General features: G+C 67.7%; 54 protein-coding genes and 1 tRNA gene (2 of these 55 only partly in view). 30 read left to right on the top strand and 25 right to left on the bottom strand.

Translation table 11 applies throughout. The features are described 5' to 3' along the window. The 14 genes from HZF05_RS08715 to HZF05_RS08780 form a co-directional block, all read right to left on the bottom strand. Positions 1–369, bottom strand: the 5' portion of a protein-coding gene (locus HZF05_RS08715) for a hypothetical protein (protein ID WP_160365694.1). The gene continues 468 nt to the left of window position 1, outside the view; 369 of the gene's 837 nt are visible here — the first part of the coding sequence; its start codon is at positions 367–369; the stop codon falls past the left edge of the window. 28 nt (positions 370–397) lie between these two features. After that, entirely contained in the window at positions 398–856 is a 459-nt protein-coding gene (locus HZF05_RS08720; RefSeq protein ID WP_160365695.1) for a hypothetical protein, read from the bottom strand. Further along, the gene (locus HZF05_RS08725; protein WP_160365696.1) at positions 856–1368 is read right to left on the bottom strand and encodes a hypothetical protein; all 513 of its coding nucleotides are present in this window, start codon (positions 1366–1368) and stop codon (positions 856–858) included. Before HZF05_RS08725 ends, HZF05_RS08720 begins: the two co-directional genes overlap by 1 nt. A 1-nt stretch (position 1369) precedes the next feature. Further along, positions 1370–2008, bottom strand: coding sequence for a GNAT family N-acetyltransferase (locus tag HZF05_RS08730; protein ID WP_160365697.1), 639 nt, complete (start codon positions 2006–2008; stop codon positions 1370–1372). After that, positions 2005–2808: a hypothetical protein gene (locus HZF05_RS08735; RefSeq protein ID WP_160365698.1), complete on the bottom strand. Its 804-nt coding sequence runs from the start codon at positions 2806–2808 to the stop codon at positions 2005–2007. The genes HZF05_RS08730 and HZF05_RS08735 overlap by 4 nt, the downstream gene beginning before the upstream one ends. Continuing rightward, positions 2805–3524 (bottom strand): DUF6683 family protein, encoded by a 720-nt coding sequence (locus HZF05_RS08740; RefSeq protein ID WP_343046877.1) that lies wholly within the window; start codon positions 3522–3524, stop codon positions 2805–2807. The genes HZF05_RS08735 and HZF05_RS08740 overlap by 4 nt, the downstream gene beginning before the upstream one ends. 85 nt (positions 3525–3609) lie before the next feature. Further along, a complete protein-coding gene (locus HZF05_RS08745; RefSeq protein WP_160365700.1) occupies positions 3610–4194 on the bottom strand; it encodes a hypothetical protein in 585 nt (194 codons plus the stop codon). A 144-nt stretch (positions 4195–4338) separates the two neighbouring features. Next, on the bottom strand, positions 4339–4704 hold the full coding sequence (locus HZF05_RS08750) for a helix-turn-helix domain-containing protein (protein WP_246331827.1): 366 nt from the start codon (positions 4702–4704) through the stop codon (positions 4339–4341). Continuing rightward, complete coding sequence (sctT, locus tag HZF05_RS08755; RefSeq protein WP_343046859.1) at positions 4701–5477, bottom strand: type III secretion system export apparatus subunit SctT; 777 nt, start codon at positions 5475–5477, stop codon at positions 4701–4703. The genes HZF05_RS08750 and sctT overlap by 4 nt, the downstream gene beginning before the upstream one ends. 127 nt (positions 5478–5604) lie before the next feature. Further along, on the bottom strand, positions 5605–5880 hold the full coding sequence (gene sctS, locus HZF05_RS08760) for a type III secretion system export apparatus subunit SctS (protein WP_110154437.1): 276 nt from the start codon (positions 5878–5880) through the stop codon (positions 5605–5607). Next, entirely contained in the window at positions 5877–6536 is a 660-nt protein-coding gene (gene sctR / locus HZF05_RS08765; RefSeq protein ID WP_160365702.1) for a type III secretion system export apparatus subunit SctR, read from the bottom strand. The genes sctS and sctR overlap by 4 nt, the downstream gene beginning before the upstream one ends. A gap of 4 nt (positions 6537–6540) precedes the next feature. Continuing rightward, the gene (locus tag HZF05_RS08770; RefSeq protein ID WP_160365703.1) at positions 6541–7569 is read right to left on the bottom strand and encodes a FliM/FliN family flagellar motor switch protein; all 1029 of its coding nucleotides are present in this window, start codon (positions 7567–7569) and stop codon (positions 6541–6543) included. Then, positions 7566–7883: a FliO/MopB family protein gene (locus tag HZF05_RS08775; protein ID WP_246331829.1), complete on the bottom strand. Its 318-nt coding sequence runs from the start codon at positions 7881–7883 to the stop codon at positions 7566–7568. The genes HZF05_RS08770 and HZF05_RS08775 overlap by 4 nt, the downstream gene beginning before the upstream one ends. Then, complete coding sequence (locus tag HZF05_RS08780; protein WP_246331831.1) at positions 7883–9055, bottom strand: EscU/YscU/HrcU family type III secretion system export apparatus switch protein; 1173 nt, start codon at positions 9053–9055, stop codon at positions 7883–7885. Before HZF05_RS08780 ends, HZF05_RS08775 begins: the two co-directional genes overlap by 1 nt. A gap of 480 nt (positions 9056–9535) precedes the next feature. Between HZF05_RS08780 and HZF05_RS08785 the strand changes: the two genes are divergently transcribed. The 17 genes from HZF05_RS08785 to HZF05_RS08865 all read left to right on the top strand — a co-directional run bounded on the left by HZF05_RS08785 (position 9536) and on the right by HZF05_RS08865 (position 27762). Beyond that, positions 9536–10234, top strand: a complete 699-nt coding sequence (locus HZF05_RS08785) for a lytic transglycosylase domain-containing protein (RefSeq protein ID WP_160365704.1) — start codon at positions 9536–9538, stop codon at positions 10232–10234. Then, positions 10234–12225, top strand: coding sequence for a flagellar biosynthesis protein FlhA (locus HZF05_RS08790; protein WP_160365705.1), 1992 nt, complete (start codon positions 10234–10236; stop codon positions 12223–12225). Before HZF05_RS08785 ends, HZF05_RS08790 begins: the two co-directional genes overlap by 1 nt. Before the next feature lie 10 nt (positions 12226–12235). After that, the gene (gene sctC / locus HZF05_RS08795) at positions 12236–14170 is read left to right on the top strand and encodes a type III secretion system outer membrane ring subunit SctC (RefSeq protein WP_160365706.1); all 1935 of its coding nucleotides are present in this window, start codon (positions 12236–12238) and stop codon (positions 14168–14170) included. Next, positions 14167–15294 carry a SctD/MshK family protein gene (locus HZF05_RS08800; RefSeq protein ID WP_160365707.1) on the top strand — a complete coding sequence of 376 codons (1128 nt, stop codon included), beginning with the start codon at positions 14167–14169 and terminating at the stop codon, positions 15292–15294. Before sctC ends, HZF05_RS08800 begins: the two co-directional genes overlap by 4 nt. A gap of 29 nt (positions 15295–15323) precedes the next feature. Continuing rightward, positions 15324–15644: a hypothetical protein gene (locus tag HZF05_RS08805; RefSeq protein ID WP_246331833.1), complete on the top strand. Its 321-nt coding sequence runs from the start codon at positions 15324–15326 to the stop codon at positions 15642–15644. Between the two features lie 2 nt (positions 15645–15646). Continuing rightward, positions 15647–16042, top strand: coding sequence for a hypothetical protein (locus HZF05_RS08810; protein WP_160365708.1), 396 nt, complete (start codon positions 15647–15649; stop codon positions 16040–16042). A 36-nt stretch (positions 16043–16078) separates the two neighbouring features. Next, entirely contained in the window at positions 16079–16831 is a 753-nt protein-coding gene (gene sctJ, locus HZF05_RS08815; RefSeq protein ID WP_160365709.1) for a type III secretion system inner membrane ring lipoprotein SctJ, read from the top strand. After that, on the top strand, positions 16828–17334 hold the full coding sequence (locus tag HZF05_RS08820) for a hypothetical protein (protein ID WP_160365710.1): 507 nt from the start codon (positions 16828–16830) through the stop codon (positions 17332–17334). Before sctJ ends, HZF05_RS08820 begins: the two co-directional genes overlap by 4 nt. Continuing rightward, entirely contained in the window at positions 17331–17942 is a 612-nt protein-coding gene (locus HZF05_RS08825) for a FliH/SctL family protein (RefSeq protein ID WP_160365711.1), read from the top strand. The genes HZF05_RS08820 and HZF05_RS08825 overlap by 4 nt, the downstream gene beginning before the upstream one ends. After that, positions 17932–19254 (top strand): FliI/YscN family ATPase, encoded by a 1323-nt coding sequence (locus tag HZF05_RS08830; protein WP_160365712.1) that lies wholly within the window; start codon positions 17932–17934, stop codon positions 19252–19254. Before HZF05_RS08825 ends, HZF05_RS08830 begins: the two co-directional genes overlap by 11 nt. After that, complete coding sequence (locus tag HZF05_RS08835; RefSeq protein ID WP_160365713.1) at positions 19251–19691, top strand: hypothetical protein; 441 nt, start codon at positions 19251–19253, stop codon at positions 19689–19691. The genes HZF05_RS08830 and HZF05_RS08835 overlap by 4 nt, the downstream gene beginning before the upstream one ends. After that, on the top strand, positions 19688–20308 hold the full coding sequence (locus tag HZF05_RS08840) for a hypothetical protein (protein WP_160365714.1): 621 nt from the start codon (positions 19688–19690) through the stop codon (positions 20306–20308). Before HZF05_RS08835 ends, HZF05_RS08840 begins: the two co-directional genes overlap by 4 nt. A 62-nt stretch (positions 20309–20370) precedes the next feature. Then, complete coding sequence (locus HZF05_RS08845) at positions 20371–21516, top strand: glycosyltransferase (RefSeq protein ID WP_160365715.1); 1146 nt, start codon at positions 20371–20373, stop codon at positions 21514–21516. A 62-nt stretch (positions 21517–21578) separates the two neighbouring features. Next, the gene (locus HZF05_RS08850) at positions 21579–22982 is read left to right on the top strand and encodes an NAD(P)H-dependent flavin oxidoreductase (RefSeq protein ID WP_160365716.1); all 1404 of its coding nucleotides are present in this window, start codon (positions 21579–21581) and stop codon (positions 22980–22982) included. Then, positions 22983–23678, top strand: coding sequence for a glutamine amidotransferase (locus HZF05_RS08855; protein ID WP_160365717.1), 696 nt, complete (start codon positions 22983–22985; stop codon positions 23676–23678). It begins immediately after the preceding gene. 83 nt (positions 23679–23761) lie between these two features. Beyond that, positions 23762–24241, top strand: a complete 480-nt coding sequence (locus HZF05_RS08860) for an SH3 domain-containing protein (protein WP_160365718.1) — start codon at positions 23762–23764, stop codon at positions 24239–24241. A gap of 182 nt (positions 24242–24423) precedes the next feature. After that, positions 24424–27762 (top strand): trifunctional glycoside hydrolase family 18/polysaccharide deacetylase/glycosyltransferase family 2 protein, encoded by a 3339-nt coding sequence (locus HZF05_RS08865; RefSeq protein WP_160365719.1) that lies wholly within the window; start codon positions 24424–24426, stop codon positions 27760–27762. 321 nt (positions 27763–28083) lie between these two features. Here HZF05_RS08865 and HZF05_RS08870 read toward each other — a convergent pair whose 3' ends face one another. The 4 genes from HZF05_RS08870 to HZF05_RS21845 all read right to left on the bottom strand — a co-directional run bounded on the left by HZF05_RS08870 (position 28084) and on the right by HZF05_RS21845 (position 31194). Then, the gene (locus HZF05_RS08870) at positions 28084–28479 is read right to left on the bottom strand and encodes a hypothetical protein (protein ID WP_220129776.1); all 396 of its coding nucleotides are present in this window, start codon (positions 28477–28479) and stop codon (positions 28084–28086) included. A gap of 191 nt (positions 28480–28670) precedes the next feature. Continuing rightward, the gene (locus HZF05_RS08875) at positions 28671–30038 is read right to left on the bottom strand and encodes a sensor histidine kinase (protein ID WP_160365721.1); all 1368 of its coding nucleotides are present in this window, start codon (positions 30036–30038) and stop codon (positions 28671–28673) included. A 9-nt stretch (positions 30039–30047) separates the two neighbouring features. Next, positions 30048–30734, bottom strand: a complete 687-nt coding sequence (locus HZF05_RS08880; RefSeq protein ID WP_160365722.1) for a winged helix-turn-helix domain-containing protein — start codon at positions 30732–30734, stop codon at positions 30048–30050. Beyond that, a complete protein-coding gene (locus tag HZF05_RS21845) occupies positions 30709–31194 on the bottom strand; it encodes a PDZ domain-containing protein (protein WP_160365723.1) in 486 nt (161 codons plus the stop codon). Before HZF05_RS21845 ends, HZF05_RS08880 begins: the two co-directional genes overlap by 26 nt. Positions 31195–31343: 149 nt before the next feature. Here HZF05_RS21845 and HZF05_RS08890 point away from each other — a divergent pair, with 149 nt between their 5' ends. The 7 genes from HZF05_RS08890 (at position 31344) to HZF05_RS08920 (ending at position 43708) form a co-directional block, all read left to right on the top strand. Beyond that, on the top strand, positions 31344–31931 hold the full coding sequence (locus HZF05_RS08890; RefSeq protein ID WP_160365724.1) for a TetR family transcriptional regulator C-terminal domain-containing protein: 588 nt from the start codon (positions 31344–31346) through the stop codon (positions 31929–31931). 167 nt (positions 31932–32098) lie between these two features. Further along, positions 32099–34060, top strand: coding sequence for a tetratricopeptide repeat-containing sulfotransferase family protein (locus HZF05_RS08895; protein WP_160366139.1), 1962 nt, complete (start codon positions 32099–32101; stop codon positions 34058–34060). Positions 34061–34168: 108 nt separating this feature from the next. Further along, a complete protein-coding gene (locus tag HZF05_RS08900; protein ID WP_160365725.1) occupies positions 34169–36778 on the top strand; it encodes a TonB-dependent receptor in 2610 nt (869 codons plus the stop codon). After that, a complete protein-coding gene (locus tag HZF05_RS08905) occupies positions 36697–38058 on the top strand; it encodes a Xaa-Pro dipeptidase (RefSeq protein ID WP_181638831.1) in 1362 nt (453 codons plus the stop codon). The genes HZF05_RS08900 and HZF05_RS08905 overlap by 82 nt, the downstream gene beginning before the upstream one ends. Positions 38059–38147: 89 nt before the next feature. Further along, on the top strand, positions 38148–40361 hold the full coding sequence (locus tag HZF05_RS08910) for an ATP-binding protein (RefSeq protein ID WP_160365726.1): 2214 nt from the start codon (positions 38148–38150) through the stop codon (positions 40359–40361). A 12-nt stretch (positions 40362–40373) separates the two neighbouring features. Next, positions 40374–40829, top strand: a complete 456-nt coding sequence (locus tag HZF05_RS08915; RefSeq protein WP_160365727.1) for a response regulator — start codon at positions 40374–40376, stop codon at positions 40827–40829. Further along, positions 40826–43708 carry a response regulator gene (locus HZF05_RS08920; protein ID WP_160365728.1) on the top strand — a complete coding sequence of 961 codons (2883 nt, stop codon included), beginning with the start codon at positions 40826–40828 and terminating at the stop codon, positions 43706–43708. The genes HZF05_RS08915 and HZF05_RS08920 overlap by 4 nt, the downstream gene beginning before the upstream one ends. On the opposite strand, the gene asd is transcribed toward HZF05_RS08920, so the two are convergent. Continuing rightward, positions 43705–44568 (bottom strand): archaetidylserine decarboxylase, encoded by an 864-nt coding sequence (gene asd, locus HZF05_RS08925; RefSeq protein ID WP_160365729.1) that lies wholly within the window; start codon positions 44566–44568, stop codon positions 43705–43707. The genes HZF05_RS08920 and asd overlap by 4 nt on opposite strands. A gap of 35 nt (positions 44569–44603) precedes the next feature. On the opposite strand from asd, the gene HZF05_RS08930 reads away from it, so the two are divergent. Continuing rightward, positions 44604–46286 (top strand): aminotransferase class III-fold pyridoxal phosphate-dependent enzyme, encoded by a 1683-nt coding sequence (locus tag HZF05_RS08930; protein WP_160365730.1) that lies wholly within the window; start codon positions 44604–44606, stop codon positions 46284–46286. 60 nt (positions 46287–46346) lie between these two features. On the opposite strand, the gene HZF05_RS08935 is transcribed toward HZF05_RS08930, so the two are convergent. Together HZF05_RS08935 and HZF05_RS08940 are read right to left on the bottom strand one after the other, a co-directional pair. Continuing rightward, positions 46347–46955 carry a hypothetical protein gene (locus HZF05_RS08935; protein ID WP_160365731.1) on the bottom strand — a complete coding sequence of 203 codons (609 nt, stop codon included), beginning with the start codon at positions 46953–46955 and terminating at the stop codon, positions 46347–46349. Next, a complete protein-coding gene (locus HZF05_RS08940) occupies positions 46952–47650 on the bottom strand; it encodes a class I SAM-dependent methyltransferase (protein ID WP_160365732.1) in 699 nt (232 codons plus the stop codon). Before HZF05_RS08940 ends, HZF05_RS08935 begins: the two co-directional genes overlap by 4 nt. A gap of 244 nt (positions 47651–47894) precedes the next feature. On the opposite strand from HZF05_RS08940, the gene HZF05_RS08945 reads away from it, so the two are divergent. From HZF05_RS08945 to HZF05_RS08955, 3 genes are all read left to right on the top strand, one after another. Next, positions 47895–48830: a UDP-2,3-diacylglucosamine diphosphatase gene (locus tag HZF05_RS08945; protein WP_160365733.1), complete on the top strand. Its 936-nt coding sequence runs from the start codon at positions 47895–47897 to the stop codon at positions 48828–48830. Then, a complete protein-coding gene (locus HZF05_RS08950) occupies positions 48827–49885 on the top strand; it encodes a glycosyltransferase family 4 protein (protein ID WP_160365734.1) in 1059 nt (352 codons plus the stop codon). Before HZF05_RS08945 ends, HZF05_RS08950 begins: the two co-directional genes overlap by 4 nt. Before the next feature lie 115 nt (positions 49886–50000). After that, positions 50001–50246: a hypothetical protein gene (locus HZF05_RS08955; RefSeq protein ID WP_160365735.1), complete on the top strand. Its 246-nt coding sequence runs from the start codon at positions 50001–50003 to the stop codon at positions 50244–50246. 303 nt (positions 50247–50549) lie between these two features. Here HZF05_RS08955 and HZF05_RS08960 read toward each other — a convergent pair whose 3' ends face one another. Further along, positions 50550–52865, bottom strand: a complete 2316-nt coding sequence (locus HZF05_RS08960) for an EAL domain-containing protein (RefSeq protein WP_160365736.1) — start codon at positions 52863–52865, stop codon at positions 50550–50552. A gap of 180 nt (positions 52866–53045) precedes the next feature. On the opposite strand from HZF05_RS08960, the gene HZF05_RS08965 reads away from it, so the two are divergent. Then, a tRNA-Gly gene (locus HZF05_RS08965) sits at positions 53046–53119 on the top strand. A gap of 235 nt (positions 53120–53354) precedes the next feature. After that, positions 53355–54314, top strand: a complete 960-nt coding sequence (locus HZF05_RS08970; RefSeq protein ID WP_160365737.1) for a phosphatase PAP2 family protein — start codon at positions 53355–53357, stop codon at positions 54312–54314. A gap of 1 nt (position 54315) precedes the next feature. Here HZF05_RS08970 and HZF05_RS08975 read toward each other — a convergent pair whose 3' ends face one another. From HZF05_RS08975 to HZF05_RS08985, 3 genes are all read right to left on the bottom strand, one after another. Next, entirely contained in the window at positions 54316–55086 is a 771-nt protein-coding gene (locus HZF05_RS08975; protein ID WP_160365738.1) for a PI-PLC domain-containing protein, read from the bottom strand. 125 nt (positions 55087–55211) lie between these two features. Continuing rightward, on the bottom strand, positions 55212–55634 hold the full coding sequence (locus tag HZF05_RS08980) for a hypothetical protein (protein WP_160365739.1): 423 nt from the start codon (positions 55632–55634) through the stop codon (positions 55212–55214). Between the two features lie 31 nt (positions 55635–55665). Continuing rightward, on the bottom strand, positions 55666–56512 hold the 3' portion of the coding sequence (locus HZF05_RS08985; RefSeq protein WP_160365740.1) for a lipopolysaccharide biosynthesis protein. The gene runs 473 nt beyond the window's last position; 847 of the gene's 1320 nt are visible here — the last part of the coding sequence; its start codon lies off the right edge, out of view; its stop codon occupies positions 55666–55668.

The raw sequence follows: 56512 nt of genomic DNA on the forward strand, positions 1-56512 counted from the left end.
GATCAGCTGGCCCCGGACGACCTTTGCATCGGCCAGCGCGCAGGTGCCGAAGGGCGCGGTGACCAGCGGTGTACCGCCGCGCGACGGCGCCACCACCACGTAGCGCGACGGGCAGCTCGCCCCGCCGCTGCCGCGCACGAGAAACAGGGTGTCGCGGCCGGTCTGGTAGCGGCCGATGATCGAGAGCGTGTCGACCAGCTCGCCGCCGAACGGGCGCGGCAGGATGGTCGGCCCGTATTGCAGCGCCGGCTCGTTGCCCTGCGGCACGACGGCGAGCGTCGGGCGGAGCGGCTGGCCTTCGCGCGGGGCGCGGGCCTGGGCCGTGGAAACGGCGGTGGCGGTGAGCAGGATCAGGTGACGGATACGCATCGTCTTCCCCCTCGGATGGCGGTTGCTATCACGCTTCGGAGGCGGAACGGTTCCCGCGCATGAAAGCAGCGGCGCGATTGTCCGTGTCGGTCCGCACGTCGGGCCTCGGCGTGACGCCGTGGGTACGGTCGTCGGCGGTGTGGAGGCCGAGATGAGTCACCTCCGAGGAGCGTGCCGCCGGGACGATCTCGCGCGGAGTCGAGGCCTGCGTCGCGCCCAGCACACGCTCGTTGGGCTGGCCCAGCCGCGTCTCGACATGCGCGATCGTCTGGGTGACCGGCACGGTGAAGCTGCCGGTGCCGGAGGGGAGCGCGTTGGGCTGGTCCTCGCGGAACTTGCCGAGCGCGCCGGCATCGGCGACGAGACGATCGAGCGCGGAGGGCTGGCGAGTCAGCATCTCCAGAGACGATCCGCCGCTGTTCTGCGCGAGCGGATCGAAGCCGGTGACGCTCCGCGCGACGCGCCGGCCGGTCGGCTCGATCGCCATCAGCCGCCGTTCTGGCCGACCAGCGTCGCGGTGGCCTGCTCGATGCGGGCGGTCACGCCGTCGATGCCGTCTTCGCCGTCGCCGCCGAGCGCGTTTTCCAGCGCGTCGCGCAGGCCTGCGGTCTGTTGCTCGGGCGACGCACCCGAAAGGCCGGCGGCCTGCACCATCGCGGCGCGGGCGAAGTCTCCCAGTGCGCGATGGAGCGCGCCTTCCTGCGCCGGCGTTCCGCCCATGCGCGATGCGATGGCGCTGCTCATGCCCTGCAGGTCGTAGATGTCGCCCCGCCCGGCGAGCTTGCCGGCGTCCGGCGCGAAGTCGCTGCCTGCGCCCGCGGCCGAGGCCCAGGCCGTGCTGCCGGAATCGCTCGTTCGCGCGCTGGCCGACGTCCAGGCCAGCACGCGATGGCCGATCTCGCCGATCGCGGTCCGCGCCTCCTGCTTTACCTGCTGGGTGCCGGGCGTGTTCTGCGCACCGGCCGGGGGAATCGAGGAAAGTCGCGAGACGCCAATCATGTCATTCGTCCGGTTGCTCGGCCGTCATGGCCATCATCGGCTTCGCATATCGCGCGTCCGGGCCGCCGCCGCCATCATCGGAACGACTATCCCGCCGCCGGGAACGGAGCGGCCGACACCCCTGCGCGATCCAGCCGTCGCGGGTCAGGCGCATGATGCGGACGGGCCGGCCGAACAGCGTGCCGTCGCGTTCCCAGGCGAATCCGAGGCGGGCGAGTGACGCCGGGGCGCTGCGGTGATCGGGATGGAACGCGCTGACCAGCCGCGCGCGATCGAGCGTGCCGAAGGCGTGATCGATCAGCGCGGCGGCCGCCTCGACCGCGAGGCCGCCGCGCCAGGCGCTCGGGAACAGCTTGCCGCCAAGTTCCAGCGCGTCCTCGTCGCCATCGAACGGGGTGAGCGAGAAAAGGCCGATCAGCTCGGCCGAATCGCGGCGATGCACCGCGAAGGTGCCGTGACCCCGCGCGGCCATCGGCGCGTTCCAGCGCAAGAACAGGTCGGCCTTGCCGGGCGTATCGGGGATGCCGTCGACCAATTGGGCGGCGACGCGCGGATCGGCATGAAGCGCGGCGATCGCCTCCCTGTGCTCCGCCGCGATCGGGCGGAGCAGCAGGCGCTTCGAGAGAAGGACCGTCGTCATCCCGCCCCGTGCAGGCCGCTCGCATCGAGCGTCGTGCGGCGCAGGTCAATGCCGTAGACCTGCTCGAACTGCCGCGCGATGCCGTCGGCATAGGGGCGGGCATTGCCTTCCTTCATCGAACTCAGCCAGCCGGCATGGGCGATGACGAACTGGAGCTTGAGCTCTTCGCCGAGCTCGGCCCACTTCTCGCGCGGGGCGGCGCCGTTCCGCGCGAGCATGTCCGCGATCTGCGCGCGCGCCGCGATGGCGGTCATGCGACCGCCCGGCACGTCCTGCACGCCGTTGGCGATCATCCAGCCGAGGATCAGATAGGCGGTCATCGCATTGCCGGCATCGTTGCCGCTGAGGCCATAGGGACCGGCGATGCCGTCATAGAGGCCGGCATAATCATATTTTGCGAAGGTCGACTGGATCACCTGCGCGGCCTGCGGGTCCTTCGCCCGCATCCGTCCGACGAGATCGGCGAGCACCTGCTGGTGGACGGCGGGGCTGGCGACATAGCGCAGCGGCACCTGCGGAGCGCCGGGCCGCGCCGGCCGTGCCGTGGCGGCGGCGATGAAACTCTGGGCGGAGGCAGGCCGGCGCGCCGGGGCACGGGCGTCCGGAGACGCATGACAGAGACCGGGCAGGTTCGAATTGCAGGGGTTGTAGACCATCGGCAGGGTCTGGCTGGCCACCACCGTTCCGATCGATCCGAAATCGACCGTCATGTCCGCCTGGGCCGTCGAGCCGAGCAGGAGCGCGGCGAGCATCCCGGCACCGAGCGTCATCGATGCCGCGCCGGTCCGACGCAGGCTCATTTGGGGGCGAAACCGTCGGGTGTGAGCTGCGTGGTGTTCAGGTCGACGCCTTCGCGCGCAAGGCTGGAGGCCACCGAGTGCCGGTATTGCGCGGCGGCGTCGGCGGGCCATTTGCCCGCGCCGATCGCGCGCCAGGTGGTGTTGACGAGCAAGAAATCGAGCTGCGCCTCGCCGCCGATCTGGCTGCGATAGGCTTCGGAGGCCATCTTCGGATCGTGCGCCAGCGCCTGGGCGATGGAATCGCGCACGTTGCGCACGCCTTGCGGCGAAGGCGGCTGCGCGCCGGTCACGACCATCGTGCGCATGATCAGGTGCGCGGCCATCGCGTCGGCGACGTCGTGATTGCCGAGGCCGAACGGCGCGACCAGCTGGCCGAAGATGGCGGGAACGTTCTTGCCGGCGAGCGCGGTGCGCAGCTGCCCGCCCGCGGTGGGATCCTGCCGTGAAACCCGCGCGACATAGGCATTCACCGTCTGGACGCCGGTTCCGGGCGCGAAGGTGAGCGGCGCGGATCGGGGGGCCGGCAGGGGCGCGCGGATCCCGCGCTGCTCCTCGGCCCGTATGCGCGCATTCCTGGCCTGGAAGGCCAGGGGTTGCCCGAGCTGGACGACGTTCATCATTCCGGAAGAATAGGCACCCATCGCATTGTAGACGGGCTGGATCGGGGCCTGGGCGGCAGCCGCTCCTCCGATCAACGCGCTCACGCCGAACATCATGCGAATGGCGATCCTGCCCAATGCTCTTCTCCCAAAAAACAGGAGGGAGGCCGGGTTTCCCCGGCCTCCCCCGATGATCGATAATCTAGCTCTTGCGGGCGGCAGAGGACAAGCCCTGGCCGAGCGAGTTGAGCACGGTATTCATCGCCTGCGTGATGAGGCCGAATTCCTGGCCGGCCGCGTTCATCTTGCCGGTGAGGCTCGACATCTGGCTCTGATCGCTGTTGCCGACGTTGCTGATCTGGTCGGCAAGGTCCGACATCTTCTGCATCTGGTTGTCGGCCGCCTGGCCCAGCGCGATGGCGATCTTCTCGAGTATGCCCTCGCCCTTCTCGCCCTTGGCGGGCTTGTGGCCCTCGACGAAGCTCTGGATCAGCTGGTTGAGCTCGCTCTCCATCGAGCCCTGATCGGTGCTCGAAAGCCCGGCCTGGTCGCCGAAGGCGGAAACCGCCGCGCTCAGCGAGAGGCCGTTGCCGCCGACGAGGCCCTGCGCCAGGCTGATCGCGCTCTGGGGGAGACCCATCGACTGGCCGAGTTGGGCGACGATCTGCTGGCCGAACGACTGCATCACCTGCTGCGCGGCTGCCTCGAGGAGCATGCTGGTCCCGCCGGTGCTCACCGCGAGCGAGGCCTGGACCGCGAGATTGATCGGATTGAAACCACCGGACATCGTCATTCTCCTTCGTTTCGATCGGTTCGAGGCCACCCTCGCGGTGGCCGTGTCGAACCGACTGGCTGGCTCGACGGGATCGTTATGGCATTCGACCTTCGTCGAGGCTCTGAGCGTTCCGATTAGCCTCCCTAGTCGTTTCGATTACTCGGACGGGTAGAAGAGCAGGCCGGCCAGCGCCGCCAGCTCGCGCATCCCGTCCAGCTCCAGCTTGCGCGCCACGTTGGAGAGGTGGACGCGCACGGTATTCTCGGAGATCAGCAGCAGCGTCGCGATGTCCCCGTTCGAGCGGCCCCAGCCGAGGAAGCGGATGCAGGTCAGCTCCATCGGGGTCAGTCTGAGCAGCGACTCGCGGTGGCGCCTGGGCACGCGGGCGGCCTCCACGATATGCTCGCCGAGGCTGACGGGCGCGGCGGCGCCGGGCAGCGCATCCGCCTTGCGCAGCAGCTCGGCGATCGCGGCGAGGCGCTCGTCCTCGGTGAGCGGCTCGGGGGCGGGCTGCGCCATCATTTGCCGACCCCCTTCAGGATCGCTTCGATGAGCTGCGGGCGGCTGGTGATGTCGCGCGCGATCGCATCGACGTAGGAACCAACCAGCAGGAACAGCACCGCCGTCGCCGCGAAGGCCTTGATCGAGAGCGACAGGCTGAACACGTTCAATTGCTGGGCGAAGCGGTTCATCAGCCCCAGCCCGCAGTCGATCAGGAACAGCACGGTCAGCACCGGCGCGGCGAACAGCGTGGCGAGCACCATCATCCGCCCGAACTCGCCCTCGAACAGGGTGAGGCCACGCGGATCGAGCTTCGGCATCGGCGACGCGATCGGCCAGAGCGCATAGCTTTCCATCAGCACCTTCACGAGCAGCGACAGCCCGCCCGAGAAGATGAAGACGATATTGGCGAGGCGGCTGAGGAAGGCGCCGTTGAGCGAGGTCTGGTTGCCGGTGAGCGGATCGGTGATCTGGCCGATCGTGGCGCCGACCTTGAGATCGATGATCTGCCCCGCCGATTCGAGCGCCCACAGCACCGATCCGAAGAAGAAGCCGATGATGAGGCCGCAGAACGCCTCCTTGGCGAAGATCGCGACCCAGCCGGCGGGCTCGATCACGGCTGTGGAAAGGGGCGGCTGGAGCGCGAGCGAGATCAGGCCGAGGGCGATGAAGATCGAGTTGCGCACCATCGCCGGCACCGTGTCCGATCCGAACAGGGGCAGCATCAGGAAGGCGGTGGCGATCCGCGCCGTCGCTACGCCGAGCAGCAGGATCTGGTCCGCCCAGCCGTTCACGCCGCCCCCCCCTTCCGTTCGCCCTGAGCTTGTCGAACGGCTGCCCTTCTTCTTTTCCCGTGGGATGAAGAGAAGGGCAGGGCTTCGACAGGCTCAGCCCGAACGGTTTGGAGGGCGGTGGCGCGCATCATTGCGACTGCCGGATCAGGCCGGGGAAGTCGGTGAACACGCGGTCGCCGAAGCGATAGAGTGACGATCCGAGCAGCGAGGCGGTGACGAACAGGGTCAGCACGATCGCGAAGAACTTCACCGTATATTGCAGCGTCTGTTCCTGGATCTGCGTCGCCGCCTGCAGCACCGCGACCAGCAACCCCGCCACCGAGGCGACGATGATCGGCGGCGCCGACAGGATCAGCACCAGCCACAGGGCATCGTTGGTCAGCGCAAGGAAATCGCCGTTCATGTGTAGCTCAGCACCATGCCGTGGGCGAGCTTCACCCAGCCGTCGACCAGCACGAACAGCAGCAATTTGAACGGCAGCGAGATGGTGGTGGGGGAGAGCATCATCATGCCCATCGCCAGCAGGATGTTGGAGATGACGAGATCGATCACCAGGAAGGGCAGGAAGATCAGGAAGCCGATCTGGAAGGCGAGGGACAGCTCCTTCACCACGAAGGCGGGCGTCACCACCACGAAGTCGCGATCCGTCATGTCGAGCGCGCGATCCGGATCGGCGACGCGCTGCGCGGTCTTCAGGAAGAAGGCGCGCTCGTTGGGATCGCTGTGCTTGATCAGGAAGTCGCGCAGCGGCTCCTTGGCGACGTTCGCCGTGTCCATCATCGAGGTGGTGGAACCCATCACATGCGTCTGGTGGCTCTGCTGGACGGCGGCCTCCATGCGCTGGCCGACCGGGTACATCACGTAGAGCGACAGGACGAGCGCCAGCCCGTTGAGCACGATGTTGGGCGGCACCTGCTGGAGGCCGAGCGCGTTGCGGAGCAGGCTCAGCGTCACCACGATCTTGGTGAAGCTCGTCACCATCACCGCGAAGAAGGGCGCGATCGCCAGCGCGACGACGACGACGAGCGCGGAGCCGGGCGTGAAGGTCGACAGATCCACGCGCTCAGTCCTCTTGCTGCCCGCGGGTCGCGGTGACGAGCACGCCGAAGCCTTCGCCCACGGTCACCAGTTCGCCCTCGGCCACCACCTTCTCGCCCGCGATCACGCGCACCGCGATCGTGCCGCCCGCCGAGGGCAAAGGCAGGACGCTGCCCTTGCCGAGCGTCGCCAGCTCGGCCGCGGTGAAACCGCCGCCGTCGAATTCGATCGTGGCGGGCACGCGCACCCCGCTCCAGTCGGGCGACCCTCCGGAAGGCGCCTCGACGAAACTCGCATGGATATTGGTCGTCTCGGCGGTCGGGTCGGTCACGATGTCGTCCCTCTCGTGCGGATCCTGGGTGAGCAAGATGTGGCCGGCGCTCAGGTCGATGCGGCCGGCGGGTCGGTCGTTGCGGCCCGGCAGGGTCAGCCGCGCGACATGCGGGCCGGTGCCGAGCAGGATGAGGTCGCCCCGCGCCAGCCTCGCGAGGCGCGGCGCGGGAATGGCGGGCGCCGCCAGCCGCGCCGTCCAGCGCAGGCGCAGCCCGGCGAGCGCGCCGGTGAGCATCTGCGGGGTGGCGATCGGGTCGGCGTCCATCGATGGCGACACCGCGACGATCAGGCGGTGGCGCATCGCGCCGTCCGCGCCGTCGGCATCGAGGCGGATCAGCAATTGCTCCTCGCCGGGATCGACCACCAACCCGTCCGGATGGAGTGCCGCGCCCAGCACCGCCTCCAGTGCCGCGACCAGCGGCTCGATCCGCGCCAGCGTCGCGGCGGCGGACGCGCCGTCGGGCTGGCCCTGCGCGGTGGTTGTGCGGGCGAGCGCGCCGTCGACCAGCAAGGGCGCGATCGAGACCGGGCCGCGATCGGTGACGAACTGGATCCATCCCGTCGCCGCAGCACGATCCCGCGCCGGAGCGAGGCGGGCGCTCGTCCGCATGTCCTCGATCTTCCGCTGATTGAGCGCGGAGATCAGCATCGTCTGCAGCCGGGCGCGATCGGGCTCGATCGAAGGCAGCCCGGATCGCAAGGAAGTCGGTCTGGCACTCATGGCGCGCTCTCCCCGATGGGCGGCGGCGCTGCCGTCTCGCCCCAGTTACGCAACAGGCTGATCGACCCCTGGGAAACCCCGATCAGCATCAATTCCCCCTTCACCTCGACGAGCATCAGCCGCTCGCGCTGGCCGATCGGCAGCGCGCGGACGAAGCGCATCGGATGATCCGGCAGATCGGCCGGGCGGCCGAAGCCGCGATCCTGCCACTGGCGAAGCCCTCGGAGGACGAGCCACGCCAGCCCCAGTACGATGGCGAGCGCGATGATCGTCCCGAACAGCCCGGAAAGCGCGGTGCCCATGGTCGAATCCATCAGGCGGCCCCCTGCGCTTCGCCGAGATCGGCATGGTTGGCGGCGTCGCCGGCGCGCACGCGGCCCGCCCACAGGATGATCTGGGCGATCGCCTCGAACATGTCCTTGGGGATCAGCTCGTCGACCGCCGCGCGCTCGAACAGCGCGCGGGCGACGGGCACGTGGCGGACGATGGGTACGCCGGCCTCCTCGGCCGCCTCGCGCATCGCCTGCGCCAGCGGCCCCTCGCCCTTGCCGCTGACGGCGGGGACGGGGCAGCCTTCCGGATCGTAGTCGATCGCGATCGCGATGTGCGTGGGGTTGACCACCAGCACCGATGCGCCGCGCGCCGCGCCGACGGCATTCTGGCTCGCCCATTCCTCGTGCAGCTGGCGGCGGTTCTGCTTGATGTAGGGATCGCCCTCATTCTCCTTCACCTCGTCGCGTATGTCGCGTAGGCTCATGCGGAGCTTCTTGGTGTAGCTGTGGCGCTGCCATGCCATGTCCAGCACGGCGACCAGCAGGAACACGCCGAACGTCCACAGCAGCACCGATCGCAGCAGGCCGCCGGTCTCGCCCAGCACGGCGGCGGCGGCCGCGCGCCCGTCGGTCGCGGCGGTGGGCTGGAGGAGGGGGCCGGTCTTCTCGAGGATGTCGGCGAGCGAGCCGCGCAACACCAGCCAGGTGACGAAGCCGATCAGCAGCGCCTTGGCCAGCGTCTTGAGGAGCTCGATGACATTGTCCATCGAGAACATCCGCTTGATGCCCTCGACCGGGTTCATCTTGTCGAGCGTGGGCTTCAGCTTCTCGGTGGTGAAGACACCGCCGGCCTGGAGAAATTCGGAGAGCACTCCGGTCGCCGCCGCAGGGATCAGCGTGATCGCCGTGAGCAGCAGCCCGACCGTCACCGCGTCCCAGCCGAGCGCGCCGGCGGACATGGCGAAGGGCTGGTTGCGCGCCACCATCGTGAAGCCCGCATCGAACAGGCTCATGATCCGGCTGCCGGCGAAACCGGCGCCGAAGACGACGACCAGCAGCCACACCAGCAGGGTGGCCGTCGCGGTCACGTCCCGGGATTTGGCGACGTCGCCTTTCTTCCGTGCATCCCTCAGCCTTTTGGGCGTGGGTTGCTCGGTCTTGTCGCCGCCGTCATTCTTCTCGGCCAACGCCACTCTCCACGCACGGATGAGCATCGGATTCCCTGGCGGAACCCGCGCACAGGAGTGCCGAGGCGAAGCCCTCTCTATTCGGTGACGATGGATAGTATTCGCTGTCCATCATCGTGTCCGGTCGCAGGACCCACTGCAAGTCGAACGCCCTTTTTATCTCTCTTCGGCTTCGAGTCAGTCAATCCGCCGGTTGACCGCGAACTGTCATCCATCTGTATTATTAACGATCTTGATGGGTGCATCCGGACCCCGGAATCGGCCCGGTTTATCGAATGTTTCTCGAATATGTGGAACCATTTCCACGTTCGATAAAGCGTCGATAATTCATGATGGGCCGAGCCATAACCGGGATGACCCGTTCAAATACGGGGGTTCTATGCGACCAAAGTCGTGTCTAGGCTTAAGGGGCCGGACGAAGCCCGCCCGGTTCGCAGGACCCGCGATTCAAGTCTGACCTCAACTTCATCCCGGCAATGCCGCCGGGGGAAAAGGTGGAGGCGGCGTATGCGTGCGATGCGTTTGTGGCCGTGTGGGGGGCTCTTCGCCCTGGGCCTGATCTTTGCGGCTGCGCCTGTCGTGGCGCGGACCGAAACTCCAACGATCGATTGCGGGACGGGCATCGCCGATGCGCGGTTCAGCGCGGCGATGGAGATGTGCGGCACCTCGCCGATCGCGCGGATGGTGCCGGCTGAGGCCGCGCCAGTGGATACGCCCGCGCCCGTGTCGATCGCCATGCCCGCGACCCGTCGCCAGCTCGCCCGTGCGGAGCAGGCGGTGATGCGCGCCAGCCCCGATGCCGGGCCGACCGACGGCCTGATCACGCAGGTGGGGCAGCGCTACGGCGTCGATCCGAAGTTGCTCGCCGCGATGGTGCGGACCGAGTCCGGCGGGCGCCAGTCGGCCGTCTCGAACAAGGGCGCGCTCGGGCTGATGCAGGTGATGCCGCAGACCGCGCGCAGCCTGGGCGTCGCGAATCCCAGCGACATGCTGGCCGATCCCGAGCTCGCGCTGAGCACAGGTGCCGCCTACCTCAAGACGCTGCAGGCGCGGCTCGGCAACAACGTGGCGCTCGTGGTCGCCGCCTACAATGCCGGACCCGGCGCGGTGATGAAGGCGGGGATGCGCGTGCCCGCCTACCGCGAGACGCGGGGCTATGTCGGGCAGGTGATGGGCCGCTACGCCGGCAGCTACGGAGCCCCCTGATGAGCATCCGCGCCTATCTCGCATCGGCCGAGGTGCGGCCGAATATTCCCTTCTCGGCCAGGGTCGCGGACCTGGTGCTGGTGGCGGGCGTGGTGGCGATCGTCGCGCTGATGATCCTGCCGATGCCGACGCTGATCATCGATCTGCTGGTCGGCGTGAACATCACCTTCGGCGTGATGCTGCTGCTGACCACGCTCTACATTCGCGGGCCGCTCGATTTCTCGGCCTTCCCGTCGATTCTTCTGGTGTCGACGCTGTTTCGGCTGGCCTTGTCGATCTCCACGACCCGGCTGATCCTGATGTACGGCCATGCCGGCCACATCATCCAGACCTTCGGCAAGGTGGTGGCGGGCGGCAACATCGTCGTCGGCCTGGTGGTGTTCCTGATCATCACCGTCGTGCAGTTCATCGTCATCGCCAAGGGCGCCGAGCGCGTCGCCGAGGTGGCGGCGCGGTTCAGCCTCGATTCGATGCCGGGCAAGCAGCTCTCGATCGACAGCGACTTGCGCTCGGGGCTCATCGACAAGGACGAGGCACGGCGGCGGCGGCGCGTGCTGGAGCTGGAGAGCAAGCTCCACGGCTCGCTCGACGGCGCGATGAAGTTCGTGAAGGGCGATGCCATCGCCTCGATCGTGATCGTGATCGTCAACCTGATCGGCGGCCTCGCCATCGGTGTGATGCAGCAGGGGCTCGATCTTTCCGACGCCACCCAGAAATATTCGATCCTGACGATCGGCGAGGGCCTCGTCGCGCAGATCCCGGCGCTGCTCGGCGCGATGGCGGCGGGCCTGATGGTGACGCGCACCACCGACGAGGAGAATGGCGACAATCTCGGTCAGGCGATCCAGAAGCAACTCTCCGCCAATCCGCGCGTGCTGCTGTTCGTCGGCGCGATCTGCTTCCTGATGGCGCTCGTGCCGGGCTTCCCGGTCGGCGTGTTCCTGGTGCTGGGCTTCCTCGCGCTGCTCGCCGGTGCGGCGATGCACCCGCGCCTGCAGCCCTACGTGGTCAAATATGGCGGGCCGATGCGCAATCTGATCGCCAAGCGCGAGGAGCCGGCGCCGACGACGCTTCTGGCCGCGCCGAAGGCGCCCGCGCCGGTGGTGCCGCTGCTGCTGGAGATTTCCGGCCCGCCGCTGCCCCAGCCGGGCGCCGGCGAACTGGCCGAGCGGCTGACGCAGATGATGGATGCGCTCCAGTATCGCTCCGGCGTGCCGCTGCCCAAGCTGGCGATCCACTTCGCCGCGCCCAAGGGCGTGCCGGGCTGGAGGCTGCTGACGTTCGAATCCCCGGTCGGCACGGGCGACGTGCTCGATCCCGAGACGCTGACGGCGGCGATCGAAGCGCTGCTCCGCCGCAACCTCGCGACCTTTCTCGGCGTGCAGGAGGCCGTGACTTTGCTCAACCGGATCGGCGAGGACTATCCTGAAGTGGTCAAGGAGGCGGTCCGCGCCGTCCCCGCCGCGCGCATCGCCGAGGTGTTGCGCCGGCTGGCGGAAGAGGAGGTGCCGCTGCGCAACATGCGCGACGTGCTGGAGGGCATCACCGACGCTGCCGCGCAGGATCGCGAGCCGTCGCGCGTCGCCGACCGCACGCGCATCGCGCTCAAGCGCTACCTGCTCGATGCGGTCGCGGCCGACGGGCTGATCAGGGCGCTGGTGATCACGCCCGAGCTCGAGCAGATGGTGAAGGACGCGACCCGCCTGATCGATGGCGTCGAGCGCCTCGCGCTCCAGCCCGAAGTGGCTCGCGAACTGGTCGAGACGATCGACCAGACCATCGCGGCGACCGGCGCCACCGTGCTCGTCACCAGCTTCGAGGCGCGGCGCGCGGTACGCAAGCTGATCGAGCCGGCTTTGTTCGACATGCCGGTGCTGTCCTTCAACGAACTCTCGCCGACCGTCCGGCTGGACGTGCTCGGCCAGATCGGCCTGCCGGCGGCGATGCTGCCGCAGGACGAGCCCGCCCCCACCGCGATCGCCGCCGAATAAGGAGACGTGCGTGCAAGAACATAACATCCTTCGCGTTTCTGTTGTCGCTCTGCTGCTGGCCGGCGCCGCCCCGGCGCTCGCCCAGAATGCGGTGGCGACGCCCGTGATGCCTCCGGTGCCCTCCGTGGCGCCCGCGAATGTCGACACCAGCGGCTCGGCGATCGTCGCGCGGGACCAGCCGGTGGGCGATTTCCTGCGCGACCTGTTCGGCCGCGTCGGCCGCCCGGTGGTGCCCGCGCCCGGCCTGATCGGCACGGTCAACGGCACCTTCACCGGCGGCGTCGACAAGACCTTCGCGGACATCGCCAAGGCCTTCAACCTCGTCGGATACGACGACGGTGCCGCCTTCTACGTCTATCCGGCGAGCGACCTCACGGTGCAGACCATCCCGGCCGGGCCGGCGGTGGCGCAGAAGGTGGTGCAGCGCGTCGCCGCCCAGCATCTCGGCAACGCCCGCAACTTCGTGAAGGCGTCGAGCGACGGCAATCTCGTCGCCAGCGGTACGCCGCGCTTCGTCGATCAGGTGACGGCGCTCGCCCACATGGGCACCGGCCCCAATCTGCCGACCGCAGGCGCGGTGGGCAACGTGCTGGGCTCGCCCTCCGCCGGCGGCCTTCCGCCGCTCGAATTCCGCGTCTTCTACCTGCGCTACGCCCGCGCCGAGGACACGCAGGTCGATGCCGGCGGGCGCGAGGTGAGCATCCCCGGCCTCGCCACCACGCTGCAGGATCTCGTGCTCGATCGCCGCCCGGCCGGTGCCAAGACGCCGACCTTCGGATCGGTGCCGTTGCGCCAGAGCCAGCCGCGCCTCAAGGGCCTCGGCCTCGATGCGCTGGCGCCCAACCAGGCGCAGACGCCGGTGCTCGGCCTGCCGGTGCCGGGGCTGACGCCGGGCGCCGCCTATCCCGGTGCCGTCACCGCGGGCAACCAGTTCGGCAATCTGCCTGGCATGACCGACAACGGCCTCGTCGCGCCGCTGACGCAGGACATCGTCCGCATCGAGCCCGAACCCTATCTCAACGCGATCATCGTGCGCGACGTGCCCGAGCGCATGGCCGCCTACGACTCGCTGATCCGCGCGCTCGATGTCGAGCCGCAGATCGTCGAGGTCGAGGCGACGATCATCGACATCAACACCGACAAGCTGCGCCAACTCGGCATCAACTGGCGCTTCAATTCGGGCGGCGTGAACGCGCTGTTCGGCGGCGGCAGCGACGCGGCCAATCCGGGCAACGCCACCTCGGACGGGCAACTCTCCCACATCGAGGGCGATCGCGCCGACAACGCCTTCAATATCGCGCCTTCCGGGCAGGGTCTTTCGCTCGGCACGATCATCGGCAGCCACCGCGAATTTATCAGCCGCATCACCGCGCTGGAGAACAAAGGCGCCGCGCACATCGTCAGCCGTCCGCAGGTGATGACGCTCGCCAACGTGGAGGCCGTCTTCGATCGCACCCGCACCTTCTACGTCAAGGTCGCCGGCCGCGACGAGGTCGACCTGTTCAACGTGACGGCGGGCACGGTGCTGCGCGTCAACCCGCACGTCTTCCGCGATCACGACCAGACCCGCATCCGCATGATCGTCAACATCGAGGACGGCAGCATCAGCCCCAGCTCGCAGGTCCAGAATATCCCGCTGGTCGACAAGGCGAGCGTCTCCACCCAGGCGATCGTCACCGACGGCGAGAGCCTGCTGCTGGGCGGCATGACGATCGATCAGGATCTCGACAACGAATACAAGATCCCGCTGCTCGGCGACATTCCGCTGCTCGGCAACCTGTTCAAGGTGAAATCGCGCGAGCGCGGCCATACCGAGCGCCTGTTCCTGATCACCCCGCGTCTGGCGACGATCGGCGCCGGCGGTACCACTCCTGCCACCCAGATTTCGCGAACCACCGTGCCGGCGACGCCGATGGCCCCGGCCTTCTCGGAGAAGCTCAAGTGACGGATGCACCTCAGCCCCATGTGCTGCGCGTTCTCAACGGCCGGCTCGCGGGCACGGAGAAGGCGCTGCCGCCCGCCGGCACGCTCTCGATCGGATACCAGTTCTGGCAGGACGTGGTGATCCGCGATCCGGCCACGCGCGGCATCGCGCTCGACGTCAGCTTCGATGAGACGGGCGCGGCGCAGCTCGTCGTGCTGAGCGGCGAGGCGAGATTGCTGGGATCGACGCTCGGCGCCGGACAGACCGCTCTGCTGCCGCCCTACGTTCCCTTTTCCATCGGCGGCGTGGCGCTGGCTTGGGGCGATCCGGCGAGCGCGCGCTGGCAGGAGGCGGGCGGGCTTGCCGCCAGCGTGCCGGCCGTGCCCCCGCCGCCGCCCACGATACTGGATACGGCCGGTGCGATGGTCGCCACGGCCGGCGAGCGTTTCGCCGAACTCTTCACCGGCAAGCGCGCTTTCGCGCTCTCGGTCGCCGGGCTCCTGCTGGTGGGCGCCACGGCCGCCGGCCCGGCCGTGACGCTCCTCGGCCTGCGCGGCAACGATGCCGACCGCGCCGAGACCGCGCTCGATCGCGCCGGACTTCCGGGGCTGGCGGCGGTGCCGGACGCGACCCAGCAGGGTGTCCTCGTCACCGGCGTGGTGGCGACCGAGGCCGATCGGGTACGCGCGCAGGACGTGCTGCGGACCGCCTACGTGCCCGGCACGGTGCAGGTGCAGACTAGCCAGGAACTGGCGCAGGCCAGCGCCGACGTCGCGCGTATCCATGGACACGATGCGGTGGCGACGCCGATCGGCCGCACCTCCGTCGAGTTGCGCACCACGCCGCTGACAGGAGACGACCGCACCAAGCTGCTGGATGCGGTGAAGGCCGATGTCCCCGCCGTCAGCCAGGTGGCGATCCGCGACGATCTCGCCCCCGCCGACGACGCGCCGCTGAACAGCGTGCAGGATGCGACCAAGAAGGTGTCGACCGTGGTGGCCGGCGACCCTGCGTACATCGCCACCGCCGACGGCGCCCATTACTTCCCGGGCGCCATGATGCCGAGCGGACACAAGCTCGTCTCCATCCAGGGCAACACCGTCCTGCTCGAAAAGAACGGCCGCCAGACGCGGCTCACTTTCTGACCAACCGAAACGCAAGGAAGGAACGGACCATGGCGAACATTCCCACCACCACCGGCCTCGGCATGATGGCTGCAGCCCCCTCCACCAGCACCAGCGGTTCCGGCACCCGCCGGGGCGACAGCGGCAGCTGGTTCGAGGCGCTGTCCGAGGCCTGGGGCAACACGCTCGATCAGGAAGCGGGACGCATCTCGCAAATGTCCGATGCGATCGGCGTGGACGGCAACGACAACCCCTCCGACATCAGCAAGCTCACCGCCGAATCCTTGCGCATGGGCTTCATGTCGCAGAGCGAATCGAGCTCGGTCGACAGCGTCGGCAAGGCGCTCGAGACGATGGCGCGGAAGGATTGACCATGTCGGTCGAAGCCATTGCGGCGGCGTCCCAGGGCGCCGCCACCCCGCCGCCGGTCGATACGATCCAGGCGGGGCCGTCCGCCTCGATCGCCGATCAGGCGAGCTTCCAGGGTTCGCTCACCGCCGCGCAGTCGATCGTCGGCCCGGCCGGCGCCGATGCGCTGGCGCCGGCGATGAAGGCGGTGTTCGGCCAGCTGGAGCAGGTCAACGGCGAGGCGAAGAACGTCGCCGCGACGGCCAAGGCCGCGCAGGCGAAGGGCACGGAGCTTACGCCGGGCGAGGTGGTGCAGCTCACCATGCGCTGCCACGAATTCATGTTCCACTGCCAGCTGACGTCCAGCATCGCCAACCGCACGTCGGACGGCATCCAGCAGCTGTTCCGCCAGCAGAGCTGAGCCGGGAGGCGGCAGATGCCGCCGGAGGAGGATCGAATGGATTGGCGCAAACAGGCGAAGATCGCGGGCATCGCGCTCTTCCTCGTGCTTGCCGGATGCGGGCGCTCGGAACTGTACGGCAAGCTCACCGAATCGCAGGTCAACGAGATGATCGCGGTGCTGCAGACCGCCGGAATCTCCGCCACCAAGGAGGACGAGGGCGAGGCGGGCTTCGCGCTGATGACGTCCAAGGGCGATTTCGCGCACGCCGTGCAGGTGTTGAACGCGCAAGGCTATCCGCGCGAGGATTTCGCCTCGCTCGGCACCGTGTTCAAGAAGGAGGGTTTCGTCTCCTCGCCGACCGAGGAGCGGGCGCGGCTGATCTACGGGCTCAGCCAGGAGCTGACCCACACGATCTCGGACATCGACGGCGTAGTGCAGGCGCGCGTGCAGCTGGCCCTGCCGCAGGATCGGCCGCTGGCCGATGCCGATCAGCAGACCCCGGCCTCGGCCGCCGTCTTCATCAAGTATCGGCCGGGCACGAACATCGATTCGCAGGTCGGCAAGATCAAGGCGCTGGTGGTCAATTCGGTCGAGGGGCTGAAGATCGACAACGTCTCGGTCGAAACCTTCCCGGCGCAGGACGTGCCGATTGCCGCGCCGGGTTCGCCGGGCGGGACGATTACCGCGAGCCTGGGGGCGGCGATCGTGCCGATCCTGCTGCTGCTCGGGCTGTGGATCGGCTATCCGGCGATCCGCCGCTGGCACCAGCGCCGCGCCGTCCTCGTCCAGCCGGAGCGGCGGGTATGAGCGCCGCCGCCCGCCGTGCCGCGCTCGCCGCGATCGGCTGCGACCTTGTCGCGCGCGACGGCGGCCCCGGCGAACGCCGCGCCGCCGCACTGATGCGCCGCCTGGAGGGGCGCGAGGAGGAGGTGCTGGGTCTGCGCGATCTGCCCAAGGTACCGGCCTGGGCACGCCTGCCGTTGGCGGCGCAGGAGCGGGTCGCGCAGCGCGCCGCGCTCGCCTCGATCGCCGATACGCTGGCGCACTCGATCGACGGCGCGTGGCTGGGCGAGCATGCCCATGCCGCCGGCGAGGAGGCGGTGGACTGGGCGATCGGGCTGGCCGGCAAGGCGCCGGAACTCGATCCGGTGGACGGCAGCGAACTGGCGGGGCGGGGTTATGCCCTGCTTCGCACGACGCTGTCCGATCCACTCCGCCCGCTTCTGGCATGGGCGGCGGCCGACGAGACGCCGGTGCCGGTCGACACGGCCTCCACCTGCGTGGCGCTGGCGATGAAGGGGGCGGCATGAGCTTCGTGCTGCTCCACGCCGACAGCGTCGCGACCGCTCTGGTCGACGATCCGGTGGTGCCCGCGACCGACATCGCCGCGCTCAAGGATGCCACCGCCTTGCTCGCCGAGGCCGGCCGCATCCGCGCCGAAGCCGAGGATCGCGCCACCGAGGCGATCGAGGCGGGCTACCAGAAGGGCCACGCGCAGGGCCTTGCCGACGGTCGCGCCTCGGGCGAATCCGAGATGCGCACCGAAATGTTCCGCCTCGCCATCAAGGCAGGCGAGCAGCAGCGTCAGCGGCAGGAGGAGATCGCCGGGCTCGCGCTCGAAGTGGTCCGCCGGATCGCCGGTGCGATCGGCGACGAGCCGATGGTCGCGCGGCTCGCCGAGCGCGCCGCCGCGCAGCTTTCGCCCGATACCGCCGCCACGGTGCGGGTGCCGCCTGCCGCGCTGGCCGAAACCTCGCAACGGCTCGCCGATCACGCCAACCTGATCGTCGAGGAGGACGACACGCTGGCGCCCACCGATTGCGTGGTGGAGACCGCGCTCGGCCGCACGCACGCGGGTCTGGAAACCCAGCTCAGCCAGATCGAGCGCAGCTGGGCGGAGGCGGCGCGTGAGCGGTGAGGCGACCACCGTCGAGAAGCTCCTCGAGGGGCTGCGCCATGCCACCACGGTAGAGCGGCGCGGGCGGCTGGTCGAGGCGATCGGCACCACGCTCAAGGTGACCGGCATCGACGCGCGGATCGGGCAGGCCTGCGAGATCGTGGAGCCGGCGACCGGCCAATCGATCCCCGCCGAGGTGATCGGCATCGCCGGGCAGGCCGCGATCCTGACCCCGCTCGCCGACGTGCGAGGCCTCTCGGTCGATGCCGAGGTGATCGTGCGGCCGGGCGAGGACCGCATCCCCTACGGCCCGGCGCTGCTCGGCCGCGTTCTGGACGGGCGCGGCCTGCCGATCGACGGCCTCGGCCCGATCGCGGATACGCTGCCCCGCCGCCCGCTCCACGCGCCCGCGCCGCAGCCGATGGAGCGTGCGCTGATCGACACGCCGATGGAGACCGGCGTGCGCGCGATCGATACCCTGCTGACGGTCGGCGCCGGGCAGCGCATGGGCGTGTTCGCGGCGGCGGGCGGCGGCAAGTCGACCCTGCTCGGGATGCTCGCGCGCTTCTGTGTCGCCGACGTGATCGTCATCGCGCTGATCGGCGAGCGTGGGCGTGAGGTGCGCGAGTTCATCGAGGACAATCTCGGTGCCGAAGGCCTCGCCCGTTCGGTGATCGTCTGCGCGACATCCGATCGCCCGGCGATGGAGCGGGTGCGCGCCGCCCACCATGCCACCGCCATCGCCGAAGGGTTTCGCGAGGAGGGCAAGCGCGTCCTGTTGCTGATGGATTCGGTCACCCGCTTCGCCCGCGCGCTGCGCGAGATCGGGCTGGCGGCGGGCGAGCCGGCGGTGCGGCGAGGTTTCCCGCCTTCGGTCTTCGCCGAATTGCCCCGCCTGTTCGAACGCGCCGGCACCGATGCGAAGGGCTCGATCACCGGCATCTACACCGTGCTGCTGGAGGACGAGGAGGGCGGCGATCCGGTGGGCGAGGAAGTCCGCTCGATTCTCGACGGCCATATCGTCCTCTCACGCAAACTCGGTGCGGCGGGCCATTATCCGGCGATCGACGTGCTCGGTTCGCTGAGCCGCGTCTTCCCGCGCCTCGCCGCCGCCGATCACCGCGCCGCCGCGCAGCGGGTGCGTGCGCTGATGGCCAAATATGCCGAGATCGAATTTCTCGTGCAGGTCGGCGAATACAAGCCCGGTTCCGATCCGCTGGCCGACAAGGCGATCGCCGCGCGGCCCGAGATCGACGCGCTGCTGCGGCAGGATGCCGGCACGCCCGAGCCCTTCGCCACCTCGCTGATGCTGCTGCAGGGGGCGGGTGCATGAGCGGTGCGCGCCAGATCGTCCGCCTGCGCGAAGCACGGCTGACCGGCGCGTCGCAGGCGCTCGTCATCGCGCGGGAGGAAACGAAAGCGGCGGAGCGCGCGAAATGCGCCGCCGAGGAGCAGGCCGATCGCAGGCGTAGCGCGATGATCGACACGCGCGACCGGCTCGCCACCGATCTAGAACATGCGCCGACACTGCTGGCGTTGCTCGACCGGCGCCGCTTCGATTACGCGGTGGCGCACAGCGCGGTGAACGACGCCGCCGAGGAGCAGCGCCAGCGCGAGGCGGCGGAGGCCGAGCGCCGCGCCGCTCTGATCCGCGCCCAGGCCCGGCGCGACGCGCTGGTCGAGCATGTCGCTGGCATCGAGCGCCGCGCCACGCGCCGGCAGGAAGAGAAGGTCGAGCTCGATGCGCTCGATGCGAGGAGGGTATCATGAGCATATCCGCTGCCGCCAGTCCGCGGCCCGTCTCCGTGTCCCGCTCGACGCCCCGACATGCCGGGCGCGGCCAGCCGAGCGATCAGGACATGCACGCGATGAAGGATGCCTTCACGCTTGCGCGGAAAGGGGAGCAGCCGCAGGGCCGCCTTGCGGTGCCGACGAAGGGCGAGGGGAAGGCCATGCCCGGCGAGGCAGGCGAGAAAGCCGAGGCCGCCGTCGACGGCCTCGACCAGCGCCAGACCGTTCTCCGCGACGATCGCGATCAGGATCAGGGCGACGCGCAGGGCTGGGCCTTCGGGCAGGCGCTGGCCGACGCGCCGATGATCGTCCCCAACGCGCCCTCGCCGACGGTCGACGCCAGCGGCTTCGCGCAATTGCTCGGCCAGCTCTGGGCACAGGCGAAGCAGAAGAACGAGCGCGAGGTGCGCGTGAAGTTCGGCCCCAACGCCTGGCCCGCGACCGGTGCGCGCATGGTGATGAACGCTGCCGGCACGCTCGACATCGCGCTCCAGATGGACCGCGGCGGGCCGGAGGATCTTTCCGATCTGGCGCGCCGGCTCGGCCAGTCGGGGATCGCCACCGGCACGCTCGCGGCGGAATTCGCGCCTGCCTGATCCCATTTCGCCGGCCTATCCACCGGCCATTCACCATTGTCGTGCTATCGGGCGGCCACGTTATGCCGGTCCGTATCCTCCATCTCCATTCCACCTTCTCGCTGGGCGGCAAGGAAGCGCGCGCGGTGCGGTTGATGAATGCGTTCGGCGACCGCGCGCACCATGTCGTGCTGAGCGCGGTGCCCGATGCGCTGGGCGCGCGCGAGGCGATCGATCCGGGCGTCGTCGCCGAGTTTCCGGGCGATGCGGCGCCGTCGCTGATCGGCAGGCCCGGCCCGCGCCGCTACTGGCATTTCGCGCGCTACATGGCGGGTTTCGACCTGGTGCTCAGCTACAATTGGGGCGCCATGGACGGCGTCGCGGCGCGGCGCCTCTATGCCGGGGCGATGCAGCTGCCGCCGCTGATCCACCACGAGGACGGCTTCAACGCCGACGAACTGGTCCGCCAGAAACCGGCGCGGGTGTGGTTCCGCCGCGCGATGCTGGGCGCCGCGCACCGGCTGGTCGTCCCGTCCGAGCGGCTGGAGGGGATCGCGCGGACGGTGTGGCGCCAGCCGGCGGCGCGCGTGCGGCGCATCGCCAACGGCATCCCGCTGGAGCGCTTCGGCCTGCCCGAGCCCGATGCCATACCCGGCTTCCGCCGTGCGCCCGGCGACATCGTGGTCGGCACGATGGCGGGGTTGCGCGCGGTCAAGAACCTGCCGCGCCTCGTCCGCGTCTTCGCCCGATCGGGCGCGGCCGGGCGGCTGGTGATCGTCGGCGAGGGGCCGGAGCGCGACGCGATCCTGTCGGTCGCGCAGGCGGAGGGCGTGACCGATCGGCTGCTGATGCCCGGCTTCCTCGCCGATCCGGCGCGCTACGTGGGGCATTTCGACATCTTCGCGCTGTCGTCGGACAGCGAGCAGTTCCCGATCTCGCTGATCGAGGCGATGGCGGCGGGCCTGCCGGTGGTTTCCACCGACGTCGGCGATATCCGCTCGATGGTCTCGGCCGAGAACCGTCGCTACGTGCTGCCGGTCGAGGACGAGGCGGGCTTGGCCGAGGCGTTGGGGCGCCTGATCGCCAACCGCGACATTCGGCACCGCCTGGGCTCCGCCAACCGTGCCGTTGCGCTCCAGCGCTATGACGAAAAGACGATGATCGCGGCCTATGCGACGCTCTACGGTGAGGCGATCGGGCGGCCTCGCGCGTTCATCAAGCAGGATTAGCGCTGTCCGAAGCATCCTGCTAAGACGCGCGCGGGTCCTACGCTCCTCGATGGAGAAAAAGTTTGTTCAAAGGTCTGCAGCCGATCCTCTATGGCGGCCGCGAAGTGTGGCCGCTGGTCGAAGGCGGCAAGGGTGTCTCGGCGACGAACCACATGTCCTCGGGCGCCTGGGCGGCGGCGGGCGGCATCGGCACGGTGTCCGCCGTCAATGCCGACAGCTATGATCCCGAAGGCAAGATCATCCCGCAGATATACAAGGCGCTCACTCGCCGCGAACGCCACGAGGAGCTGATCCAGTACGCGATCGACGGCGCCGTCGAGCAGGTGAAGCGCGCTTACGAGATGGCGTCCGGCAAGGGCGCGATCAACATCAACGTGCTGTGGGAGATGGGCGGCGCGCAGCGCGTGCTGCAGGGGGTGCTGGAAAAGACCAGGGGTCTCGTCTCGGGCGTCACCTGCGGCGCCGGCATGCCTTACAAGCTCTCCGAGATCGCGGCCGAGCATCAGGTCTCCTATTTGCCGATCGTGAGCTCCGGCCGCGCCTTCCGCGCCTTGTGGAAGCGCGCCTATCACAAGGCGGCGGACTGGCTGTCGGCGGTGGTCTACGAGGATCCGTGGAAGGCGGGCGGCCATAACGGCCTGTCCAACGCCGAGGATCCGCTGAAGCCCGAGGATCCCTATCCCCGAGTCAAGGCGCTGCGCGAGACGATGCGCGAGGGCGGCATCCCGGATTCGACGCCGATCATCATGGCCGGCAACGTCTGGTTCCTGCGCGAATGGGAAAACTGGATCGACAATCCCGAGCTCGGCAAGATCGCCTTCCAGTTCGGCACGCGTCCGCTGCTGACGCAGGAAAGCCCGATCCCGGACGGCTGGAAACAGCGCCTCATGACGCTCGACGAGGGCGACGTGCTGCTCCACCGCTTCTCGCCGACCGGTTTCTATTCGTCGGCCGTGCGCAATCCCTTCCTGCGCAACCTTGAGGCGCGCTCCGACCGCCAGATCGCCTTTTCGGGCGAGGCGGCGGGCGATCATCAGTTCCAGCTCGACGTCGGCGTGAAGGGCAAGAGCTTCTGGGTCACGCGCGGCGACCTGTTGCGCGCCCGCGAATGGTATGGCCTGGGCTATACCAGCGCGCTCAAGACGCCGGACAACACGCTCGTCTTCGTGACGCCCGAGGAGATGAAGGTCATCCGCAAGGATCAGGCCGATTGCATGGGCTGCCTCAGCCAGTGCGGTTTCTCGTCCTGGGCGGACAACGAGACCAACTCGACCGGGCGCCTCGCCGATCCGCGCAGCTTCTGCATCCAGAAGACGCTGCAGGAGATCGCGCATGGCGGCGATACCGAGCAGAACCTGATGTTCGCGGGCCACGCCGCCTATCGCTTCAAGCAGGATCCCTTCTATTCCAACGGCTTCGTGCCGACGGTGAAGCAGCTCGTCGATCGCATCCTGACCGGCGACTGAGTGCGCGCACTCGTCGTCCACCATGTCGCGCACGAGGGGCTAGCGGCGTTCGCCGGCCCGCTTGCCGAACGTGGCTATGATATCGAGTACCTCTTCGTCACCGATCCGGACTTCGCGGCGATCGACTTCCTCGAGCCGGACCTTCTGATACTGCTCGGCGGGTCTATGGGCGTTTACGAGCGCGCGGCCAATCCGTGGATCGACGGCGAACTGGCGCGCATCGCGATGCGGATCGCGGCGGGCGGGCCGACGCTCGGCGTCTGCCTCGGCGCGCAGCTGATCGCGGCGGCGCTCGGTGCCGAGGTGAAGCCCGGCCCGATCCGTGAAGTCGGCTTCGCGCCGGTCACGCTGACGGGGGCGGGCAAAGCCTCGCCGCTCGCCGCGCTGACGGGCGTGCCGATCCTGCACTGGCATGGCGATGGCTTCACCGTACCCGAAGGCGCGACCCTGCTGGCGGAGACAGCGCACTTCCCGCAGGCCTTCGCGCTCGGCGACACGGTGCTGGCGCTGCAATGCCATCCCGAGATGGGCGCGCCCGACGACGGCATCGACATCTGGCTCGCCGAGGATGCCGATTACGTCATCGGAGCCGAAACCACCGAGGTCGCGATCCGAACCGATCGCGCGGTGTTGGGCGAGGCGGCGGCGCGCGCCGGGCAGACTATGCTGCGGGATTGGATCGCGAACCTTCCCTGACGGCGATCGCAAGGTCTTGCCCGGCCCCGCATCCCCGGCCTACAGCAAGGCGGCTGGGGGCAGCCAAGAAGAGGGATACGGACATGCGGGTGATCACGGCGGCGCTGGTGGCAATGCTCCTCGCCGGATCGGCCGGAGCATCCTCCAGCCCGCAGAAGAAGACGCCCTACTGGGCCTCGCTGTCCGCCGGGCAGGCGCGGATGCGCTCCGGGCCGGGGCGCAACTATCCGGTCAACTGGTTCTATCAACGGCAGGGCCTGCCGGTGCAGGTGATCGAGACCTATCCCGGCTGGCGCAAGGTCCGCGATCCCGACGGCACGACCGGCTGGATGATCGGCAATCTGATCGGGGATCAGCGCACCGGCATGATCAAGGACGGCACCGCGGATCTGCGCGATGCGCCCAACGACGGCGCGAAGGTGGTCTGGCGCGCCGAGCCGGGCGTAATCGGCAAGGTGTCGCATTGCGCCGACGGCTGGTGCAGGTTGGACGTTCAGGGCCGGGGCGGCTTCGTCGAAGAAACCAAGCTGTGGGGTGTCGACGAGGGCGAAAACCTCGATTGACCGCGCTTCATTACGGAAGGTTCATCCGGTCGCAACGGCTTCGTGGGCGAACGGTGACTAGAAATGAGGGCGTCGGCGGGCCTGGACCCTGTCACGCCGATGCATGACGGAACGGCGCTCGACTACCCACTCCCGGTCGAGCGCCGTTTTCGTATCCAACGAAACTTGCTAGTCGGGATCCCATGAAGGCGCCGGTATTTTACGATCCCAGCGGCAGGCGCAAGCGCTGGTCGATTCGCACCCTCTTCGCGCTGATCCTCGCGCTGTTCGTGGCCGCGTGCGTATTCGCCTTCACGATCGTCGACGTGCCGACACCCAACGCGCTCGATATCGGCATCGAGCATCCGCAGCCGCGCCCGATCCCGGCTCAGATCGCGCATGTCGGCCGCGTGCTGAAGCGTGCGATCGGCGGCTGGCTGCCCGGCACCACCAAGGCGGCGGAGGCCGTCCACCAGCAGGTGATCGGCTTCTACGTGCCGTGGGACGATGCCTCCAAGGCCTCGCTGGTCCGCCACATTTCCCAAATCGACTGGCTGGTCCCCGATCTGATCTTCGTCACCGGCCCGAAGCACGATTACGTCGTCACGAAGGATCGCGTGCTCGACGCGGTGCTGCGCATGGGCTCCAGCCGGCCCAAGATCCTGCCGATGATCCAGAACGCCCAGAATGGCGTGTGGGACAGCGCGGGCACCGCCGCGTTGCTGCACGATCCCAAGGCGCGCAAGACGTTCCTCGATCAGCTCGACGCGACGCTGACCGCCAAGCATGCCGACGGCATGGTGTTCGATTTCGAGGAGGTGCCCGCCACTTCGCAGGGCGACTATCTGCGCCTGATCGCCGAGGCCAGGCATCGCTTCGGCCCGCGCAACATGCTGGTGACGATGACGGTGCCGGTCGGCGACGACGACTGGAACCTCAAGGCCTACGCGCATTTCGCCGATCGCCTGTTCATCATGGACTATGACGAACACGAGAATTCGAGCGCGCCCGGCCCGATCGCCAGCCAAGCCTGGTTCGTCCAGCAGATGCGCAATGCGGTCGCCAAGATCGGCCCCGCCAAGACGATCATCGCGATCGGCAACTATGCCTATGACTGGCCGAAGAGCGGTGCGGCCGACAACAGCTCGGTGGAAGAGGCGTGGCTGACCGCGCACGACAGCGACGCGCAGATCCGCTTCGATCCGGCCAGCGGCAACTCGACCTTCGACTATACCGACGACAGCGGCAATCCGCGCACCGTCTGGATGCTCGATGCGGCGAGCGGCTGGAACCAGCTCAAGGCGGCCGACGCGGTGGGCGTCTCCGCCGTCGCTCTGTGGCGGCTGGGTTATGAGGATCCCGGCATCTGGGATGCGCTCAAGGCCTTTCAGGGCAGCAAGTTTCCGCCCGATCTCTCGACGCTGCGCTCGGTCGGCGACGTCGACGTCGAGGGCAATGGCGAGGTGCTGCGCATCACCGACACGCCGACCACCGGCACGCGCAGCATCCAGGCCGATCATCGCGGCCTGATCCGCGACGAACAATATCACGCGCTGCCGACCCCCTATGTCGTCACCAAGACGGGGTACAAGCCGGGCTACGTGGCGCTGACCTTCGACGACGGGCCGGACGGCTACTGGACGCCCCGCATCCTCGATATCCTCAAGCGCGAGGGGGTGAACGCCACCTTCTTCGTGATCGGCGAGAACGCCGTCGGCCATCCCATGCTGCTCAACCGCGAGATCGCGGAAGGCCACGAGATCGGCAACCACAGCTATACGCACCCCAACATGGCGCTGCTCCAGAAGCGCGGCACCAATATCGAGCTCAACGCCACCCAGCGCCTGATCGAGGCCTATACCGGGCGCGGCACGCGGCTGCTGCGCCTGCCCTATTTCGGCGACGCCGAGCCGACCACGGATGACGAACTCGTGCCGGCGCTGCGCGCGCAGGAGGACGGCTACGTCAATGTCGGTCTCCACGTCGATTCGGAGGACTGGCAGGAGCCGGGCGTGCCCACGATCCTGCGCAACACCTTCAAGGGCGTGGCGGCGAGCAACGACAAATTCTCCGGCAACATCGTCCTGATGCACGATGCCGGCGGCGACCGGCAGCAGACAATGGAGGCGCTGCCGCAGGTGATCGAGACGCTGAAGGCGCACGGCTACAAGTTCGTCACCGTCTCCCAGCTGATCGGGCTCAGCCGCGATCAGGTGATGCCGCAGATTTCCGGGCAGGACCTGCTGGCGGTGCGCGCCGATGTCGGCATGTTCCTGTTCATCGGCGGGCTGCTCGCTTTGCTCAAGTGGCTGTTCTTCGTGGCGATCACGCTGGGCATCGTTCGCGCGCTGCTGATGGCGACGCTGGCGACGCTGTCGGCCCGCGAGGACCGCAAGGAGCCGCCGCCCGCGATCGACCCGACACGCTTCGTCTCGGTGCTGATCCCCGCCTTCAACGAGGCGACGGTGATCGAGGGATCGATCCGCCGCGTGCTGGCGAGCGAGGAGGTGACGGTCGAGGTGATCGTCATCGACGACGGATCGACCGACGGCACGTCCGACATCGTCCGCGCCGCCTTCGCCGACGAGCCGCGCGTGCGGCTACTGACGCTGGAGAATGGCGGCAAGGCGGCGGCGCTCAACCGCGGGCTCGAGCTATCGGACGCCGAGGTGATCGTCGCGCTCGATGCCGACACCCAGTTCGAGAAGGGCACGATCGCCAAGCTCTCCCGCTGGTTCGCCGACGAGCGGACCGGTGCGGTGGCGGGCAACGCCAAGGTCGGCAACCGGGTCAATCTCGTCACCCGCTGGCAGAGCGTCGAATATGTGACCGCGCAGAATCTCGAGCGGCGCGCGCTCACCCGCTTCGACGCGATCACGGTGGTGCCCGGCGCGGTCGGCGCATGGCGGCGCGCGGCGCTGGATGCGGTGGGCGGTTATCCGGTCGATACGCTGGCCGAGGACCAGGATCTCACCATCGCCATCCAGCGCGCCGGCTGGGACGTCGCCTACGATGTCGAGGCGGTGGCGTGGACCGAGGCGCCGGAGACCTTCCGCGCGCTCTCCAAGCAGCGCTTCCGCTGGGCGTTCGGCACGCTGCAATGCCTGTGGAAGCACGGCGCGATCCTGCGCGAGCGCAAGCCGGCGGGCCTGGCGCTGGTCGGCATCCCGCAGGCCTGGCTGTTCCAGATCGGCTTCGCGGTGATCTCGCCGATCATCGACCTTGCGCTGGTGATCAGCATCGTCGGCACCATCATCCGCGTCCGCCAGCATGGCTGGGCGCAGACCCACACCGATGTGATCCGCATGGCGATCTACTGGGTGGCCTTCACCTTCATCGATCTGCTGTGCGGCTGGATCGCCTACCGGCTGGAGCCCCGCCGCCAGCGCTTCCCGGCCTTCCTGCTGCTCGCGCAGCGCTTCGTTTACCGGCAGCTGATGTATTCGGTGGTGCTGCGCGCGGTCTCGGCGGCGCTATCCGGGCCGTGGGTGGGCTGGGGCAAGCTCCAGCGGACGGGCCGGGTGGAAGCGGCGGCGGAGTAGCGTCCGCGAAGTTGACGAAGTTGACAGGCGCGAGGCGGAAAAGAAGACATTCCTACACGGTACGTGATCGACGGTGAGAAGGAGAAGCGGACGATCGGGCATCCCGATCGTGACCGACGAAATCCTACTTTGGAAGAGGCTTTATCGCCTTTATGCCCGCCGGCCCTGCGCAGGCAGGAGTCCATCACCCGAGCTGTCGTGTTGGCCGAACGGTGAGGAGATAGGCCCCTGCCTGCGCAGGCGCGACGGCAATGGCGGCTAACGCCCCATCGATTGCCGTTCGGCCGAGGACAAGGCGTTCCCGAAACCCGCCACCGGGCCTTACCCGACGACCTGTCTACTTGTGGCCCAAGCTAAGGGCGCGGTTATCAATACGAAGACCATGAAGGCAATCTGCGCGATGACCTGCGGCGCTCCCGCGAGCCCGTGAAGTAGCGGTGGGAAGTAATTCGCCTCGATCCACACATTGTGGACCACGTCGGCGACGATAATTGCGGCAGTCGCTGCGACGCCAACATTGGGCCTCCAAAACAGGAGGATGGCGGCGGTCGGATCAAGAACGGCCAATGTTGTCCAGAACGTAGTGCTGGCTCTCGGAAATCCGCCATGATCCCAGAACAGACCGTGCTGAAAAATCTCGACCCAATGGTTGTAGGTCGCGCCGAGCAGGCACAACGCATAAATCACTCGTAAAACGAGGCTGCGCCGTTGCGCCACACCGTCATTAGCCCTTACCATCACAGAGTATTTTGGTTGGAGCAGACTCAGCCGTCAACGGCTGCTTCGGCCCCTTCACCTCTGAAGCCGGCCTTTCTAAAATCCACCGCCTCCCGTCATTGCGAGCGGAGCGAAGCAGATGCGATGACGGGTGGATGGGCACGGCGCACCCCACGAGGACGGCGGCTGCTCTAATCCCCCGCCACCGGCAGTTCCAGCCGCACCGACAGTCCCGGCGCGTTGTCGGCCAGTGTGATCGCGCCGCCGTGGAGGCGCGCCACCGCTGCCGCCAGCGCGAGGCCCAGCCCCGCGCCTCCCGCGCTGCGCGCCGGGTCGAGCCGGCCGAAGCGGCGGAGTGCCTCGGCGCGCCGGGCCTCGGGGATGCCGGGGCCGTCATCATCCACCGCCAGCGTCACCGTTTCGTCGGTCCGCTCCACCGACAGCCGGATCGTCCCGTCCGGCCGGCCGTATTTCATCGCATTGTCGACGAGGTTGGCGAGCGCCTGACCGACGAGTTCGCGATGCACCACTGCCCGGACGCCCCCTTTCGCGGTCAGCGTGAACCCGCGTTCCTCGGCGAGCGGACCATAGACCTCGGCGAGATCCTCGATCATCTGGCCGATGTCGGTGTCGACGAAACGGTCGCGCCCGATGCCGGCCTCCGCGCGGCTGATCTGGAGCGCGGTAGAGAGCATCGCCAGCAGCGTTTCCGCCTCGAAGCCGACGCGTTCCAGCGCCGCCAGCGCGGCCTCGTCGTCGGTGTCGCGCATCGCGCGCTCGACGGTGGCGCTCAGCCGCGTGAGGGGGGAGCGGAGATCGTGCGCGAGGCTGTCCGTCACCACCCGCAATTCGCCGACAAGCGCCTCGATCCGCCCGAACATCAGGTTGATCGCGGCGGCGAGGTCGCTGAAGGCGTCCTTCATCTCGGGCTCGTGCGGCACGCGCAGCGCGAGGTCGCCCATGCCGAAGCGCCGCGCCGATTCGGCGATGCGCTCGACCCGGCCGGTGATCACCCGCGTCGCCACGATCGCGCCGAGCAGCGCCAGCGGCACCGCCAGCAACAAGGCCGCCGCCATCGCCTCGCCGGTCAGGTGGCGGACGCGCAGATCGCCCTCGATGACGTGGCCGACGAGCAGGTGGGTGCCGTCGGGCAGCTTGGAGGCGATGATGCCCATCGGCTCGGGCTTGTCGCGGCCCATGCGATAGAGGGTGACGACCTGCCAGCCCGAATCGAACGGGATGGTCGGCGGCCAGTCGGCGATGTTGCCGGCGAGCTGGTTGCCGTTGGGATCGTCGAGCAGCACCGCCGCGTCGCGCGCCCGCGCCCCGCCCAGCCGCTCGGCGATCAGGCTGCGCAGGCCGGGCAGCCCCTCCTGCTTGTAGTCGGCGACGAGATCGTCGTGCAGCTCGCTCACCAGCGTGCGCGAGGTGCGCTCCAGCTCGTCGCCGATGATGTGGCGCACGAACAGCAGCAGCGACGTGCCGGAGATGAGCTGGAGCACGAACACCAGCACGAAGAACCGCGTGGTGGACGATCTCAGGAAGGCCGGGACGCGCATGGGCGCCTGCTATCCGTCCAGGCCCAGCCGGTAGCCCGCGCCGCGCACCGTGTGGATCAGCGGCACCGCCTCGCCATCGTCGATCTTGCGGCGCAGGCGGCTGACATGGACGTCGATCACGTTGGTGCCGGGATCGAAATGATAGTCCCACACGCCTTCCAGCAGCATGGTGCGGGTGACGACCTGTTCCTTGTGACGCAGGAGATATTCGAGCAGGCGGAATTCGCGCGGCTGGAGATCGATGGCGCGGGCGCCGCGCTTCACCTTGCGGCTGAGCAGGTCCATGTCGAGATCGCCGCAGCCGAGCCGCGTCACCGCCTGCGCGCCGGCCCCGCCGCGGCGGAGCATCAGCCTCAGCCGCGCCAGCAGCTCGGCGAAGGCGAAAGGCTTGGTGAGATAATCGTCGGAGCCTGCGGTCAGCCCCGCGACCCGGTCGTCCACCGCGCCCAGTGCGGAGAGCATCAGCACCGGCGTGTGGATACCGCCCGCCCGGATCGCGCCGAGCACCGCCATGCCGTCCATGCCCGGCAGCATGCGGTCCAGGATGATCGCATCGTAGCCGCCGTCGGTGGCGTGGAAGAGGCCGTCACGCCCGTTGTCGGCATGATCGACCGTCATGCCCTCTTCGCTCAATCCTTTCACGATGTAGGTCGCGGTTTGCCGGTCGTCCTCAATCAGCAGTATTTTCTGGGCCATTCATGGTTCCCATCGCCATCACGTTGCCGGCCGCGGGCTCGTCGCGGTCGAGAGCGACCGACCATAGCGCATCCCCGCGCCGGATATGAAGGTCCAGCTTGCCGTCGGCATCCGAGACCACGGCGGAGCGCAATGCGGCGATGTCGCGGACGCGACGACCGTCCACCGCCTCGATCTCGTCGCCGGCGCGGATGCCGGCGCGTTCCGCTTCGCCGTTCGAGCGGACGCTGGTGACGACCGGCATCTGGTCCCCGCCGTCATTATCGAGGGTCACGCCGGGGAGAGTGGAGGTGGCGATGGCCGATCCGTCGACCCTGCGGAACGTGCCGCGCTCTGCCATCATGAGGATGAGCAACAGGGTGGCCACGACGGCGGCGATGCCGATCGCAAGCCTGTTTCCCCCGCGCAGCCCCATGGCGTGACGATACGCTGCCATGCCGGTCTTTTCGGGGGCGACCACTTGCCCCGCCATGGGGATGACATGACCTTTTGTTCATGCAGGCCAAGGGTGGCTTGGTTGACTGGACCCGCCGCCGCTCTACGGTCACCGGAAAGTGGCGTAAAAGAGGGGTCCATGGGGTCTGCCGGAAAGGGTTCGGTGTTCGGCTGATGCTGCGGCCAAGCTACAGGCGCGCGCCCGCCGAGCGGCGACAGGCGCTGATCGACGCGGCCGCGCGCTCACTCGCCCGGCATGGCGCAGGCGGCGTCTCGGTTCGGACAATCGCGACGGAGGCGGGCGTGTCGCCCGGCCTCGTCACCCATCATTTCGAGGGGGTCGAGCCGCTGATCGCGGCGACCTACCGGCAGGTGTCCGAGCGGGTCGGCGAAGCGCTGGGCTCGGCCGTGGAGGCGGCGGGCAGCGAGCCGCGCGCGCGGCTGGAAGCCTATGTGATCGGCAATTTCCTGCCACCGGTGATGGACGAGGAACTGCTCGGCACCTGGCTCGGGCTGCTGGGGCTCACCAAGTCGATGCCGCTGGTTTCCGCAGCGCATGCCGAAAGCTATGCGGGTTTTCGTGCGGTCATCGAGACATTGCTGGCCGATTGCGGCAGCAAGAGCGAACGGCGGCTCGAGGCGGTGGCGATCACCGCGCTGATCGACGGACTGTGGCTGGAGCTGTGCCTCGATCGCAGCGTGTTCTCGGCGGACGAGGCGGCGGCTCTGGCGCGGCGTTGGATCGACGCGCTGCTCGGCTGAAACGGCTCGTCGCGCCAGCGTGTCGCCTTGTTGCACGATCGTCCGATAATCGTCATTGCACCGCAACATGCCCGTTGACATGCCCCCGTCACGGGATGTTCATTCTGCCCCGACGACCTTGGGCAGGGCGTCGAAGGGGGTTTGTGGCGAGCAGCGTTTCTCACGCCATGGGATCGATCGGCGAGGCCTTGGCCCATGCCGAGCGGCTGGCCGCCGCCCGTCCCGATCTTGCCCTGCTCCAGATCGACGAAATCCTGCGCGCCGCGCCGGGCATGCCGCAGGCGCTGCTGATCAAGGGGCGGGCGCAGCGCCTGTCCGGCAAGATCGAGGCGGCGCGCGAGACGCTGTCCGGGTTGATGGCGGACCAGCCCCGATCGGCCGCCACCGCGCTTGAACTGGGCCTCGTCCACTATCTGATGGGTGATGCGGCCGCAGCGACGGCGGCCTTCCAGAATGCGACCCGCCTCAAGCCCGACATGGCGGAGGGCTGGACCGCGCTTGCCGACGTGCTGCGGCTGGCCGGCGACGAGGCGGGCGCCGATCGCGCCTATCTCGCCGGGGTCCGCGCCTCGGCCGGCGATCCGGTGCTGATGGAGGCGGCGCTGGCGCTGTCCGACAACCGGCTCGACGTTGCCGAGCGGATGCTGCGCGATCGCCTGAAGGAACGGCCCACCGACGTCGCCGCGATCCGCATGCTCGCCGAGCTGGCCGGGCGGCTCGGCCGCTATCGCGACGCCGCGAGCCTGCTGGAGCGCGCGATCGAGCTGGCGCCGGGCTTTATCGCCGCGCGCCACAATTATGCGCTGGTGCTCCATCGCCTGTCGCGCGGCGAGGAAGCGCTGGCGGTGCTCGATCCGCTGCTCGCCGCCGATCCGGCGAACCCGTCCTACCGCAACCTCAAGGCCGCGATCCTGAGCGGCATCGGCGATTTCGAGCAGGCGATCGCCATCTATCGCGACGTGCTCGAAGCCTATCCCAACCAGCCCAAGGTGTGGATGAGCCTGGGCCACATGCTCAAGACGCTGGGGCGGCAGGACGAGAGCATCGCCGCCTATCGCCGCGCGATCGCGCTGCAGCCGGGGCTGGGCGAGGCATGGTGGAGCCTCGCCAATCTCAAGACCATCCGCTTCACGGATGAGGACGTGGCGGCGATGTGCGCCGCGCTTGATGCGCCCGATCTCGACGGCGAGGATCGCTTTCATCTCGAATTCGCGCTCGGCAAGGCGGAGGAGGATGCCGGTCACGCCGAGGCCTCCTTCGCGCATTACGTCGAGGGCAATCGCGGGCGGCGCGCCGTCATCGACTATGATGCCGCCGGTCTCACCCGCGCGGTGGCGCGCAACGAGGCGCTCTACACCGCTGATTTCTTCGCGGAGCGCGAAGGCTGGGGGTGCCCGGCGCGCGATCCGATCTTCGTCGTCTCGCTGCCGCGATCGGGATCGACGCTGATCGAGCAGATTCTCTCCAGCCACAGCGAAGTGGAGGGCACGAGCGAGCTGCCCGACATCGCCGCGCTCGTCGCCGAGACCGGGCCGGGCAAGGTGGCCGACCTCGATCGCGAGGCGGTACGGGCGCTCGGCGACGCGTATCTCGATCGCACCCGCGTGCAGCGCAAGACCGGCCGCCCGCTGTTCATCGACAAGATGCCGAACAACTGGGCGTTCACCGGCTTCATCCGGCTGATCCTGCCCAACGCGACGATCATCGATGCGCGGCGCCACCCGCTCGGCTGCTGCCTCTCGAACTTCAAGCAGCATTTCGCGCGCGGCCAGACCTTCACCTACGATCTCGCCGACATCGGCCATTATTACCGCGATTACGTGCGCTGGATGGCGCATCTCGATCGCGTGCAGCCGGGCAAGGTGCACCGCGTCTTCTACGAGCGCATGGTCGAGGATCAGGAGGCGGAGACGCGCGCGCTCCTCGCCGCCGTCGGCCTGCCGTTCGAGGAGGCCTGCCTGCGCTTCCACGAGACCGAGCGCGCGGTGCGCACTGCCTCGTCCGAGCAGGTGCGCCGCCCGATCTTCCGCGACGGCATGGAGCAGTGGAAGCAGTTCGATCGCTGGCTGGGGCCGCTGAAGGATGCGCTCGGCCCGGTGCTCGATGCCTATCCGGAGGTGCCGGCGTGACAAATTTGCCATGACGCGACGCAATATAATGAGGAGCCGCAGGCCCGCTTGACACCGTTTCGAACGAGTAACAGCTTTTCGAACAATATATAAAAAGGGGCACCAGCAATGTTCGATCGTAGGCCGATTCCGGCTTTGCTTCTTGCGACCACCGCCATAGCCGGGCTGTCGATGCCCGCGCTCGCCGCCGACGCCGCGGCCTCGCCGGCCGCGTCACCGCCCGACAATGGCGAGATCATCGTCACCGCGCAGAAGCGCTCCGAAAATATCCAGCGCGTGCCGATCAGCATCCAGGCGATCACCAGCGAGAAGCTGGACCAGCTCAACATCGCCAACTTCAACGATTACACCAAGCAGCTGCCGAGCGTCTCCTATCAGGAGATCCAGCCGGGCGAGACCAGCGTCTACATCCGCGGCGTGGTGTCCGGTGGCGACGGCAACCATTCGGGCTCGCTGCCATCGGTCGGCACCTATCTCGACGAACAGCCGATCACCACGATCGGCGGCACGCTCGACATCCACGTTTACGACATCGCGCGCATCGAGGAACTGTCCGGTCCGCAGGGCACGCTCTACGGCGCGTCGTCGGAATCGGGCACGATCCGCATCATCACCAACAAGCCCGACACATCTCATTTCTACGGCGCGATGGACGTAGAGGGGAACACCGTCGCGCACGGCAGCCAGGGCGGCAAGGCCGAAGGCTTCGTCAACATCCCGGTCGACGATCGCATCGCGGTGCGCCTCGTCGGCTTCTACGAGCATGACGCCGGCTATATCGACAATGTCCACGGAACGCGGACCTTCATCGGCGCGCGCGATCCGGCCAGCCCCGGCTATACCGGCGGCGTCGCGCCGGGTGGCGTCGACAAGGGCGTGCCGGCGGGGTTCGATCCCGGCATCACGATCGACAACAAGGACCTCGTGAAGAAGAACTACAACGACGTCGATACGTTCGGCGGTCGCGGTGCGCTCAAGGTCGAGCTCAACGACAACTGGACCGCGAACGCGACGGTGTTCGGGCAGGATCAGAAGAATCACGGCTCGTTCGGCTACGATCCGAACCTTCCGGGCCTCTCGGTGCAGCACTTCCTTCCCGAATATAACCACGATCGTTACATACAGGGTGCGCTCACCATCGAGGGCAAGATCGGCAGCTGGGATCTGACCTACGCCGGTTCCTACCTCTGGCGGAAGATCAACTCGTCGAGCGACTACACCGATTATTCGACCCAATATGATCATGTTCTTTATTCGGCACCGCAATATGGTGGCCTTGCCAATTACTTCGCTTTTCAGGACGATGCCGGAAACACGATCAACCCGATCCAGAAGATCGTCGGTCGCGACACCTTCAACAAGCTGAGCCAGGAGCTGCGCATCTCGTCCCCGCAGGAGAACCGTCTCCGGGTGACGGCGGGTGGCTTCTACCAGCGCCAGTTCCACCACATCGTGCAGGATTACCAGGTGGCCGGCCTCGGCTCCGATGTTTCGGTCAACGGCCATCCCGGCACGCTCTGGCTCACCGACCAGAACCGCATCGACAAGGATTATGCGGCGTTCGGCGAGGCGAGCTTCGACATCCTTCACAACCTGACGCTGACCGGCGGCCTGCGGTATTACAAGTACGACAACTCGCTGATCGGCTTCTTCGGCTTCGGCCTCAATCCCAACTACACGATCGGCGGCGGCGCTCCGCCCAACGCGGCCGAGAGCTCGCGGACCGGCGTGCCGGGCTGCTACACGACCGATGGCGGCACCGTGATCGAACGCAACGCGGACGGCGATCAGATCTCGGTGAACCGCGATTTCGCGCCCGCCGCGCAGGGCCTCGGCCCCTGCACCAACCTCGGCGTGTACAATTCGGACGGCTCGATCAGCCCCAAGCGGACCAAGGGCGACGGCATCATCCACCGCCTGAACCTCACGTGGAAGATCACGCCGGACAAGATGATCTACGCGACCTGGTCGCGCGGCTTCCGTCCGGGCGGCATCAACCGCCGCGCCGAGCTCGATCCCTATGAGCCCGACTTCCTGACCAACTACGAGATCGGCTGGAAGACGAGCTGGGCCGATCACAAGGTGCGCTGGAACGGTGCCTTCTTCTGGGAGGACTGGAAGCACTTCCAGTACAGCTTCCTCGGCCAGAACAGCTTCACCGAGATCCACAACGGCCCGAACGCCCGGATCAAGGGTGTCGAGACCGACATCACGCTGATCCCGACGCCGGGTTTCACCATCTTCACGACGGCCGCCTATACGGACGGCAAGCTGCGCGCGAACCTCTGCGCGATCGACGACCCGACCTTCACCTGCGCCGATACCGGCAACGGCAACAGCGTCGTCGCGCCCAAGGGCACCCGCCTGCCGGTCGCGCCGGAATACAAGATCGCCAACACCACCCGCTACGAGTTCCGCGTGGGTGATGACGTGAAGGCCCATGTGCAGGGCGCCCTGACCTTCCAGAGCAAGGCCAGCTCGGCGCTCCGCCTCGGCGCGGTCGACGATCCGGTGCCGACGCTCAAGAGTTACGTGACGATCGACGGCGCCGTCGGGGCCGACTGGAAGAACGTCTCCGCCGAGCTGTTCGCCACCAACATCTTCGATGTGAAGGCGGACGTCTCGACCTTCCAGGAATGCGGCTCCTGCTCGCTCACCAACTATTACGTGATCCTGCCGCCGCGGACGATCGGCATCCGGGCCGGGTACAAATTCTGATCCGGAGCCTCGCGCTCGCCTGCGCCGGCCTGCTGCTGGGGCAGGCGGCGCAGGCGGGGACGGTGGTGGTCCATGCGGGCCGCCTGATCGATCCCGAGCAGGGCAAGGTGCTGGCCGATCAGGCGGTCACGGTGGTCGACGGGCGGGTGACGTCCGTCGCGCCGTGGCGAGGCGCGCCCGCGAATGGCACGGTGGTCGACTGGTCCGCTTACACCGTGCTGCCCGGCCTGATCGACTGCCACACCCATATTTCGGACGGCTTCACCGAGGGCGATCCGATCGAGGCGCTCAAGCATACGGAGGCGGAGACGGTGCTGAAGGGCGCCGAATCCGCGCGCACCATGCTCCGCGCCGGGTTCACCAGCGTGCGCGATGTCGGCGTCTATCGCGGCCTCACCGACGTCGCGCTGCGCGACGCGATCGAGCGGGGCGAGGTGGAGGGGCCGCGCATGCTCGTCGCCGGCGCCTACATCACCATTCCGGGCGGCGGCGGGGCGGTGACGGGTGCCGCGCCCGACGTCACGCTGCCCGCCGACATGCAATATGGTTACGTCCGCAACGCCGACGAGGCGCGGGCGAAGGCCGATTTCCTGTTCCAGCACGGCGCCGATTTCATCAAGCTGATCGCCACCGGCGCGGTGCTGGCGATCGGCTCCGAGCCCGGCGCGCTGGAGCTGACTCCGGAGGAAATGCTGGCCGCCTGCGACGAGGCGAAGCTCCATGGCAGCTATTGTATCGCCCATGCCCATGGCACCGAGGGCATCAAGGCGGCGATCCGCGCGGGCGTGCGCTCGGTCGAGCATGCCTCGCTGATCGACGACGAGGGCATCGCCATGGCGAAGAAGGCCGGCGTCTGGCTCGACATGGATATCTATGATGGCGACTGGATCGAGGAGGAGGGCACCAAGGAAGGCTGGCCCGCCGAATATCTCGCCAAGAACCGCGCCACCACCGACGAACAGCGCGCCGGCTTCGCCAAGGCGGTGAAGGCGGGCGTGAAGCTGTCCTTCGGCACCGACACCGGCGTCTTCCCCTTCGGACTAGGCGCGAGGCAACTCGCCTATATGGTCCGCTACGGCATGACGCCGATGCAGGCGATCCAGGCGGCGACCACGGTCTCGGCCGACCTGCTGCGCCGATCGAAGGATGTCGGCGCGCTCAGCCCGGGCCATTATGGCGACATGATCGCGGTGGCCGGCGATCCGCTGAAGGACATCCGGACGCTGGAGCATGTGGAGGGCGTCATCAAGGGCGGCGAGGTGGTGAAGGCGGCGCCCTGATCTCTCTTCGCAACTTGCTTCGGATCAATGTGGGGGCTTGCGGGTTGGTCTAGTCGCCGACACGTCGCGGCGGGGAACAGCCACTTCGCATGACCGAAACGCCGGCCATCATTGCTGACCTGGATCTCGCCGCCTGCGAGCGCGAGCCCATCCGCGTGCCCGGCAGCATCCAGCCGCACGGCGCGCTGTTCGTGCTCGATGCGGACGGCGTCGTATCGAAGGCGGCGATCGGCGCGCTGGCGGTGGGGGTCGTCGACGATCCGGTCGGCCGCAAGCTCGCCGACCTGCTGCCGGGCGACGCGCGCCGGGCGATCGAAAGCCTCGGGACCGGCCTCGTCGCAGGGCGAGGACCGGAGCATCTCTGCTTCCTGCGCACCGAAGCGGGTGCCTTCCACCTCGTCGCCCATCGATCGGGCGAGGACGTCATCGTCGAACTGGAGCGCGCGACGGGCGACGAGCCGGGCAGCTTCGACGCGGTCTATCCCGACGTCCGCGCCTTCCTCGATGCCGTCCAGCGCACCTCCGGCATCCAGGCGCTCGCCGATCTCGCGGCGCGCGAGGTGCGGCGGATCACCGGGCTCGACCGCGCGCTGATCTACCGCTTCGACGAGGAATGGAACGGCGAAGTGATCGCCGAGGACAATGGCGGGCGCCTGCCCGTCTATCTCGATCTGCGCTGGCCGGCGTCGGACATTCCGGCGCAGGCGCGCGAGCTCTACCGTCTCAACCGCCTGCGCCTGATCGCCGACGCCAATTACGAGCCCGCGCCGATCACGCCCGATGGAGCGGCGGTGGACCTCACCTATTCCGTCCTGCGCAGTGTCTCGCCGGTCCACCTCGAATATATGCGCAACATGGAGACGATGGCCTCCATGTCGATCTCCCTGCTGTCGGGCGAGAGGCTGTGGGGGCTGATCTCCTGCCACCATCAGGACCCGATCCGGGTACCGTACCATGTCCGCGCGGCGTGCGAGTTCATCGGCCAGGTCGTCTCGATGCAGATCGCCGCGCACGAGGCCTCCGCGCTGGCACTCCGCCGCGACGCGCTGCGCACTGTGCAGGGCAAGCTGCTCGCGCACATGGCGGCGGAGGATCATTTCATCGACGGCCTGCTCGCCCATCCCAGAGACCTGATGGCGCTGACCGGTGCGGACGGCGCCGCCGTGGTCGCGGGCGGGCGCTGCACCCGGCTCGGCGAGACGCCCGACGAGCCCGCCATCCTGTCGCTGGTCGAATGGCTCTCCCAACAGGATCGCGAAGATGTCTTCGTCGCGGACAGCCTGGCCGCCGAGTGGCCGGAGGGCGAGGCGCTCAAGGATCTCGGCTCCGGCGTGGTCGCCATCTCGATCTCGCAGATTCATGACTCCTACCTGATCTGGTTCCGGCCTGAGCTGGTTCGCACCGTCTCGTGGGGCGGCGATCCCGCCAAGCGCGCCGAACTCGGGCCGGATGGCCTGCGCCTTCATCCGCGCAAGTCCTTCGACATCTGGAAGGAAACCGTGCGGTTGCGCGCCAGGCCGTGGCACGAGGCCGAGATCGATGCCGCGCGGGAACTGCGCGTCGCGATCGTCGACATCGTGCTGCGCCGCGCCGAGGAGATGGCGGCGCTGTCCGAGCGGCTGGCCGCGATCAACAAGGAGCTGGAGGCGTTCAGCTATTCGGTCAGCCACGATCTGCGCGCGCCGTTCCGTCACATCGTCGGCTATGCGCAATTGCTCAAGAAGTTCGAGGGCGAGCGGCTGTCCGAGCGGGGCGACCGCTATATCGAGACGATCATCGAGAGCGCGATCTCGGCGGGGCAGCTGGTCGACGACCTGCTGAGCTATTCGCAGATGGGCCGATCGACGATCACGCCCGTCTCGATCGACGTCGCCGCGATGGTGGACGAGGCGCGCGCCAACCTCACTGTCGAGGGAGACCGGCATCGCGTCGACTGGCGGATCGGCGATCTCGCACCCGTCCGCGCCGATCCGGTGATGGTGCGTCTGGTCGTGCAGAACCTTCTGGAAAATGCGCTGAAATTCTCGCGGGATCGGGAACCGGCCGTGATCGAAATCGGTTCGGAAGCGAAAGAAGGCGACGTGACGACCTGGGTTCGCGACAATGGTGCGGGTTTCGACATGGCCTATGTGGACAAGCTGTTCGGCGTTTTCCAGCGGCTCCATCGCGAGGAGGAGTTCGAGGGCACCGGCATCGGGCTCGCCAACGTGAAGCGCATCGTCGAGCGGCACGGCGGGCGCGTGTGGGCGCAAGGGGAACCGGACAGGGGGGCGACCTTCTTCTTCGCCCTGCCTGCAGCGTAGAAGGGGGCGATTATGGCTGATCTCAAACCGATCCTCCTCGTCGAGGACAGTCCCAAGGACGTCGAGCTGACGCTCGCCGCGCTGGAGCAGTGCCAGCTCGCTAATGCGGTCATCGTCGTGCGCGACGGGGCCGAGGCGCTGGACTATCTCTTCTCGCGCGGCAGCTTCGCCAACCGCGAGACGGCCGATCCGGCGGTGGTGCTGCTCGATCTCAAGCTGCCGAAGGTTGATGGGCTGGAGGTGCTGGAGCAGATCAAGAAGGATGCGCATCTGAAGGGCACGCCGGTGGTGATGCTCACCTCGTCGCGCGAGGAGCGCGATCTGGTGCGCAGCTACAGCCTGGGGGTGAATGCCTTCGTGGTGAAGCCTGTGGCCTTCGACCAGTTCTTCGAGGCGATCCGCGATCTCGGCATGTTCTGGGCGGTGCTCAACGAGCCGCCGCCTCGCGGGAGCGCCCCAAGCCCGTGAGCGCCGCGCCGATCCGCATCCTGCACCTGGAAGACGACGCGCACGATGCCGAGCTGGTGCGCGAGTTCATGGCGGCCGAGGGCATCAAGGCGGCGATCGACCGGGTGTGGACCCGCGCCGATTTCGTCGCGGCACTGGATCAGGATTACGACCTGATCCTCGCCGATCACAAGCTGCCGAGCTTCGACGGCGAACAGGCGCTCGAATTGGCGCACAGCCGCGCGCCGAACGTGCCCTTCATCTTCGTCTCCGGCACGCTGGGCGAGGAGGTCGCGGTCGAGGCGCTGAAGCACGGGGCGACCGATTACGTCACCAAGCAGCGGCTGGAGCGGTTGCCCGCGGTGGTCGAGCGCGCGCTGGAAGAGCGGGCGCAGCGCATCGCGCGCCGCGCCGCCGAGGAGACGCTGCGGCTGGCGACGGTCGCCTCGCAGGTCGGCACCTGGGACTATGATCCGGTGCATGACGTGCTGCGGTGGGATGCGCAGTGCAAGGCGCTGTTCGGCCTGCCGTCCGATGCGGTGGTCGATTATCAGGACAGCTTCCTCGCCGGCATCCACCCCGCAGACCGGGCTATGGCCGATGCGGCGGTCCAGGCGGCGCTGCGACCCGGCGGCACCGGCGGCTACGACATCGAATATCGCACCATCGGCCTGCAGGACGGGATCGAGCGCTGGGTCGCCGCCAAGGGGCGCGGCCAGTTCGAGGACGGCAAGGCGGTGCGCTTCGTCGGCACCGTCATCGACATCACCGATCGCAAGCGGGCCTATGCCGCTGTCGCCGCCTCCGAGGTGGCGCTGCGGCTGGAAAGTCATGCGCTGGAGATTCTGAATCAGGTCTCGCGGGAGATCGCAGCCGAGCTCGATCTCGAGCGGCTGGTGCAGACGGTGGTCGATGCCGGTGCCGAGCTGACGGGCGCGGAGTTCGGCGCCTTCTTCTACAACGTGCTCGATCAGAGCGGCGAACGCTACATGCTCTATTCGCTGTCCGGCGCGGAGCGGGCGGCGTTCGAGAATTTTCCGATGCCTCGCAATACCGAGTTGTTCGCACCCACCTTCCGGGGCGACGGCGTGGTCCGGATCGACGACGTGTCGGCCGATCCGCGCTACGGCCGCAATGCCCCCCACAAGGGCATGCCGGAGGGCCATCTGCCGGTGCGAAGCTATCTGGCCGCGTCGGTGGTGATGCGGTCCGGCGAAGTGCTCGGCGGCCTGTTCTTCGGCCATGGTGCACCCGACAGGTTCGCGGCGCGCACCGAGCGGTTGATCGCGGGCCTCGCCGCGCAGGCGGCGGTGGGCATCGAGAATGCGCGGCTGTTCCAGTCCGCCCAGAAGCTCAACCAGACGCTGGAGGAGCAGGTCGCGGTGCGTACCGCCGAGCGCGATCGCATCTGGCAGGTCTCCGACGATCTGCTCGGCGTCGCGGACCAGAACGGAATCTGGCTCAGCATCAACCCGGCCTGGACGCGCGTGCTGGGCTGGGAGGCGGACGAGGTGATTGGCCGCACCTCCGAATGGCTCGAGCATCCCGAAGATCGCGCCAAGACCCGCGCCGAAGTGTCGACGCTTGCCGGCGGGGTCAGCACCACCAATTTCGAGAACCGCTTCCGCACGCGCTCCGGCGAGTATCGCACGCTCAACTGGCGCGCCGTGCCCGAGGGCGGCCTGATCTATTGCGTCGCGCGCGACATCACCGCGCAGGTGGTGCAGGCCGAGGCGCTGGCGGAGGCCGAGGAAGGCCTGCGCCAGTCCCAGAAGATGGAAGTTCTGGGCCAGCTCACCGGCGGCGTGGCGCACGATTTCAACAACCTGCTACAGATCGTGATGGGCAATCTGGACATGCTCAGGCGGCATCTTCCCGCCGAGCCGGCGCGCCTGCGCCGCTCCGCCGACAACGCGTTCGCCGGCGCCGAGCGCGCGGCGACGCTGACCCAGCGCCTGCTTGCCTTCGCGCGCCGCCAGCCGCTCGCGCCCAAGCCGGTCTCGCCCAACGCTTTGGTTGCGGGGATGAGCGATCTGCTCCACCGCACGCTCGGCGAGACGGTGGCGGTGCGCACCGAGCCGGCGGCCGAGGACTGGCTGGTCGAGGTCGATGCCAACCAGCTCGAAGGCGCGCTGCTCAACCTGTCGGTCAATGCGCGCGATGCGATGCCGGCGGGCGGGCGGCTCACGCTGTCGATCGAGAATCTGACGCTCGCCGAGCCGATCCGCGGCCAGAGCGAGGTGCCGGCGGGCGAGCATGTGTTGATCGCCGTGGCCGATACCGGCGAGGGCATGCCGCCAGAGGTGGTGGCGCGGGTGTTCGAACCCTTCTTCACCACCAAGGAGGTGGGCAAGGGCACGGGCCTTGGCCTCTCGATGGTCTATGGTTTCGTCAAGCAGTCGGGCGGTCACGTCCATATCGCGTCCGAGGCAGGCGAGGGCACGACGGTGCGCATCTATCTGCCGCGCCTGCAGGTCTCGAAGCTGGCGCCGACCGCCGCAGCCGTGCCGGACGGAGATCGGCGCGGCGGCGACGAGACGATCCTGGTGTGCGAAGACGACGATGGCGTGCGCGCCAACTCGGTCGAGAGCCTGCGCGAGCTGGGATACGACGTTCTGGAGGCGGCCGACGCGCGCGCAGCGCTGAAGGTGCTCGACGGGCGCTGCGGCAAGGTCGATCTGCTGTTCACGGACGTGATCCTGCCGGGCGGGATGACGGGCTCCGACCTCGCCGCCAAGGCGCGCGAGAGTTGCCCGGCGCTGCGGGTGCTGTTCACCACCGGCTATGCGCGTGACGCGATCGTCCACCACGGGCGGCTGGATGCGGGCGTGCAATTGCTCACCAAGCCCTTCGCCTTCGACGATCTGGCCGCGAAGGTGCGCGAGATGCTGGACGCCTAGGCCGGCATCCGCATCAGTGCCTGCCCGGCGCGTATCTCCTGCCCCGTTTCGGCCAGCAGCTCGAAACCCTTGGGCGCGAACAGGATGATGGTGGAGCCATGCTCGAACCAGCCCATCTCCTCGCCCTTGACGATGTGCGCGGAGCAGGGGATTTCGCGCGAACCGCCGGTGCGGATATGCTGGCCGACATCGACGAAGGTGAAGCGCATCGAGGCGACGAGGATCGCCGCCACCGGCACGATCAGCAGCTCGTGCCCGCCGCGATCCAGCCTTGTGAGGATCGGCGCGCGCTCGTTGCGGCAGAACAGGCGCTCGACGCGCTTGAGCGCGATCGGGTTCACGTTCCAGGTGTCGCCGGAAATGTAGCGCATCGTTTCGACCGTCAGGTCATGGGGCGCGTGGAAGCGATGGTACATCGCCGCCGTCAGCCGCAGCGTGACGAAGCTACCTTCACGGAACGGCGCAGCCAGCGCGGCGTCGCCGACCAACTCCTCGATCCTGTATGGCATGCCCTTGGCCTGATAGAGCCTGCCGTCCTCGACCCGCCCACAGGCGCCGACGATCGCGTCGGAGGGGCTGGCTAGCACATCCGGATCGGGATCGGCGGGGCGCGATCCGGGCTTCAGCGCGCGGGTGAAGGCGTGATGGAGGCTGCGGAAGTGGTGGTCGGCGGCGTCGGAAAGATCGACGTCGCAGAAGGTCCGCCACAGCCTGAGCGAAACGCCGCGCACCAGCGGCTGCTCGATCGGCGAGAGCCAGCCCATGAAACGGGTCGCCAACCGCCGGGGAATGCGGTTGGTCAGCAGAAAGTTGAGATCCTCCTGCGCGCCGATCCGCGCGAGGAGCGAGCGTCTTGTCATGATCGCGTCACCATTTCTGTGACTTGGCTGTCATCATGGAAGCCGCTCTCCCGTTCGCCACGCAACCCATCCTCCTCACCGCCGCCGGAGCCCTCGCCGTAGCGCTCAGCGCGACCAAGGGCCATGCCCGGCTGCGATTGTCGCGCGCCAAGCACAAGTCGCTGGCGGGCCATGTCCGCATGTCGCTGCGCGTCGCGCGCTTCGTGCCGGCCTGGGGCTATGACGAACAGCGCTTCTTCCGCGCGGACGGTGCGCCGGACGAGGTGGCGCGGCAGCGGCAGGCCGGGTTCGCGGCGCTGTCCGCGCTCTACAAGGAGCGTTTTGCCAAGACCGCGGCGCTCACAAAGGAGGCCGCGCAGGGCTTGTCCGACCTGCAATTCACCGGCGCCTATCGCGTGCCCTTCCAGTTCAGCCGGATCGTGCGCGAGAATCTGTCGGCGGGAAGCTTCCTGCAATCGTCCGACGGCGTGACGATCACCGATTGCGACGGCAATCGGCTCTACGATCTCGCCGGCTCCTACGGCGTCAACCTGCTCGGCTTCGATACCTATAAGCGGATGATCGCGGAAGGCGCCGCGCAGGTCGCCGATCTCGGGCCGGTGCTCGGCGCCTTCCATCCCGTCGTCGCCGACAATGTGCAGCGACTGAGGGCGATCTCCGGCCTCGACGAGCTCAGCTTCCACATGTCCGGCACCGAGGCGGTGATGCAGGCGGTGCGCCTCGCCCGCTATCATACCAGGCGCACCCACGCGGTGCGCTTCTGCGGCGCCTATCATGGCTGGTGGGGCGACGTGCAGCCCGGCGTCGGCAACCCGACGCCCGCCGACTACACCTATACGCTCGCCGACATGAGCGAGGACACGCTCAAGGTGCTGGCGACGCGCAGGAATATCGCCTGCGTGCTGGTCAATCCGCTGCAGGGCCTCCACCCGAACAGCGGCGCGCCGGGCGACAACACGCTGGTCGACAGCAGCCGCAAGGCCAGCTTCGACAAGGAAGCTTACGGTGCATGGCTGCGGCGTCTCGCCGAAGTCTGCCGCAAGTCGGGTATCGCGCTGATCTTCGACGAGGTGTTCGTCGGCTTCCGCCTCGCGCGTGGCGGCGCGGCCGAATATTTCGGCGTGAAGCCCGACATGATCACCTACGGCAAGACGCTCGGCGGCGGCCTGCCGGTCGGCGTACTGTGCGGGCGTCATGACCTGATGAAGCGCTATCGCGACGACAAGCCCGTCGATATCTGCTTCGCGCGCGGCACGTTCAACTCGCATCCCTATGTGATGGGCGCGATGAACGCCTTCCTGCGCTTCCTCGATACCGACGAGGGCCGCGCGCTCTACGATGGGCTGGACGAACGCTGGAACGCGCGCGCGGCGCTGATGAACGCGAAGCTGGCGGAGGCGGGGCTGCCGGTCGAGGTCTCGAACATCTCGACGATCTGGACGGTGCGCTACTCCCAGCCGTCGCGTTACAACTGGATGCTGCAATATTATCTCCGCGCCGAAGGCCTCGCGCTCAGTTGGGTGGGGACGGGGCGGCTGATCTTCAGCCTGAACTACACCGACGCCGATTTCGCGGAGGTGGTGGATCGCTTCGTCCGCGCCGCGCGGAAGATGGAAGCGGACGGCTGGTGGTGGAGCGATCCCGCCGTCACCAACAAGATGATCCGTCGCGGCATCCTGAAGGAGATGATCGCGGCCTGGCGAGGCAAGGCGATCTGATCGGCGCATATAAAATCCCCCTCCCGTCGCTGCGGGAGGGGGATGATCTGGATCGAGGGCTCAATTCGCCTCGGCCGGCGCCCAATTGTCGAAGCGCTCGCCGCGGAGCAGGCGGCCCGGCGCCTTGCGGTAGAGCAGGAAGTCGCTGAACGGATCGGTGACGATCTTCGTGCCCCACACCAGCCCGGTCTGCACGCCGCGCGTGAAGAACAGCTGGACCACGCGGAAGACGACGCCGGCCACCGCCAGAGCAAGCCACATCAGGCCGAGATGGCGCAACCAATCCATTTTGCCGCTGGCGGCGTCGAACAGGCCGAACATCGTCGGGTTCACCCAGAGCGCGACCGGGATCAGCGCCCAGATCGTCATCACCACCCACTTGCGGGCGAGGTTGTAACCGACCTTCACCTCTTCCTTATACTCATGCGTCGCCTGGTTGGCGGCGTCGTAGCCCTTGGGCTCGAAGAAGAAGTGGCCGCACTGGCGGCTGGTCATCGCCACCGTCCAGGCGAGCAGGCTGGCCAGCGCCGGATCCCTGAACATCAGGCAATAGGCCGTGATGAAGGTGCAGGCGCTGACGAAGTGCAGGCTCTGGTTGACGAGGCTGTGATGATAATAGCGATGGTCGTCCCAGCGCTGTTCGTGCAGATGCGCGCGGAAGCTCGTCATTGAACCACCTCGTTGGCGGGCGTGAGGGCACGCTCGCGGGTTGAATCATTGGCTGCGACAGCCTTCTCGAACCGCACCAGCGAAAAATGGCCGAGCGGCGGCAGGGCGCGATGCTCGACGAGGCGGATGCCCGGCACGGTCGCGGCCCAGTCGGTATAGCGCGAGAAGGCGAATTCGGTGCGAAAGCCGAGCCGGCTGGTCACCGGCATCAGCGTCTTCTCGATTTGCCCGCGCAGGCCCTTCCCGGCGCCGACGCGGGTGGTGATCACGATCTCGCCGCCGGGACGGACGACGCGGGCGAACTCGTCCAGCGCCTTCTCCGGGTTCGGCACCGAGGTGATGACGTATTGCGCCACCACCACGTCGAAACTGTTGTCCGGGAAGTCCATGTTCTCGGCGTCCATCACTGCGATCTGCTCGATATGATCGAGGTGCAGCGCGCGGACGCGCTGGCGGGCCTTCTCCAGCATCGGCTCGGAGATATCGACGCCGGTGATGCGGTTGGCCTTGTCGTAGCCGGGCAGCGAGATGCCGGTGCCGACGCCGACTTCCAGGATTCGGCCGCCGATCTTCTCGGCGACGTCGATCGCGGCGCGGCGGCCCTGGCGGAAGACCGGCCCGAAGACGAGGTCATAGACCGGCGCCCAGCGCCCGTAGGCGTTGGCGACCTGCTCGGTTTGCATCTGCGTGGCCATCAAGCCGTCTCCCTACTGGTAGCATTCGCCTATGCGCGTGATGCGCGACAGAACAGCGTAGGATCGGCGATCCTTTTGAGGAGATACGGTTTCAGTTCGAAGACAGTGTGGATAGTTCGGTACGGTTGTGGATAGTCAAGAAACCGTAAAGCTTACGACACGGCAATGACTTGATCGGCCGTCATAGGGGCATTCGACGGCGGACGCCGCCGCCGGTCGAGCGATTTTACCCGGAGGCCCCGCTATGGCGACCCTTCCCGATATGCCCGTCGAGGCCCGTCATCCGTCCAAGCCGCGGCACGACCGCGTGCCGCCGCGCGGCCGCGAGCGCAAGCTGCCCGACTGGATCCACGAGAACGACAAGCCCGAGACGCCGCGCAAGCGGATGCCGTTCCGAACGATCTGGATCTCGGACACGCATCTCGGCACGCCGGGGTGCAATGCCGAGCTGCTGCTCGATTTCCTGAAATCGACCGATTGCGAGACACTCTATCTGGTCGGCGACATCGTCGACGGCTGGCAGCTCAGGAAGGGCTGGTACTGGCCGGCGCGGCACAACGACGTGATCCGCTGCATCCTCAAGCGCGTGAAGCGCGGGACGCGCGTCGTTTACGTGCCGGGCAACCATGACGAGGCGTTCCGCGACTATACCGGCCTGGATTTCGGTGGCATCGAGCTGGTCAACGAGGACATCCACGTCACCGCCGACGGGCGCCGCCTGCTGGTGCTGCACGGCGACCAGTTCGACAGCATCGTGATGTACGCCAAGTGGCTCGCCTTCCTGGGCGACAGCGCCTACGTGCTGCTGCTCAAGTCCAACGCACTGGTCAATGCGGTGCGCAAGATGTTCGGCCTGCCTTACTGGTCGCTCGCCGCGCACCTGAAGAAGCGCGTCAAGAATGCCGTCCAGTTCATCGGCAAGTATGAGGAGGTGGTCGCCCACGCCGCCGCCGATCGCCATGTCGACGGTGTGGTCTGCGGCCACATCCACTCGGCCGAGATCAAGCAGTTCGGCGACATCACCTATTACAATGACGGTGACTGGGTGGAGAGCTGCACCGCGCTGGTCGAGCATTTCGACGGCCGGATGGAGATCATCGACTGGGCCGGCAAGGTTGCCGCCGAGCAGGCCGCCAAGGCCGAGCGCAAGGCGGACAAGCCGGCGGCGGTTCCCGCATGAGGATCGCACTCGTCAGCGACGCCTGGGCGCCGCAGGTCAATGGGGTCGTCCGCACGCTGATGACGACGGTGGGCATGCTGCGTGCCGACGGTCACGAGGTCGAGACGCTGACGCCCGACCAGTTCCGCACCGTGCCGTGCCCGAGCTATCCGGAGATCCGTCTCGCCCTCGGTTGCGGGCGGGCGGTTGCCGCACGGCTGGCGGCGGCGAAGGCGGACGCGATCCATATCGCCACCGAAGGTCCGCTCGGCTGGGCGGCGCGGCGCTGGTGCCTCGATCGCGGCATGCCCTTCACGACATCCTTCCACACGCGCTTCCCCGATTACGTGGCGATGCGTTCGCGCCTGCCGGCGGACTGGTTCTGGCCGATCGTGCGCCGCTTCCACGGCCCGGCCTCGCGCGTGTTCGCGGCGACCGAGACGCTGTCCGACGAGCTTGCCGAGCGTGGCCTGCCGCAGACCCATCGCTGGTCGCGCGGCGTCGACCTGTCGCTGTTCGGGCCGGACGTCGCGCCGCTGCCGGCGCTTGCCACAATCGACGGGCCGATCCTGCTCTCGGTCGGCCGCGTTGCGGTCGAGAAGAATATCGAGGCGTTCCTGACCGCCGACGTGCCCGGAACAAAGGTGGTGGTCGGTGACGGCCCGGCGCGGGCGATGCTCGAGAAGCGCTTCCCGCACGTGATCTTCACCGGCGCGCTGCATGGCGAGCGGCTGGCCTCGGCTTATGCGGCGGCCGACCTGTTCGTCTTCCCGAGCCTCACCGACACGTTCGGGCTGGTGATGATCGAGGCGTTGGCGAGCGGCGTGCCCGTCGCCGCCTTCCCGGTGCGCGGGCCGATCGACATCGTCGGAGCGTCGGGCACCGGCATGTTCGGCGGCTTGGCCCGCATCGGCGCACTCGACGACGATCTCGAAGAAGCGATCCGGCTGGCGATGACCGCCGATCGCGCCGCCTGCGCGGGCGAAGGACGGCGTTACAGTTGGGAGCGTTGCACCGCGCAGTTCCTCGCCGGCCTCGCGCCGGTTGCGGCTCCGGCGCGCGCCGTGACGGTGTGATCGTCCGGGAAAATCGAACGCTGAGATCGAAACTATCCGTCTGATCCGACAGCCGGGACATCCTATCTAGGGTGCGTTCAGGAAAGCGGCCGCGCCAGGCCTTCGGAGATGGACGATGGTTTCGCTCGCACCCCCTGTCTCGAACACCCGCAAGAGCAGCCGCGCCGCCGTGCGTCGGATGCCCGGCATCGAAGCCTTGGGTCATGCTTTCGCCGCGCTGGCGGGTGCGCTTGCGCTGTTGATCATAGGGCGCAGCGTGTCCGTCGCGCTCGATTCACCGTTGCTGGCACTCGTGGCAATCGGGATGCTGTTCCTGATCGGCGTAGCGGTGCGCGGTGCCGTCGATAGCGCCCGTCGTTAGCGGAGCCAGCGTCCAAAGGTTAACGCAGGGGATCGTTTCAAGACACTCGCTCGGTGCGTTGCCGGAGCCGCACGCCAGTCGTTTCCACAAACGAAAAAGCCCCGCCGGAGCGGGGCTTTGTGTATCGCCGATGAGGCTGAATCAGCCCAGGACCGGCTTGCCGTAGAACCATTCCCAGATGTCGAAACGGTTCTGCGAGCTCGCAACCTTCGTCATAAAACCCCCGTGATACAACGATCGGCATACACCGTCCGATCAAGGGCGTTTTATCATTACCAGCCGTGGTTAACAAGATGATAACCATCAGACGATGGTCTCTGTCTCCTTTTTGGACAATTGTTTCACGAGCGCAGACAATTCCATCGGCTTTCCAGTGTGGTAGCCCTGAACGTAATCGCACTGCATCAGTCGAAGCTCGTTCAGGACAACCGCATTCTCGACACCCTCGGCCACCGTCTTGCGGCCGAGCGAGTGGGCCAATTGGATGGTGGAATGCACCATGATTCGGTCGCTCTGGGACTTCTCCAGCATCGACACGAAGCTGCGATCGATCTTGATCTCGTCGGCGGGAATCCGCTTGAGATAGTCGAGCGTCGAGAAGCCGGTGCCGTAGTCGTCGATCGACAGGCGCACGCCCGATGCGCTGAGCGCCTCCAGTGTCTCGACGATGCCGTCCTGGCTGGCCATCGCGGTCGTCTCGGTGATCTCCAGGATCAGGTGGTGCGGCGCCAGCCGGTGACGGGCGAGCGTCTCGTGCACCATCCTGAGCAGGCCCGGTGAATCCAGCAGACGGGCCGAGAGATTGACCGCGATGCTGAAGTCGCCGTGGCCGGCGCGATGGATCGAGGCGGTCGCGGCGACGGCGCTGTCGAGGATGTGCGCGGTCAGGTTCTCGATGCGGCCGGAGCGCTCGGCGGCGGGGATGAACTGGCTGGGCGGCACCTCGCCCTTGTCGGGATGGCGCCAGCGCGCGAGAGCCTCGGCGCCGATGATGCGGCCGGTCGCCATCTCGATCTTGGGCTGGTAGGCGACCCAGATCTCGTCACGCTCGACCGCCTGGTCGAGCCGGGCGAGCAGCGACATCTTCCACTCGGCATCCTCGAGCTCGGCCGGATCGTAGGTCATCCAGCGGCGGCCCTCGCTCGCCGCGCGATCGGCGGCGACCACCGCGCTCGACACGCGCTGGACGAGCGGGCGGCTGGTGTCGGTATCGAGGCCGAATGTGACGGCGAGGTCGATCAGGCGCCCCGCCACCACCACCGGGCTGCGGAACAGGCCGTGCAGCGCCATCAGCTGCTCGCCGACCAGCTCGTCGTTGGCCGTTTCGGCGAGCCAGATGAACAGGCCGTCGTCCGCCTGATAGATGGTATCGCCATGCGCGCCGACCGAGAGTCGGTTGATGATCTGCTCGACCAGATCCTTCTCGGAATCCGCCGGCAGCGAGGTGGTCACCTCGGCATAGTTCAGCATGCGCGCGACGACCACCGTCGGGGTCAGGCGCGGCGCCGCCTCGCGCAGCGCGTTGAGGTTGGGCTGGCCGGAGACGGCGTTGACCAGGCCCTTGTTGCGCATCGACTGGCGGACATTGAACCACAGCCGGGTGAGCGACGCCGTCATCAGCAGCGCGATCGCCGGCATGATCTTCACGTAGATCAGCATCCGATCCGCCACCAGCGGCCCGGCCAGCAGCATCAGGAAGCCGATGGCGAGCAGCAATCGGGCCGGCAGGCGCCGGCGCAGGAAGAGATAGGTCGCCGCGACGATGGCGGCGAGCATCGCCGGCAGTAGCCATCCCGCGTCGATCGATCGGCCCTGACGGAGGCTCTCGATCGCGGCGGCATGGATATAGACGACCGGCAACTGGCCGAAGCCCGGCGCGCCGTAGCGCAGCGTGTTGACCGTCTCGCCGATCAGCACGTCCTTGCCGGCGAAGCGGCTTGCGTTCCAGTGGTCGTTGAGGATGTCGGCGGCGCTCACGGTCGGCAGCGCGTGAAGGTCGACGCTGTAGTCGATCGGGAAGCTGTCATCGGCGGAGCCCGAGCTTCCGGCGACCGCGCTGGCCATCGACGGCACGGCGTGCCCCGCCATATCCACCGAGTAGGGCGATTCGTACACCATGCCGTCCCAGCGGACGAGCAGATTGGTGCTGCCGATGCTGGCGAGGCGCATCAGCCGGATGGGTGGAAGCTCCACGCCATTGCGGCCGGTCATGGTATCGGCGCTGACGCGGACGGGGAGCACGACGCTCCCTTTTGCATCGGCCAGCGCCTGTTCGAACTTCGCATCGCCGGCCGGGCTGTCGCCGCCCCAGGACAGTGCGTCGATGCCGATGCGATGCGCGCCGGCGGCATGAAGCCGGTGGATCAGCTCCGCATAGCGCTCGCGCGGCCAGGGCGTCGGGCCGAGCATGTTGATGCTGGGATCGTCGATCGCGACCACCGCGACCTGCCCGCTCGGCGGATGGCTGCGCAGCTTGGCGCGGATCACGCTGCCGGCGAGTTCCAGCGGCCCCAGAATGTTGATGGCGCCGCACAGCAGCGAGATGCAGATCGCCGCGGCCAGAATCCTCAGATTCAGGCGATGGCCCGAGAAACGGCCCGGAGGCGAAGGCGGACGCATGGTTGTTCAGGCGTCAACCTCACACAATCATCTTATCAAAAGGCAAACGCCGGCCCTTCGCTGGCGGATTTTCGCCGATCGTCGAATGCCGATGCGACAAGCCGAGGTGATGCGCGCGGGCAATGTGGCCGTCGTGGATGGATTGACCCGATGCACTTGCCGGGGCATGGGGGCGGCAGCGCGGGTATAGCTCAATGGTAGAGCACTAGCCTTCCAAGCTTGTGATGCGGGTTCGATCCCCGCTACCCGCTCCAGCTTTCTCCGATGCTGCTTTTCGTGCCGGCGACGACGTCGCGCCGATTGCGGTCCCAACGCCGCATTTCCGGCGGTTTTTCGTATTTCCGAAAGTTTATGACGGGATCGATCCGACCGGAAGATTTCAGTGCTGTAACAGTCAAGCAGCCAATAGATTTTGAATAGATCGTATTCGACCAATCAAAGGGGTTACATACACGTAATTTTTACGTTTCGGAGTGTTTCTGCCGCCCCATGAGCAGGCCGATCCGCATCCCCGTCGAAGTCGCGTTTACCGGCGCCATGGTGTTCCTGATGCTGTTGCTGTCGGCATGGTACCACCTTCCGATCCGCCTTCCCTCGGGAAGCGGGGCGGACGTGATGGGGGTGCAGCTGTTCCTGCCGCTGGCGGGGATCGGTGTGTGGCTGGCCTTCACGTTGCTGACGAACCGCAAGGCATCGCCGTGGCGGCCATTACTGGCGCTGGCCTGTTATGCGATCGTCATGGTGGTGCATTTCAACCTGAAATTGTGGGTGCCGTTCGTCCGCACCGCCGATTACGATCCCATCCTCTGGCAGATGGACCAGATGGCCCGGCCGGTGGTCGATGCGTGCATCGCAATGCGCGTCGCGCTGCGCCCGCTGCTTTATTTCTGGAAGAGCATCTATCTCTGGTCGTTCCTCAGCCTGTTCTACATCAGCTTCGGCTACCATGCGATCCGCACGCCGGACGTGTTCCGAAAGTTGTTCCTGGCGGCGCTGTTCCTGCAGGGGATGGGGGCGATCGGCTATCTGCTGCTGCCGGCGATCGGCCCCTTCATCTACGAGACGGGGACGAGCGCCGCGATCACCCAGGCGCAGCACGATATGCTCGCGGTTCGCCAGATGTCGGTCGCGGCCGGGCCGCAATGGCTGTCGGACAATGGGTCCGCCAATCTCTTCGCGGGGCTGGGCGCGATGCCCTCGCTCCATGCCGGCTGCTCGTTCCTGTTCCTGTGGTTCGCGTGGAAGCACGGGCGCGCGCTGCTGCCGACCTATATTCCGATCTTCGCCTATATCCTGGTCACCGCGATCGCCAGCCGCTGGCATTATCTGATCGATCTGCCGGTGGGTATCGCGCTGGCCCGCCTGGCCATCCACCTCGCGCATGTGGCTGACAGGCCGCGCGCGGAGGCAGACACGCCGGTTTCGCTCGCCGAGCCGGTGCTCGCCTGACTTAGCGCGGCACCAGGCAGTTGGTGATGACGGCCATCACGTTGGCGCCGCGCGGATGGATCGGCTTGTCGATCGTGTGCAGGATGACCGGGCGGTGGATGCGGCCCATCAGCGGCTCGTAGCCTTGGGTCATGGCCACTGCATAGACGGGATGGCTGTTGACGAAATCCAGCCAGTCCCGGTCATGGGTGCCGTAGGTGGCGAAGATCGGGTGCTCGAAGCCCATGGCGACCACCGGCGCAAATTCCTTCGCGCCATAGATGAAGGGATAGATCTGGCCGCGCAGATCGGGCGCCATGTCCATCACGCGCTTCAGGCCGCTGACATTGTCGGTCTTGAAATCGGTGATCAGCTTCGCGTCGGGATGCGCGCGGAGCCAGGCCATCACGTCCGAGAGCATGGCGCCGCGCGGATCGATCATGTCGAGATCGTCGTGCCCGGCGCGCACGATGCCGAAGGGCAGCTCGTGGAAGTCCATCTCGAACATCCGGAGACCATGGCCGTAGGAGAGGTTCAGCGCCTCTATGCTGTTGGCATAGGTGCGGGCCGGCAGGCCGCCGGCGGCATGCGCGATCAGCGCCGGCCCACCCGACACCTGGGTGTAGGCAGGGCAGCCGCCGGCATGGTTGCGGGCCGGCTGGAAGGGGAGTTGCGCCACGCCTCCGAACAGCAGCGCGCCGAGCAGCCACGGGCGCAGCTTCGCCCAGTCGAACCGCACGGGCCTGGTGCGGACGGGCTGGAAACCGGACGAGGGCGCGAAGGCTGTGAGCATGGCTGGGGTCCGATCCGTTCGCAGACCGGAATACGCCGCCAATCCCTAACGCGTCTTCATATCCGGCCGTTCGACTTTCGTCGAAACCCCTGAACTTTGGTCGAATTTTCGGGTCGAACGCGGCCCTAGCGCCGCAGATCCTCGCTCAACGACATCTCGTTGATGCCTTCGAACCGGCCGAGCGTGCAGCGCGTCGTCGTCGGATCGCCGCCCACGCCGAGCAGGCCGTCATGATCGAGCAGCTCGACGGTGTCGCCCTGGCAGAGCTTGTCCGGGTCGGCCGACTTGAAGCGCACCTTGGACACGTTGTTGACGTGGCCGAGGCCGTCGCACGGCTGCGGCAGATAGTTGCGATACGCCTTGCTGCCGCCGACATGGAGGATGAGCCGGCTGTCGGTCTCGGCCGTCTCGTCGCGGATGCCGTGCCGACTGATGCACTGCTTGGCGCTGTACGGCGCCGGGTCCCGCTGCCGCGCGTCGGCGGGAAGCGTCGCGAGCGCGAGCGCGAGGAGCGTGGCGGAGCGGATGGCGATGGTGCGTGTCAGCATGATCCGGTCCTCGTCTCTCGATGTTACGATTTCATGTCAATGCCGGCGCATAGCGCTCCCGGCGGCGATAGCTTCCCAATACCGGGAGCAGCATGAGCAGCGCCAGCGCGGCATTGCCCAGCACATAGGCGGTGCCGGCGCCGGTCAGCCCGAACAGCCGGCAGAGGATGGAGAGCATGCCGAGATAGACGATGGTCGCCGCCGCCTGCGCCGCCAGCGCCGCGCGTTGCCGCCCGACCATGTAGAGCAGGGATTGCAGCGGGAAGCTCGCCATCGAGATCATCAGCGCGAACATCATCAGGCTGAGCAGCCCGTAGGCGGCGAGATATTTGTGCCCGAACAGCCCGACGAACGGCTTGCCGCCCACCAGGATCAGCGCGACCACCAGAAGGCCGATGCCGCCCGCGATCAGCCCGGTGCGCACCGCCAGCTTCCACGGATGCTTGCTCGACGGATCGAGCCGCATGATCTCCGGATAGAAGCCCTTGGTCAGCAGGTCGGCGGGCTTGCCGGCGGAATCGAGGAGGGTCGTCGCGATCTTGTAGAGGCCGGCCGCCACCGGCCCCAGCACGCCGCCGACGATCAGGTTGCTGATCGGGCCCCAGCAGGCGTTGAGCGAAGTGGAGATGTTGGTCGTCCACACGAAGCTCCATGAATCCGGAAGCCGCCGCGCGGTGCCCATCAGGCCGGGGCGCAGCGCCTCGATCATGCCGCGCCGGCGCAGCTCGCGGACGGTCAGCGCCCACAGGATCAGGTCTCCGGTGATGTCGGCGACATACCAGGCCAGCACGAAGCCGGGGAAACCGAGGTTCAGCGCCCAGGCCAAAGTCGCGCCGGCCGCGCGCAGCAGCGGCGTCGCGATCTGTTGCTTGGCGAGC

This window comes from Sphingomonas chungangi (assembly GCF_013778325.1).
In the GTDB taxonomy this organism is placed as follows: Bacteria; Pseudomonadota; Alphaproteobacteria; order Sphingomonadales; family Sphingomonadaceae; genus Solisphingomonas; species Solisphingomonas chungangi.

Coding starts and splice junctions, on each gene's coding strand:
- HZF05_RS08720 (WP_160365695.1), bottom strand. CDS start 856: ATGGCGATCGAGCCGACCGGCCGGCGCGTCGCGCGGAGCGTCACCGGC.
- HZF05_RS08725 (WP_160365696.1), bottom strand. CDS start 1,368: ATGATTGGCGTCTCGCGACTTTCCTCGATTCCCCCGGCCGGTGCGCAG.
- HZF05_RS08730 (WP_160365697.1), bottom strand. CDS start 2,008: ATGACGACGGTCCTTCTCTCGAAGCGCCTGCTGCTCCGCCCGATCGCG.
- HZF05_RS08735 (WP_160365698.1), bottom strand. CDS start 2,808: ATGAGCCTGCGTCGGACCGGCGCGGCATCGATGACGCTCGGTGCCGGG.
- HZF05_RS08740 (WP_343046877.1), bottom strand. CDS start 3,524: ATGATGTTCGGCGTGAGCGCGTTGATCGGAGGAGCGGCTGCCGCCCAG.
- HZF05_RS08745 (WP_160365700.1), bottom strand. CDS start 4,194: ATGTCCGGTGGTTTCAATCCGATCAATCTCGCGGTCCAGGCCTCGCTC.
- HZF05_RS08750 (WP_246331827.1), bottom strand. CDS start 4,704: ATGATGGCGCAGCCCGCCCCCGAGCCGCTCACCGAGGACGAGCGCCTC.
- sctS (WP_110154437.1), bottom strand. CDS start 5,880: ATGAACGGCGATTTCCTTGCGCTGACCAACGATGCCCTGTGGCTGGTG.
- HZF05_RS08770 (WP_160365703.1), bottom strand. CDS start 7,569: ATGAGTGCCAGACCGACTTCCTTGCGATCCGGGCTGCCTTCGATCGAG.
- HZF05_RS08775 (WP_246331829.1), bottom strand. CDS start 7,883: ATGGATTCGACCATGGGCACCGCGCTTTCCGGGCTGTTCGGGACGATC.
- HZF05_RS08780 (WP_246331831.1), bottom strand. CDS start 9,055: ATGCTCATCCGTGCGTGGAGAGTGGCGTTGGCCGAGAAGAATGACGGC.
- HZF05_RS08785 (WP_160365704.1), top strand. CDS start 9,536: ATGCGTGCGATGCGTTTGTGGCCGTGTGGGGGGCTCTTCGCCCTGGGC.
- HZF05_RS08790 (WP_160365705.1), top strand. CDS start 10,234: ATGAGCATCCGCGCCTATCTCGCATCGGCCGAGGTGCGGCCGAATATT.
- HZF05_RS08805 (WP_246331833.1), top strand. CDS start 15,324: ATGGCGAACATTCCCACCACCACCGGCCTCGGCATGATGGCTGCAGCC.
- HZF05_RS08810 (WP_160365708.1), top strand. CDS start 15,647: ATGTCGGTCGAAGCCATTGCGGCGGCGTCCCAGGGCGCCGCCACCCCG.
- sctJ (WP_160365709.1), top strand. CDS start 16,079: ATGGATTGGCGCAAACAGGCGAAGATCGCGGGCATCGCGCTCTTCCTC.
- HZF05_RS08820 (WP_160365710.1), top strand. CDS start 16,828: ATGAGCGCCGCCGCCCGCCGTGCCGCGCTCGCCGCGATCGGCTGCGAC.
- HZF05_RS08825 (WP_160365711.1), top strand. CDS start 17,331: ATGAGCTTCGTGCTGCTCCACGCCGACAGCGTCGCGACCGCTCTGGTC.
- HZF05_RS08835 (WP_160365713.1), top strand. CDS start 19,251: ATGAGCGGTGCGCGCCAGATCGTCCGCCTGCGCGAAGCACGGCTGACC.
- HZF05_RS08840 (WP_160365714.1), top strand. CDS start 19,688: ATGAGCATATCCGCTGCCGCCAGTCCGCGGCCCGTCTCCGTGTCCCGC.
- HZF05_RS08845 (WP_160365715.1), top strand. CDS start 20,371: ATGCCGGTCCGTATCCTCCATCTCCATTCCACCTTCTCGCTGGGCGGC.
- HZF05_RS08860 (WP_160365718.1), top strand. CDS start 23,762: ATGCGGGTGATCACGGCGGCGCTGGTGGCAATGCTCCTCGCCGGATCG.
- HZF05_RS08865 (WP_160365719.1), top strand. CDS start 24,424: ATGAAGGCGCCGGTATTTTACGATCCCAGCGGCAGGCGCAAGCGCTGG.
- HZF05_RS08875 (WP_160365721.1), bottom strand. CDS start 30,038: ATGCGCGTCCCGGCCTTCCTGAGATCGTCCACCACGCGGTTCTTCGTG.
- HZF05_RS08880 (WP_160365722.1), bottom strand. CDS start 30,734: ATGGCCCAGAAAATACTGCTGATTGAGGACGACCGGCAAACCGCGACC.
- HZF05_RS08890 (WP_160365724.1), top strand. CDS start 31,344: ATGCTGCGGCCAAGCTACAGGCGCGCGCCCGCCGAGCGGCGACAGGCG.
- HZF05_RS08895 (WP_160366139.1), top strand. CDS start 32,099: ATGGGATCGATCGGCGAGGCCTTGGCCCATGCCGAGCGGCTGGCCGCC.
- HZF05_RS08900 (WP_160365725.1), top strand. CDS start 34,169: ATGTTCGATCGTAGGCCGATTCCGGCTTTGCTTCTTGCGACCACCGCC.
- HZF05_RS08905 (WP_181638831.1), top strand. CDS start 36,697: ATGCGGCTCCTGCTCGCTCACCAACTATTACGTGATCCTGCCGCCGCG.
- HZF05_RS08910 (WP_160365726.1), top strand. CDS start 38,148: ATGACCGAAACGCCGGCCATCATTGCTGACCTGGATCTCGCCGCCTGC.
- HZF05_RS08915 (WP_160365727.1), top strand. CDS start 40,374: ATGGCTGATCTCAAACCGATCCTCCTCGTCGAGGACAGTCCCAAGGAC.
- asd (WP_160365729.1), bottom strand. CDS start 44,568: ATGACAAGACGCTCGCTCCTCGCGCGGATCGGCGCGCAGGAGGATCTC.
- HZF05_RS08930 (WP_160365730.1), top strand. CDS start 44,604: ATGGAAGCCGCTCTCCCGTTCGCCACGCAACCCATCCTCCTCACCGCC.
- HZF05_RS08935 (WP_160365731.1), bottom strand. CDS start 46,955: ATGACGAGCTTCCGCGCGCATCTGCACGAACAGCGCTGGGACGACCAT.
- HZF05_RS08940 (WP_160365732.1), bottom strand. CDS start 47,650: ATGGCCACGCAGATGCAAACCGAGCAGGTCGCCAACGCCTACGGGCGC.
- HZF05_RS08945 (WP_160365733.1), top strand. CDS start 47,895: ATGGCGACCCTTCCCGATATGCCCGTCGAGGCCCGTCATCCGTCCAAG.
- HZF05_RS08950 (WP_160365734.1), top strand. CDS start 48,827: ATGAGGATCGCACTCGTCAGCGACGCCTGGGCGCCGCAGGTCAATGGG.
- HZF05_RS08955 (WP_160365735.1), top strand. CDS start 50,001: ATGGTTTCGCTCGCACCCCCTGTCTCGAACACCCGCAAGAGCAGCCGC.
- HZF05_RS08960 (WP_160365736.1), bottom strand. CDS start 52,865: ATGCGTCCGCCTTCGCCTCCGGGCCGTTTCTCGGGCCATCGCCTGAAT.
- HZF05_RS08970 (WP_160365737.1), top strand. CDS start 53,355: ATGAGCAGGCCGATCCGCATCCCCGTCGAAGTCGCGTTTACCGGCGCC.
- HZF05_RS08975 (WP_160365738.1), bottom strand. CDS start 55,086: ATGCTCACAGCCTTCGCGCCCTCGTCCGGTTTCCAGCCCGTCCGCACC.
- HZF05_RS08980 (WP_160365739.1), bottom strand. CDS start 55,634: ATGCTGACACGCACCATCGCCATCCGCTCCGCCACGCTCCTCGCGCTC.